63 protein-coding genes and 3 pseudogenes are annotated in these 49,970 nt (G+C 69.3%); 54 read left to right on the top strand and 12 right to left on the bottom strand.

The features are described 5' to 3' along the window. Window positions 1-791 (top strand): hypothetical protein (locus BZZ08_RS26435; protein WP_104634731.1); only part of this gene is annotated, 791 nt, incomplete at its 5' end. Between the two features lie 84 nt (window positions 792-875). Here the strand turns inward: BZZ08_RS26435 and BZZ08_RS26430 are convergent. The 3 genes from BZZ08_RS26430 to BZZ08_RS26420 form a co-directional block, all read right to left on the bottom strand. Beyond that, entirely contained in the window at window positions 876-2,246 is a 1,371-nt protein-coding gene (locus BZZ08_RS26430; protein WP_104634730.1) for an alpha-lytic protease prodomain-containing protein, read from the bottom strand. A gap of 122 nt (window positions 2,247-2,368) precedes the next feature. Next, window positions 2,369-3,316, bottom strand: a complete 948-nt coding sequence (locus BZZ08_RS26425; RefSeq protein ID WP_104634729.1) for a LysR substrate-binding domain-containing protein — start codon at window positions 3,314-3,316, stop codon at window positions 2,369-2,371. A 64-nt stretch (window positions 3,317-3,380) separates the two neighbouring features. After that, on the bottom strand, window positions 3,381-4,364 hold the full coding sequence (locus BZZ08_RS26420; RefSeq protein WP_104634728.1) for a helix-turn-helix transcriptional regulator: 984 nt from the start codon (window positions 4,362-4,364) through the stop codon (window positions 3,381-3,383). 56 nt (window positions 4,365-4,420) lie between these two features. Here BZZ08_RS26420 and BZZ08_RS26415 point away from each other — a divergent pair, with 56 nt between their 5' ends. After that, complete coding sequence (locus BZZ08_RS26415) at window positions 4,421-4,813, top strand: VOC family protein (protein WP_104634727.1); 393 nt, start codon at window positions 4,421-4,423, stop codon at window positions 4,811-4,813. A 93-nt stretch (window positions 4,814-4,906) separates the two neighbouring features. On the opposite strand, the gene BZZ08_RS26410 is transcribed toward BZZ08_RS26415, so the two are convergent. Next, on the bottom strand, window positions 4,907-5,338 hold the full coding sequence (locus BZZ08_RS26410) for an ATP-binding protein (RefSeq protein WP_104634726.1): 432 nt from the start codon (window positions 5,336-5,338) through the stop codon (window positions 4,907-4,909). Window positions 5,339-5,496: 158 nt separating this feature from the next. On the opposite strand from BZZ08_RS26410, the gene BZZ08_RS26405 reads away from it, so the two are divergent. Both BZZ08_RS26405 and BZZ08_RS26400 read left to right on the top strand, forming a co-directional pair. Continuing rightward, complete coding sequence (locus BZZ08_RS26405) at window positions 5,497-6,345, top strand: helix-turn-helix domain-containing protein (protein WP_104634725.1); 849 nt, start codon at window positions 5,497-5,499, stop codon at window positions 6,343-6,345. Continuing rightward, on the top strand, window positions 6,342-6,533 hold the full coding sequence (locus tag BZZ08_RS26400; RefSeq protein WP_104634724.1) for a DUF397 domain-containing protein: 192 nt from the start codon (window positions 6,342-6,344) through the stop codon (window positions 6,531-6,533). Before BZZ08_RS26405 ends, BZZ08_RS26400 begins: the two co-directional genes overlap by 4 nt. Here BZZ08_RS26400 and BZZ08_RS26395 read toward each other — a convergent pair. Next, window positions 6,484-7,383: a helix-turn-helix transcriptional regulator gene (locus BZZ08_RS26395; RefSeq protein WP_198601703.1), complete on the bottom strand. Its 900-nt coding sequence runs from the start codon at window positions 7,381-7,383 to the stop codon at window positions 6,484-6,486. The genes BZZ08_RS26400 and BZZ08_RS26395 overlap by 50 nt on opposite strands. Before the next feature lie 77 nt (window positions 7,384-7,460). On the opposite strand from BZZ08_RS26395, the gene BZZ08_RS26390 reads away from it, so the two are divergent. The 4 genes from BZZ08_RS26390 to BZZ08_RS26375 all read left to right on the top strand — a co-directional run bounded on the left by BZZ08_RS26390 (window position 7,461) and on the right by BZZ08_RS26375 (window position 10,435). Beyond that, window positions 7,461-8,222, top strand: a complete 762-nt coding sequence (locus BZZ08_RS26390; RefSeq protein ID WP_104634722.1) for an SDR family oxidoreductase — start codon at window positions 7,461-7,463, stop codon at window positions 8,220-8,222. Window position 8,223: 1 nt separating this feature from the next. Beyond that, the gene (locus BZZ08_RS26385; RefSeq protein ID WP_104634721.1) at window positions 8,224-8,433 is read left to right on the top strand and encodes a 4-oxalocrotonate tautomerase family protein; all 210 of its coding nucleotides are present in this window, start codon (window positions 8,224-8,226) and stop codon (window positions 8,431-8,433) included. A gap of 157 nt (window positions 8,434-8,590) precedes the next feature. Next, the gene (gdhA, locus tag BZZ08_RS26380; RefSeq protein ID WP_198601702.1) at window positions 8,591-9,949 is read left to right on the top strand and encodes an NADP-specific glutamate dehydrogenase; all 1,359 of its coding nucleotides are present in this window, start codon (window positions 8,591-8,593) and stop codon (window positions 9,947-9,949) included. A 282-nt stretch (window positions 9,950-10,231) separates the two neighbouring features. Beyond that, the gene (locus tag BZZ08_RS26375; protein WP_030039020.1) at window positions 10,232-10,435 is read left to right on the top strand and encodes a cold-shock protein; all 204 of its coding nucleotides are present in this window, start codon (window positions 10,232-10,234) and stop codon (window positions 10,433-10,435) included. Window positions 10,436-10,577: 142 nt separating this feature from the next. Here the strand turns inward: BZZ08_RS26375 and BZZ08_RS26370 are convergent, their stop codons facing one another. Then, window positions 10,578-10,937, bottom strand: a complete 360-nt coding sequence (locus tag BZZ08_RS26370) for a hypothetical protein (RefSeq protein ID WP_104634719.1) — start codon at window positions 10,935-10,937, stop codon at window positions 10,578-10,580. A gap of 49 nt (window positions 10,938-10,986) precedes the next feature. After that, window positions 10,987-11,343: a MerR family transcriptional regulator gene (locus tag BZZ08_RS26365; protein WP_104634718.1), complete on the bottom strand. Its 357-nt coding sequence runs from the start codon at window positions 11,341-11,343 to the stop codon at window positions 10,987-10,989. A 525-nt stretch (window positions 11,344-11,868) separates the two neighbouring features. Here BZZ08_RS26365 and BZZ08_RS26360 point away from each other — a divergent pair. The 40 genes and pseudogenes from BZZ08_RS26360 to truA all read left to right on the top strand — a co-directional run bounded on the left by BZZ08_RS26360 (window position 11,869) and on the right by truA (window position 38,114). Then, window positions 11,869-12,516 carry a hypothetical protein gene (locus BZZ08_RS26360; RefSeq protein ID WP_104634717.1) on the top strand — a complete coding sequence of 216 codons (648 nt, stop codon included), beginning with the start codon at window positions 11,869-11,871 and terminating at the stop codon, window positions 12,514-12,516. Window positions 12,517-12,533: 17 nt separating this feature from the next. Continuing rightward, the gene (locus BZZ08_RS26355) at window positions 12,534-12,866 is read left to right on the top strand and encodes a hypothetical protein (protein WP_104634716.1); all 333 of its coding nucleotides are present in this window, start codon (window positions 12,534-12,536) and stop codon (window positions 12,864-12,866) included. A 73-nt stretch (window positions 12,867-12,939) separates the two neighbouring features. Beyond that, window positions 12,940-13,407 (top strand): hypothetical protein, encoded by a 468-nt coding sequence (locus BZZ08_RS26350; RefSeq protein WP_104634732.1) that lies wholly within the window; start codon window positions 12,940-12,942, stop codon window positions 13,405-13,407. A gap of 351 nt (window positions 13,408-13,758) precedes the next feature. Next, window positions 13,759-18,288 carry a DUF6531 domain-containing protein gene (locus tag BZZ08_RS26345; RefSeq protein WP_104634715.1) on the top strand — a complete coding sequence of 1,510 codons (4,530 nt, stop codon included), beginning with the start codon at window positions 13,759-13,761 and terminating at the stop codon, window positions 18,286-18,288. Window positions 18,289-18,330: 42 nt separating this feature from the next. Further along, complete coding sequence (locus BZZ08_RS26340) at window positions 18,331-18,954, top strand: hypothetical protein (protein WP_104634714.1); 624 nt, start codon at window positions 18,331-18,333, stop codon at window positions 18,952-18,954. Window positions 18,955-19,161: 207 nt separating this feature from the next. Then, window positions 19,162-19,449: pseudogene (locus tag BZZ08_RS39655) on the top strand (Scr1 family TA system antitoxin-like transcriptional regulator); the annotation flags it as partial. After that, window positions 19,409-19,515 (top strand): annotated as a pseudogene (locus tag BZZ08_RS39650) (DUF397 domain-containing protein); the annotation flags it as partial. The pseudogenes BZZ08_RS39655 and BZZ08_RS39650, both read left to right, overlap by 41 nt. Then, window positions 19,509-19,765: pseudogene (locus tag BZZ08_RS40140) on the top strand (RHS repeat-associated core domain-containing protein); the annotation flags it as partial. The pseudogenes BZZ08_RS39650 and BZZ08_RS40140, both read left to right, overlap by 7 nt. Window positions 19,766-19,838: 73 nt before the next feature. Then, the gene (locus BZZ08_RS26330; RefSeq protein ID WP_133169224.1) at window positions 19,839-20,264 is read left to right on the top strand and encodes a hypothetical protein; all 426 of its coding nucleotides are present in this window, start codon (window positions 19,839-19,841) and stop codon (window positions 20,262-20,264) included. A 450-nt stretch (window positions 20,265-20,714) separates the two neighbouring features. Continuing rightward, window positions 20,715-21,023, top strand: a complete 309-nt coding sequence (gene rpsJ, locus BZZ08_RS26325; protein ID WP_003948644.1) for a 30S ribosomal protein S10 — start codon at window positions 20,715-20,717, stop codon at window positions 21,021-21,023. Between the two features lie 16 nt (window positions 21,024-21,039). Then, window positions 21,040-21,684 (top strand): 50S ribosomal protein L3, encoded by a 645-nt coding sequence (gene rplC / locus BZZ08_RS26320; protein ID WP_104634712.1) that lies wholly within the window; start codon window positions 21,040-21,042, stop codon window positions 21,682-21,684. Window positions 21,685-21,692: 8 nt separating this feature from the next. Beyond that, window positions 21,693-22,349 (top strand): 50S ribosomal protein L4, encoded by a 657-nt coding sequence (gene rplD, locus BZZ08_RS26315; RefSeq protein WP_104634711.1) that lies wholly within the window; start codon window positions 21,693-21,695, stop codon window positions 22,347-22,349. After that, a complete protein-coding gene (gene rplW, locus BZZ08_RS26310) occupies window positions 22,349-22,768 on the top strand; it encodes a 50S ribosomal protein L23 (RefSeq protein ID WP_007443985.1) in 420 nt (139 codons plus the stop codon). The genes rplD and rplW overlap by 1 nt, the downstream gene beginning before the upstream one ends. 40 nt (window positions 22,769-22,808) lie before the next feature. Next, window positions 22,809-23,645 carry a 50S ribosomal protein L2 gene (rplB, locus tag BZZ08_RS26305; RefSeq protein ID WP_003974264.1) on the top strand — a complete coding sequence of 279 codons (837 nt, stop codon included), beginning with the start codon at window positions 22,809-22,811 and terminating at the stop codon, window positions 23,643-23,645. A 12-nt stretch (window positions 23,646-23,657) separates the two neighbouring features. Next, window positions 23,658-23,939 (top strand): 30S ribosomal protein S19, encoded by a 282-nt coding sequence (gene rpsS, locus BZZ08_RS26300; protein WP_003974263.1) that lies wholly within the window; start codon window positions 23,658-23,660, stop codon window positions 23,937-23,939. A 42-nt stretch (window positions 23,940-23,981) separates the two neighbouring features. Continuing rightward, complete coding sequence (rplV, locus tag BZZ08_RS26295) at window positions 23,982-24,329, top strand: 50S ribosomal protein L22 (protein ID WP_003974262.1); 348 nt, start codon at window positions 23,982-23,984, stop codon at window positions 24,327-24,329. Further along, window positions 24,329-25,162: a 30S ribosomal protein S3 gene (gene rpsC, locus BZZ08_RS26290; RefSeq protein WP_003974261.1), complete on the top strand. Its 834-nt coding sequence runs from the start codon at window positions 24,329-24,331 to the stop codon at window positions 25,160-25,162. The genes rplV and rpsC overlap by 1 nt, the downstream gene beginning before the upstream one ends. Window positions 25,163-25,167: 5 nt before the next feature. Then, window positions 25,168-25,587: a 50S ribosomal protein L16 gene (gene rplP / locus BZZ08_RS26285; protein WP_004927269.1), complete on the top strand. Its 420-nt coding sequence runs from the start codon at window positions 25,168-25,170 to the stop codon at window positions 25,585-25,587. Next, complete coding sequence (gene rpmC / locus BZZ08_RS26280) at window positions 25,587-25,811, top strand: 50S ribosomal protein L29 (RefSeq protein ID WP_003974259.1); 225 nt, start codon at window positions 25,587-25,589, stop codon at window positions 25,809-25,811. The genes rplP and rpmC overlap by 1 nt, the downstream gene beginning before the upstream one ends. Continuing rightward, window positions 25,811-26,098 carry a 30S ribosomal protein S17 gene (rpsQ, locus tag BZZ08_RS26275; RefSeq protein ID WP_052839851.1) on the top strand — a complete coding sequence of 96 codons (288 nt, stop codon included), beginning with the start codon at window positions 25,811-25,813 and terminating at the stop codon, window positions 26,096-26,098. Before rpmC ends, rpsQ begins: the two co-directional genes overlap by 1 nt. 106 nt (window positions 26,099-26,204) lie before the next feature. Beyond that, window positions 26,205-26,573, top strand: coding sequence for a 50S ribosomal protein L14 (gene rplN, locus BZZ08_RS26270; RefSeq protein WP_003974257.1), 369 nt, complete (start codon window positions 26,205-26,207; stop codon window positions 26,571-26,573). Between the two features lie 2 nt (window positions 26,574-26,575). Next, the gene (gene rplX / locus BZZ08_RS26265) at window positions 26,576-26,899 is read left to right on the top strand and encodes a 50S ribosomal protein L24 (protein WP_104634710.1); all 324 of its coding nucleotides are present in this window, start codon (window positions 26,576-26,578) and stop codon (window positions 26,897-26,899) included. Beyond that, window positions 26,899-27,456 carry a 50S ribosomal protein L5 gene (gene rplE, locus BZZ08_RS26260; protein ID WP_003974255.1) on the top strand — a complete coding sequence of 186 codons (558 nt, stop codon included), beginning with the start codon at window positions 26,899-26,901 and terminating at the stop codon, window positions 27,454-27,456. Before rplX ends, rplE begins: the two co-directional genes overlap by 1 nt. Window positions 27,457-27,461: 5 nt before the next feature. Further along, the gene (locus BZZ08_RS26255; protein ID WP_003948630.1) at window positions 27,462-27,647 is read left to right on the top strand and encodes a type Z 30S ribosomal protein S14; all 186 of its coding nucleotides are present in this window, start codon (window positions 27,462-27,464) and stop codon (window positions 27,645-27,647) included. A 209-nt stretch (window positions 27,648-27,856) separates the two neighbouring features. Continuing rightward, entirely contained in the window at window positions 27,857-28,255 is a 399-nt protein-coding gene (gene rpsH / locus BZZ08_RS26245) for a 30S ribosomal protein S8 (protein WP_026248232.1), read from the top strand. Window positions 28,256-28,279: 24 nt separating this feature from the next. Further along, window positions 28,280-28,819: a 50S ribosomal protein L6 gene (gene rplF / locus BZZ08_RS26240; RefSeq protein ID WP_003974253.1), complete on the top strand. Its 540-nt coding sequence runs from the start codon at window positions 28,280-28,282 to the stop codon at window positions 28,817-28,819. Window positions 28,820-28,822: 3 nt separating this feature from the next. Beyond that, on the top strand, window positions 28,823-29,206 hold the full coding sequence (gene rplR, locus BZZ08_RS26235; protein WP_052839849.1) for a 50S ribosomal protein L18: 384 nt from the start codon (window positions 28,823-28,825) through the stop codon (window positions 29,204-29,206). Between the two features lie 43 nt (window positions 29,207-29,249). Next, window positions 29,250-29,855: a 30S ribosomal protein S5 gene (gene rpsE, locus BZZ08_RS26230; protein ID WP_003974251.1), complete on the top strand. Its 606-nt coding sequence runs from the start codon at window positions 29,250-29,252 to the stop codon at window positions 29,853-29,855. 2 nt (window positions 29,856-29,857) lie between these two features. Beyond that, the gene (rpmD, locus tag BZZ08_RS26225; protein ID WP_003974250.1) at window positions 29,858-30,040 is read left to right on the top strand and encodes a 50S ribosomal protein L30; all 183 of its coding nucleotides are present in this window, start codon (window positions 29,858-29,860) and stop codon (window positions 30,038-30,040) included. A 2-nt stretch (window positions 30,041-30,042) separates the two neighbouring features. Beyond that, the gene (gene rplO, locus BZZ08_RS26220) at window positions 30,043-30,498 is read left to right on the top strand and encodes a 50S ribosomal protein L15 (RefSeq protein WP_003974249.1); all 456 of its coding nucleotides are present in this window, start codon (window positions 30,043-30,045) and stop codon (window positions 30,496-30,498) included. A gap of 256 nt (window positions 30,499-30,754) precedes the next feature. Next, window positions 30,755-32,068 (top strand): preprotein translocase subunit SecY, encoded by a 1,314-nt coding sequence (secY, locus tag BZZ08_RS26215; RefSeq protein WP_003974248.1) that lies wholly within the window; start codon window positions 30,755-30,757, stop codon window positions 32,066-32,068. Then, window positions 32,068-32,721, top strand: coding sequence for an adenylate kinase (locus BZZ08_RS26210; RefSeq protein WP_104634709.1), 654 nt, complete (start codon window positions 32,068-32,070; stop codon window positions 32,719-32,721). Before secY ends, BZZ08_RS26210 begins: the two co-directional genes overlap by 1 nt. Before the next feature lie 154 nt (window positions 32,722-32,875). Then, the gene (gene map, locus BZZ08_RS26205; RefSeq protein ID WP_104634708.1) at window positions 32,876-33,712 is read left to right on the top strand and encodes a type I methionyl aminopeptidase; all 837 of its coding nucleotides are present in this window, start codon (window positions 32,876-32,878) and stop codon (window positions 33,710-33,712) included. 141 nt (window positions 33,713-33,853) lie between these two features. Then, on the top strand, window positions 33,854-34,075 hold the full coding sequence (infA, locus tag BZZ08_RS26200; protein WP_004927214.1) for a translation initiation factor IF-1: 222 nt from the start codon (window positions 33,854-33,856) through the stop codon (window positions 34,073-34,075). Window positions 34,076-34,143: 68 nt separating this feature from the next. Next, window positions 34,144-34,257, top strand: coding sequence for a 50S ribosomal protein L36 (gene rpmJ, locus BZZ08_RS26195; protein WP_003974245.1), 114 nt, complete (start codon window positions 34,144-34,146; stop codon window positions 34,255-34,257). Window positions 34,258-34,445: 188 nt separating this feature from the next. After that, window positions 34,446-34,826, top strand: a complete 381-nt coding sequence (gene rpsM, locus BZZ08_RS26190) for a 30S ribosomal protein S13 (protein ID WP_003974244.1) — start codon at window positions 34,446-34,448, stop codon at window positions 34,824-34,826. A gap of 64 nt (window positions 34,827-34,890) precedes the next feature. Further along, on the top strand, window positions 34,891-35,295 hold the full coding sequence (rpsK, locus tag BZZ08_RS26185; RefSeq protein WP_003948617.1) for a 30S ribosomal protein S11: 405 nt from the start codon (window positions 34,891-34,893) through the stop codon (window positions 35,293-35,295). Window positions 35,296-35,409: 114 nt separating this feature from the next. Then, window positions 35,410-36,432, top strand: a complete 1,023-nt coding sequence (locus BZZ08_RS26180; RefSeq protein WP_003966937.1) for a DNA-directed RNA polymerase subunit alpha — start codon at window positions 35,410-35,412, stop codon at window positions 36,430-36,432. Window positions 36,433-36,613: 181 nt separating this feature from the next. Next, window positions 36,614-37,120, top strand: a complete 507-nt coding sequence (gene rplQ / locus BZZ08_RS26175; RefSeq protein WP_104634707.1) for a 50S ribosomal protein L17 — start codon at window positions 36,614-36,616, stop codon at window positions 37,118-37,120. Window positions 37,121-37,259: 139 nt separating this feature from the next. After that, on the top strand, window positions 37,260-38,114 hold the full coding sequence (truA, locus tag BZZ08_RS26170; RefSeq protein WP_104634706.1) for a tRNA pseudouridine(38-40) synthase TruA: 855 nt from the start codon (window positions 37,260-37,262) through the stop codon (window positions 38,112-38,114). Between the two features lie 19 nt (window positions 38,115-38,133). Here truA and BZZ08_RS26165 read toward each other — a convergent pair whose 3' ends face one another. After that, window positions 38,134-39,054, bottom strand: coding sequence for a hypothetical protein (locus tag BZZ08_RS26165; RefSeq protein WP_104634705.1), 921 nt, complete (start codon window positions 39,052-39,054; stop codon window positions 38,134-38,136). 74 nt (window positions 39,055-39,128) lie between these two features. On the opposite strand from BZZ08_RS26165, the gene BZZ08_RS26160 reads away from it, so the two are divergent. The 4 genes from BZZ08_RS26160 to glmM all read left to right on the top strand — a co-directional run bounded on the left by BZZ08_RS26160 (window position 39,129) and on the right by glmM (window position 43,124). After that, complete coding sequence (locus BZZ08_RS26160) at window positions 39,129-40,334, top strand: glycosyltransferase 87 family protein (RefSeq protein WP_241965567.1); 1,206 nt, start codon at window positions 39,129-39,131, stop codon at window positions 40,332-40,334. 208 nt (window positions 40,335-40,542) lie between these two features. Beyond that, window positions 40,543-40,986 (top strand): 50S ribosomal protein L13, encoded by a 444-nt coding sequence (rplM, locus tag BZZ08_RS26155; protein WP_031041507.1) that lies wholly within the window; start codon window positions 40,543-40,545, stop codon window positions 40,984-40,986. 42 nt (window positions 40,987-41,028) lie between these two features. Further along, window positions 41,029-41,541, top strand: a complete 513-nt coding sequence (rpsI, locus tag BZZ08_RS26150; RefSeq protein WP_087807730.1) for a 30S ribosomal protein S9 — start codon at window positions 41,029-41,031, stop codon at window positions 41,539-41,541. Window positions 41,542-41,765: 224 nt separating this feature from the next. Next, window positions 41,766-43,124, top strand: a complete 1,359-nt coding sequence (gene glmM / locus BZZ08_RS26145; protein ID WP_104634703.1) for a phosphoglucosamine mutase — start codon at window positions 41,766-41,768, stop codon at window positions 43,122-43,124. A 99-nt stretch (window positions 43,125-43,223) separates the two neighbouring features. Here glmM and BZZ08_RS26140 read toward each other — a convergent pair whose 3' ends face one another. Both BZZ08_RS26140 and coaA read right to left on the bottom strand, forming a co-directional pair. After that, on the bottom strand, window positions 43,224-44,174 hold the full coding sequence (locus tag BZZ08_RS26140; RefSeq protein WP_104634702.1) for a DUF389 domain-containing protein: 951 nt from the start codon (window positions 44,172-44,174) through the stop codon (window positions 43,224-43,226). Window positions 44,175-44,290: 116 nt separating this feature from the next. Continuing rightward, a complete protein-coding gene (gene coaA, locus BZZ08_RS26135; RefSeq protein WP_104634701.1) occupies window positions 44,291-45,280 on the bottom strand; it encodes a type I pantothenate kinase in 990 nt (329 codons plus the stop codon). A gap of 237 nt (window positions 45,281-45,517) precedes the next feature. On the opposite strand from coaA, the gene BZZ08_RS26130 reads away from it, so the two are divergent. Together BZZ08_RS26130 and glmS are read left to right on the top strand one after the other, a co-directional pair. Then, complete coding sequence (locus BZZ08_RS26130; protein WP_104634700.1) at window positions 45,518-46,324, top strand: hypothetical protein; 807 nt, start codon at window positions 45,518-45,520, stop codon at window positions 46,322-46,324. Between the two features lie 110 nt (window positions 46,325-46,434). Continuing rightward, window positions 46,435-48,285 carry a glutamine--fructose-6-phosphate transaminase (isomerizing) gene (glmS, locus tag BZZ08_RS26125; RefSeq protein WP_104634699.1) on the top strand — a complete coding sequence of 617 codons (1,851 nt, stop codon included), beginning with the start codon at window positions 46,435-46,437 and terminating at the stop codon, window positions 48,283-48,285. A gap of 15 nt (window positions 48,286-48,300) precedes the next feature. Here the strand turns inward: glmS and BZZ08_RS26120 are convergent, their stop codons facing one another. Continuing rightward, a complete protein-coding gene (locus BZZ08_RS26120) occupies window positions 48,301-48,768 on the bottom strand; it encodes an ASCH domain-containing protein (RefSeq protein ID WP_104634698.1) in 468 nt (155 codons plus the stop codon). 41 nt (window positions 48,769-48,809) lie between these two features. Beyond that, on the bottom strand, window positions 48,810-49,970 hold a 1,161-nt coding region (locus BZZ08_RS26115), incomplete at its 5' end, for an NAD(P)H-hydrate dehydratase (RefSeq protein WP_104634697.1).

Here is a 49,970-nt window from a genome sequence, read left to right as displayed (position 1 = left end):
CCATGGCGGCCGAGACGGCGCGGCCGACCGGCGCTCCCGGCGAGCCCGCCGGGGCGGAACGGGCCACCCGCGAGCACCCGTTCCGCGGCTCGCCCGCCGAGCGGTGGGCCGAGGGCGCCGACGCCATCGCGGTGCCGCGGGCGAAGGCGCTGTCCGGCATGAGCGAGGACGACGTGGCGTTCGCGCTGCGCCGCACCAAGGAACTCCTGGTCGCCGCCAACCTGGACCCCGCCGTACTGCGCGGCGGACACCCGGACGAGGCGCTGGCCGTCCTCGACCCGAAGCAGCCGGAGCTGCTGCCGAAGCTGCGCCGCTCCCTGAGCAGCCCCGACGAGGACCACGACCCGCTCCGCCTCTTCACCCGCTTCGACCCCGCCGAGATCCGCCCGGCCGGTGACGTCGTCAAGGTCCGCGGCCGCATGACGCTCGCCGCCGGCGAACCGGGCGTGGTCAAGATCAACGCGGACTACACCTTCGTCTACCCGCTGGTGCGGGCCGACGACGCGGACGGACCGGTCGCCCGCACCATCATCCGCCGCGTGCTCACCCTGACCCTGAACGACCCGGCGAAGTGGAACGTGACCGAGGGCAAGCTCCTGATGGAGAAGTACTTCTCCGAGTACGGCAACACCGACTGCGACGTCTACGACGGCTTCCTGCACCCCGGCTTCCCCGACGACGACGGTCCGGGCGGCGCGCGGCCCACCGGCCCCCCGACCGACCCCTACGACCGCAGCCGTCCCCTCAGCGGCTCCGGGTCGGGAGGCTGCGGCCAGGTCACCCGCACCTGAGGCAGACGTGACCGGGCCCGGGCGCTCTCCCTCACGCACGCCCGGACCCGTCCCCCGTTGTCCCCTGTGGGGGTCAGTGGGGTGTCACACCCGCTGCCAGAGCGCGGGAACGTTCGGCGGCTCCCAGCCCGCGTAGGCCTGGTGGCCCTGGAGGCAGCGATAGGTGGCGCCGCCGTACGTCACGGTGTCGCCCGGCTGGTAGACGGTGCCGGCCGCCCAGGTGCCGCCGGGTTCGCCGGGCTCCTCGCCGCCGTCGTCGCCGCCGGTCGTCTTGAGCGTGAGCCCGAAGTTCTGGAGCAGCGCGTTGATCGGCTGGAAGAAGGTCTCGCCGCCGGACCGGCAGTCGCCGGAGCCGCCCGAGGTGACGCCCTGGGCCTGGCTGCCGGAGATGTAGGAGCCGCCGGAGTCACCGGGCTCGGCGCACACCGTGGTCCTGGTGACCGGGGAGATGGTGCCCTCCTGGTAGGTGACGCTGGTGTTCAGCTGCGTGATGGTGCCGCAGTGCCAGCCGGTCGTCGAGCCGGAACGGCACACGGAGGCGCCCACCGGAGCCGCCGTGGAGCCGGCGACCTGGACGTTCTGCCCACCGGCGCCGAGGACGTACGGGGTCGCCGTCCAGCTGGAGTTGGTGGCCACCCATGCCATGTCGCGGCCCGGGAAGATCGAACCCTGGAAGGTGCCCTGGGCCACCCGGTTGGCGCCCGTCGTGCTGGAGCCGGCCCGGCCGCAGTGCCCCGCGGTGGCGAAGCCCTGCTGGGTGCCCTTGGTGACGGGGAAGCCGATCGAGCAGCGGCTGCTGTTGTCGATGTAGTACGCCTCGCCGCCGCGCAGGTCGTAGAAGGTGCGGGGCCGCTCGGTGCGGGACTCGACCCGGGCGAGGGACCGGTCCACACCGGCCGCCGCCAGCAGCGAACGGGCCGCGGCCGGACGTATCGCCTCGACGACGACGGTGTTGGCGCGGGTGTCGACGTACCAGACGGGCGCGTCGGCGGTGTTCAGACCGGCCGCCGCCTCGTCGAGGCGGGCCTTGGCCGCGTCCAGGCCGGCGAGCGAGTGGCGTACGACCTTCGCCTGCGCGCCGCGCGCCTCGATCGCGGCGACGTCGCCCGCGTCGGTCGTCGCCACGGTCAGCGTGCCGGACTCGGCACCGTCCACCCACGCGCCCGCGAAGTCGCTGCCGAGCGCGGCCCGCAGCCGGCCCGCCGTGGCCCCGGCCTCGGCCTCGTTGACGAGGCGGCGCTCCGCCTGCCGGCGGTCGAGGCCGAGGTCCCGCTGCATGGCCTTGAGGAGAGCCGGGGGCGCGGCGTCGGTGCGCAGGGTCTCGGCCGCGGTGGGGGCGGAGTCGGCGGGTGCCGCCCCGGCGCTCGCGGAGCCGCTGAGCCCGGCCACGAGCAGGGCCGCGGTCGCGGTGACGGCGGCACCCACGGCTCTGTGGTGTCGGTGTCGGTGGGGCATGGGGGATCTCCTCGGTCTCGGTGGGGAGGTGCCGAAACCGTAGGGAGGGCCGACCGGCCGGCATAAGAGGTCAGCCGCCCCTCTGCCCGGTGTTATGGAACGCGGTGTTACGGGACCCGGTGTTACGGAACCCGGTGGGCCGACATCCACTCCGTGTAGCTGTCGCTGTTGGCCGCCACGCCCGCGTGCGCCATGCGCGCCTGCGAGAGCACGGCGGCGGCGGTGTCCTGCCGCTGCGTCGCCGCGTGCCAGCCGAGCAGATGCCGCCAGGTCAGCGGGGTGCCGGTCAGGGGCCGGGTCACGATCTGGGGCGTGGTCGGGAAGGTCGCCCGGCACAGCCCGACCGCCCGCCCCACCTGCACCAGGTGCACGAGCGAGGCGGTGTCCGTCTCGTACATGCGGCGCGGGGTGAAGCCCGCGCGGGCGCACGAGGCGGTGAAGCAGTCGCCGAAGCAGCCGTCGCCGGGTACGCAGGACCACTCCTCGTCGGCCAGCTCGGTCAGGTCCACCTCCGCGCGGCGGGCCAGCGGGTGGTTCTCGGACACCATGACGAACACCGGGTCGACGGCGACCTCCCGCCACACCAGACCCTCACCGGGAGGTGGTGACGCGGTGCCGCAGGTACCGGCCAGCGCGAAGTCCAGCCGCCCCTCGGCGAGCTGCCCGGCCAGCTCCCGCTCGGACCAGGAGGTGCAGGTCGTCATCCGGGCGTCGGGTGCCACACCGGCCAGCCGGTCGAGGAGGGCGCCCAGCAAGGGCCCGTGGGTGCCGCCGATCCGCAGCCGCTCTGCCGTCCGCGGCGCGCGGGCGAACCGGGCCGCCTCCTGCTGCAACTCGGTCACCGCGGGCAGCACGATCCGGCTCCGCTCCAGCACCAGTTCGCCCAGCGCGGTGGCCCGCACCCCGTGCCGGCCGCGTACGAACAGCGCGCCGCCCAGGGCCCGTTCGATCCGCTTGAGCTGTGCGCTCAACGCGGGCTGCGCGAGACCGAGAGCCGTCGCCGCCCTGGTGAGGCTGCCGGCGTCGGCGATGGCCCGGACCGTCTTGAGATGCCGCAACTCCAGCTCCATGAGGGGAGCTTGCGACGAGGGGAGGACGGGGGCAAGGGGTTGGTACGGACCTGTGGAGGAAACTTCAAGTACCCGCGTCGCCGTTCGCGGCGAGCAGTTCCCGGGTCCGGCGCAGCAGCGCCTCCCGCACGGAGTCCGGCGCCAGGACGCGCAACGGCGTGGCGAGGCTGAACAGATACCTGGCCAGTCCCTCCGCGCTCGACCCGCCGACCTCGACGACCGTGGCGTCCGGCCCGTCGGCCCGGTGCAGCCCGACCGTGGCGGGAATGGACCGCAGCGCCTGTTCCATGGGCACCGGCAGGCGGACGGTGGCCAGCACCGCGTACGGCCCGGTCGCGCTCGCGCGGGACACGAGCAGCGCCGGATCGGGCAGCGGTTCGCTGAACTCGACGGGCCGCCCGGTCGGCTGCACCCGCTCGACCCGGTCCGCCCGGAACGTCCGCCACTCTCCCCGCGCGACATCCCGTGCCACGAAGTACCAACGCCGCCCGGTGTGCACGAGCCGGTACGGATCGACGTCCCGCACACTGGCCCGCCCTCCCCAGTCCCGGTACGCCATCCGGGCCCGCTCGCCCCGCCGGCACGCGGCCGCCAGCTCCAGCAGCGTCCCCGCCGCGACCTGCGGTTCCCCGGCCCTCGGTGTCTGCACGAACGCGGCGTCCATGTCCCCGAGCCGGTCGCCCAGCCGCTTGGGCAGTACCTGCCGCAGCTTCAGCAGTGCCGACAACGCCGCCTGGTCCCCGCCGAGCGCCCCGCTCAGCGCGGCCTCCCGCAGCCCGACGGCCACGGCGAGGGCCTCCTCGTCATCCAGGATCAGCGGCGGCGTACGCGTCCCCGGCCGCAGCCGGTACCCGCCCCACGGCCCCGGATCGGAGTCGACGGCGTACCCCAGCTCCCGCAGCCGGGCCACGTCCCGCCGCACCGTCCGCTCGGTGACCTCCATCCGTTCGGCCAGCTCGCCGCAGGTCCACGCGGGACGGACGGCGAGCAGGGAGACCAGTCGCAGCAGCCGGGCGGAAGTACTGAGCACGGTCCCGAAGTCTTCCACGCCTCCGGCGCCGACCAGGACCGAACCTGTCCTGGTCACGTCCTACGGTCTCTGCCATGACGACAACGCAGAACACCCCGGCACCGGCCTTCCGCTACTCGGCCGTCACCTTCGACTGCTCCGACCCCGCCCAGCTGGCCCGCTTCTGGGGCGAGGCCCTCGGCCTCCCCGTCGCCTTCCACACCGACGACTTCTACCTCCTCGGCGGCAAGGAGGGCGCACCCGGCCTCGGCTTCTGCCGCCTGACCGACTACCGCCCGCCCTCCTGGCCGGGCACCGACCAGGAGAAGCAGGCCCACCTAGACGTCGGCGTCGACGACCTGGACGCGGGGGAGGCCCGCATGCTCGCCCTGGGCGCGACGAAGCCAGAGTTCCAGCCGTCCCCGGACCGCTGGCGGGTGCTGCTGGACCCGGCGGGGCATCCGTTCTGCGTGTCGGCGGTGGCGTGACGGCTGCTCGTCGAAAGCGCGCCGTGGGCGGGAGGGGTGGGGCTTGGTGGGGTCATTTCCCCCCGGGTTCCTGCTCTTGGTAGGGCACCGACCTCAGAACGCGGGTCGCGGTGGCATGCAGCGCAGCTCCGCCCAGACCGTCTTGCGCGGGAAGCGGCCCTCCGTCACTCCCCAGCGGCTCGCCAACGCCTCCACCAGCAGCAGGCCCCGGCCGGATTCGGCCTCGGGCGAAGGCTGTCGGGGGTCGGGGAGTGCCTCGCCCCGGGTGTCGGTCACCTCGATGCGGAGGGTGTCGCCGACGACGTAGAGGGTGAGCCGGAAATCGCGGCCCGGGACGCGTCCGTGGGCGCTCGCGTTGTTGGCCAGCTCGGCGACGAGCAGGCGTGCCGGGTCCAGGGGCAGACCCCAGGAGCGGAGTTGCTCGGTCGCCAGCAGACGGGCGAGGCGGGCACCGCGTGGCGTGGGGGACAGCTGCACGCTGAAGTTGCGGACGGACGTCGGGAGTTCGGCGGATTTCTGGTTCACGTCACTCAGCGTGGCGGCGTGTGCGTACCGTGAAAAGTGACTCAGCGGGTACGTGCCGTGACTGTCCGGTGGTTGTCCATCGCTGTCGGGGCTGTCGGTACGTGCCGTACGGGTAGGGCGCTGGGGGCAACACGGCGAGCACGACGAAGGGGAGCGGGATGACGGTCGAGACGGACGAGTCGGGGTGGGAGGTCGACCCCGACGACGAGTGGGGCGTCGCGGTCATCACCACGGTGGGACGGCAGTTGAAGCTTCGCCGCGAGGCCGCGGGGATGCGCGCCGGCGAGTTCGGAGTGGCGGTCGGGTACGGGGAGGACCTGGTCTACAAGGTCGAGGGCGGCAGACGGATTCCCCGGCAGGAGTATCTGGACAGGGCCGACGAGGTGCTGGGGGCCGGTGGGCTCATCTCGGCGAGCTGGGAGGACGTCAAGAAGGTCCGTTACCCGAAGAAGGTGCGGGAGCTGGGGAAACTGGAGGCGAGTGCGGTCGAGATCGGCATCTACGAGTGCAACAGCGTCCATGGGCTCTTGCAGACACCGGAGCATGCCCGCGCGCTGATGGAAGCCGCTCAGCCGCCGTACTCCGCGGACGACGTACAGCGCATGGTGGCCGCCCGCATGGCTCGGCAGTCGGTCTTCGAACGCGATCCGGCGCCGTCGATCCACTTCGTCCTGGAAGAGGCGCCGTTGCGACGGCCGGTTGGCGGCACAATGGTGAGGCAGCAGCAGCTCGAACGCCTGTTGGAGATGGGATCGTTGAACCACGTCTCACTTCAGGTGATGCCGACGGACACTGAGGCCCACCCGGGTGTGGACGGCAAGATCGAGCTGCTGAAGTTCCCGGATGGCACGGCAGTGGGACGTAGCGATGGTGCGTTCAACGGTCGGCCGACCGCTGAGCCCAGGGAGCTGCGCATCCTTGAGCTGCGGTATGGCACCATCCGGGCGCAGGCTCTCCCACCGAGAGAGTCACGTGCCTTCATCGAAAAACTGCTGGGAGAAACATGATCCGCGAGACCGAACTGGTCTGGTTCAAGAGCAGCTACAGCAGCGGTACGGACGGCAACTCCTGCGTCGAGCTGGCCGTCACCCCCGGCACCGTCCACGTCCGCGACTCCAAGAGCACCGACGGCCCCCTCCTGACGCTCACCCCTGCTGCCTGGGCGCGCTTCCTGCCGTACGCGTCGCAGCGCTGACCTCCTGCGTTCCGACGACCGACAACAACTCCAGCAACCCCGCGCTGTCGGTCCCGACGGCCGGGGTGAACCACAGAAGCCGCTGGCGGCCGTCCTCACTGAACAGGTTGAGGCAGTTGACCTCGATCAGGCCGATCACCGGGTGGACGAGCCGCTTCCGGTCGTCGCGCCGGAACGCCACCTCGTGGTCGGCCCACAGCGCGGCGAACTCGGGGGACACACCGAGCAGCGTACGGATCATCGAGCCGGCCTCCGCGTCCTTCGCGTCCCGCCGGGCGGCGGCGGCCCGCAGGTCGGCGACGAAGGCGCGGGACTGGGTCTCGTGGTCGGCCTCGGGGTACAGCAGCCGGGCCTCCGGCTCGGTGAACCACCGGTGCACGAAGCTGGCCCGCGGCCCCCGGTAACCGGACTGGTCCCCGAGCAGCGCCACGGCCAGCGGATTCTGTACGAGGGTGACGTGCAGGTCGGTGATCACCTGCGCCGGTGTGGACGTCATGCGCTCCAGCAGGTCCAGCATGCCGGGGTGCACGTGCGAGGCGGGCCCGCCCTGCACGGGCACCGGCCGGTCGGCGAGCCGGTACAGATAGTCCCGCTCGTCGGCGGACAGCCGCAGCGCACGCGCCAGCGCGGCGATCATCTGCTCGGACGGCTGGGACCCGGCGCCGCGCTCCAGCTCGTTGTAGTAGTCCACGGAGGCCCCGGCGAGCTGGGCGACCTCCTCGCGGCGCAGCCCCGGCACCCGGCGGCGCGGCCCGGCCGGGAGTCCGACGTCGGCGGGGCGGATGCGCTCGCGCCGCGACCGCAGGAACGCGCCCAGCTCGGCGTACTTCACAGCGCTCATGCGGTCCATTCTGCGCCGGGCCGGGCCGCCGACCCAGGGGATGGCATCCCCTGGCTGCGGCGGCCGACCGGGCGCATCGTGGACGCATGACCACGAACACGAACCAGCACACAGGGGCGGACGCCCGCGTGGCGATCGTCACCGGGGGATCGCGCGGCATCGGCCGGGCGGTCGCGCGGAAGCTCGCCGAGGACGGCCTGGCCGTCGTCGTGAACTACGCCCACGGCGCCGCGGCCGCCGACGAGACGGTGGCGGCGATCACCGGGTCCGGCGGACGGGCCCTCGCCGTACAGGCCGACGTGGCGGAGGAGAAGGAGGTCGCCGCCCTGTTCGACCGGGCGGAGGAGGAGTTCGGCGGCGTCGACGTGGTCGTCAACGCGGCCGGGCGGATGACCCTGTCGCCGATCGCCGACCTGGACCTGGCGGCGCTCGACGCCATGCACCGCACCAACATCCGCGGCACCTTCGTCGTCGCCCAGCAGGCGGCGCGGCGGCTGCGCGCGGGGGGCTCGTTCGTCGGGTTCTCGACCTCCGTGGTGGGCGCGCAGTTCCCCACGTACGGCGGCTACGCGGCGAGCAAGGGCGCCGTGGAGGCCATGACGATGATCCTGGCGCGGGAGCTGCGCGGCCGGGACATCACCGTGAACACGGTCGCCCCCGGCCCGACGGCCACGGACCTCTTCCTCGACGGCAAGACGCCCGAGCAGATCGACCGGCTCGCGAAGACGCCGCCCCTGGAGCGGCTGGGCACCCCGGAGGACATCGCCGCCGTGGTCGCCTTCCTGGGCAGCCCCGCCGGGCACTGGGTGAACGGCCAGATCCTGCGCGCCAACGGAGGGCTGGTCTGACATGCCCTTCGCCCACTTCAAGGTCCCCGCGGGCACCCTCACGCCGGAGGACAAGAAGAAGATCGTCGAACGCACCACCGACCTCTACGCCGAGATCTACGGGGAGCGCGCCCGGCCGACTACCGTCGTCCTCGTCGACGAGGTCCCGGACGGCGGCTGGGGCGTCGCGGGCAACGTCCTGACCGCCGCGATGCTGAACGGGGAGGCGTAGCGGCACCGGGAGTCCTTCGTCTCACCCAGTGATCGGGTGCTGGCCACGGGGTTTACATGCGCGTAACACTTAAGCGTCCCGCGCGCGGCAACGGCGCCGAGCGCCTCCCACCGGTCGCTGCACGCGACCGGTGCCCGCCGTGCCAGAAAGGGCCCCTGTGACGACGCGAAGCGAGACGCAGACCACCCTCGACCACCTCCTCACCGAGATCGAGCACCGCAATCCGGCCCAGCCGGAGTTCCACCAGGCCGTGCACGAGGTCCTGGAAACGCTCGCCCCGGTCGTCGCGGCCCGCCCCGAGTACGCCGAGCCGGGCCTCATCGAGCGGCTGGTCGAGCCGGAGCGCCAGGTGATGTTCCGGGTGCCGTGGCAGGACGACCAGGGCCGGGTCCGCGTCAACCGGGGCTTCCGCGTCGAGTTCAACAGCGCGCTGGGCCCGTACAAGGGCGGCCTCCGGTTCCACCCGTCGGTCAACCTGGGCGTCATCAAGTTCCTGGGCTTCGAGCAGATCTTCAAGAACGCCCTGACCGGCCTCGGCATCGGCGGCGGCAAGGGCGGCAGCGACTTCGACCCGCACGGCCGCAGCGACGCGGAGGTCATGCGGTTCTGCCAGTCCTTCATGACGGAGCTGTACCGGCACATCGGCGAGCACACGGACGTCCCCGCCGGTGACATCGGCGTCGGCGGCCGGGAGATCGGCTACCTCTTCGGCCAGTACCGCCGGATCACCAACCGCTGGGAGTCCGGCGTCCTCACCGGCAAGGGCCAGGGCTGGGGCGGCTCGCTGATCCGCCCGGAGGCGACGGGCTACGGCAACGTGCTCTTCGCGGCGGCGATGCTGCGCGAGCGCGGCGAGGACCTGGAGGGCCAGACCGCGGTCGTCTCGGGCTCCGGGAACGTGGCGATCTACACCATCGAGAAGCTGACCGCCCTCGGCGCCAACGCCGTCACCTGCTCGGACTCCTCCGGCTACGTCGTCGACGAGAAGGGCATCGACCTCGGCCTGCTGAAGCAGATCAAGGAGGTCGAGCGAGGCCGCGTCGACGCGTACGCCGAACGCCGGGGCGCCTCGGCCCGCTTCGTCCCCGGCGGTCGCGTCTGGGAGGTCCCGGCGGACCTCGCCCTCCCGTCGGCCACCCAGAACGAACTGGACGAGAAGGACGCCGCCACCCTGATCCGCAACGGCGTCAAGGCGGTCTCCGAGGGCGCGAACATGCCGACGACCCCCGAGGCCGTCCACCTGCTCCAGCAGGCCGGCGTCGCCTTCGGCCCCGGCAAGGCGGCCAACGCGGGCGGCGTCGCGGTCAGCGCCCTGGAGATGGCGCAGAACCACGCCCGTACGTCGTGGACCGCGGCGCGGGTCGAGGACGAGCTGGCGGACATCATGACCAGCATCCACACCACCTGCCACGAAACCGCCGAGCGCTACGGCGCCCCCGGCGACTACGTCACCGGCGCGAACATCGCCGGCTTCGAGCGGGTGGCCGACGCGATGCTGGCGCAGGGCGTCATCTGACGGAACTCGCCCCGCCAGGTAATTCCTGTGAAATGGGCACCCTGAAATCTGTATCCGCCGTACCAGGGTTTGACGGAACGTGCGGACAGTTTCCTTGCGGCGGCGAACAGGGCGTAATTTCTGGACGTACGCGGGGTCCCGTTGCGTGCTACTGTCGTTATCAGTTGCAGGTGTGGTTCCCGAATGTGATACCGGTCTTTTTTCCGGTCGGGGTGATCATCGCGGCGACACGGCGTCCGTACAGTGCGGGCGCCGGTGCACTGCCCCGAAGGAGAAAAAGACATGGCTACTGGCACCGTGAAGTGGTTCAACGCGGAAAAGGGCTTCGGCTTCATCGAGCAGGACGGTGGCGGCGCTGACGTGTTCGCCCACTACTCGAACATCGCCGCCCAGGGCTTCCGTGAGCTGCTCGAAGGCCAGAAGGTGAGCTTCGACATCGCGCAGGGCCAGAAGGGCCCGACGGCCGAGAACATCGTCCTCGCCTGACGTCGGCGCGCCCGCGGGCGCGCAGCGCAGCTGGGGCCCGCATCCTTCGGGGTGCGGGCCCCAGCTGCTTTTCCGTAACCATGGAATTCACGTACGCGGATTACTGCGCACTGTTCGGTCTGTTCTCGGATTCCCGCGGGTTTCAGTGGTCGGAGTAGCTGAAGTCCCCCACGGTCCAGGCGCTGACGTCATCGATCGCCACGCGGTACATCCCGCCCGTTTCGGGGATCCCCATCGTGCCCTGGAGGATCCGGGCGACATGGAAGTGCAGGTGCGTGGGTGCCTCCTTCTTTTCCGCCGGAGCGTCGAAGGCGGCGGAGAAGACGCCCAGGTCCGCGGAGTCGGTCAGCACTTCCGACACCCGCTGCCGCCACACGGACTCGGGGGCCAGGCGGCCGGTGATAACAGCGCCGTGGGTGACCACGGTCAGGGACATTCGACTGCTCTGCGCGGACTCCACACGGGCGGCAATGTCAACGAGCAGCTCGTCAGGCTTCGACATGAGAACAGATTTTATCCGCAGGCCCGCGCGGGCGGGCGGGTCGGTGGCACTACCGGGCAGTACTGGCACTCCCCGGCTTGTCTCCGGACACCCCGGCGCCACCGCTTCGCAGCTCCGCGTTGATGCGCTGAGCCTCTTCGAGCTGGTCCTCCAGGATGATGATGCGGCAGGCCGCCTCGATCGACGTTCCCTGGTCGACCATCTCGCGGGCGCGAGCGGCGATGCGCAGCTGGTAGCGGGAGTAGCGGCGATGGCCCCCCTCCGAGCGCAGCGGCGTGATCAGCCGGGCGTCGCCGAGGGCTCGTAGGAAGGCGGGCGTGGTGCCCAGCATCTCGGCCGCCCGCCCCATGGTGTACGCGGGGTAGTCGTCGTCGTCGATGCGGTTGAGCGGTGTGTCAGCGGTCATCTGCACCTCTGTTTGCGGAACGCGTCGAGGGGCCTTGGTGCCGTACGGCACCAAGGCCCCGAGGGATTTGTAACACCATCTGCCGGCCTACTGCACTGCCGGCCTTCTGTTGAGGGATCGCGGATGCGTGACCGTGGGACCACCTTCCGTTCCGGGGCCTGCGGTACCCGGTGAGAACGTTCTCGCCCGGGCGATCCTGATGGCGTCCTCCTCCTTCTCTCCTCGTGCCGTACCTCTTGGTGTTGCGGGTCCTGCTGGTCCTGCTGTTACTCATGCGGGCAGTTCGTCTCTGCCGCGCCTCACTGACTTCCTGGCTACGACAGAAGACTAACCACAGCAGCGGCGGAATGTCTACAGCGGTCACGACAGGTTTTCATCCAAACAGGTGAACGGCTTTCTGTACCGAGGGTGCGCGGGCCACGCCGTCGGGCCCTCGTGCCGGACATCACCGGCGCCGGGCCGCCGATCAGTGGGACGATGACGGGAACAGCCGATCGAGCGACACACGGGGAGGCCGGGCACACCATGGCCCGTTACACGGAGGCACTGACCGTCGAACGGGGCGGTTTCCGCATCAAGGTGCCGGAGTCCTGGTGGGAGTTCGACGTACGCCCGGAGTCCCGGGACGACTCGATCCGCCGCATGGTCGAGGACCGCATCCGCCGGTACCCGGAACTGAAGCCCTCCCGGTCCGCGTACGTCACCTTCCTCCAGAAGGCGGCGTCCGACGCGTGGAAGTCGGGCGCGCTGTACTGCGGTTGCATGGCGGAGAGCTTCGGCGGCGACACCCCGATCACGGGCTCGGTCACGGTCTCCCTGATAGGCGGCCGCACGTCCTCCGGCGACCCCCTGCCCACCGACCCGGCTGCCATAGCCGCCCAACTCGCCGTCAAGGAGGCGCGGAAGCCCGGCGACTCCTGGCGCGAGGTCACCACGGTCGACATCCCCGGCGTGGGCCCCGCGGCCCGTACCCGGGGCGTGGAGGACATCCCGGTCCCCGGCGACGCCCTGAACCGCACGGTCCGCGCGGTGCTCATGCAGACGTACATCCCGGTCCCCGGCCAGGAGGGCAAGGTGGCCCTGGTCGCGGGCAGCAGCCAGGTCCTCGACCTCGCGGACTCCTTCTTCGACATCTTCGACGCGATCACGTCGACGTTCCGGTTCGCGGACTGAGGAGTGCGGGGGCCCCGGTGACCGAGGAATTCGTCCTCGACCTGGACGAGGGAATGCTGGAGTACTTCCGCGACATGGTGGCGGTACTCGTGGACCGCTGCGGCATCTCCCGCCCGGAGGCGGTGGCGAGGATCAACAGCCAGTACGCGGACCTGGAGGTCGACCCTTACCCCGACCTCCTGTGCCACGAGGCCCCGGAGTTCTGGGCCCTGCCCGCCTACTACGGCCGCGGCGACCACCTGCTCCCTCCCACCGGCGACCCGGACGCCGACGCCCACATCGACTTCTCCCGCCTCCCCCTCCACCCGCCCCCACCCCGGGACTCCCGCTTCTGGACCCTCCCGCGATGACACGGGCCTGGCGTGAGCTGATCGAGGCGTTCGGGACCACGAGACGGACGAGCGGACCCCGGTGTCACTGATCATGTCGACGCACCGGAACTGGCAGACCGGCGAACGACTGCTGGCCCTGAACGACCCGAAGGAATGGGACGCCGCGTTCGAGCGCGGGGAGAGAAGCCTCGGCACGGCGGCCATCGGACTGGCCTTCAACTGCTCCCTGGAGGAGGCGTCACCCCGGATCGTCCGGGCGATGCAACTCCCGGACGTCGCTCAGCGAGGGTTCGCCTGCACCGCGGCAGGAACGGCGGCTCGCCTCAACGGCGCGTTGACGCCCGAGCTGTACGCCGCACTGCGGGCGGAAGGCCCGGGCCGCAGGAGCATCGCGGTGAACGCGATCAACGACACCCTGACCTTCGTGCCGTTCCGACGACTGCCGACGTGGCTGAAGTGCTGGCGCGTCGTCTCCACGGTGCGGAACAAGCTGGACGCGTGGCGGCTGAGCTGCACTTACGCGGCGACCGACGCCTGGGGGGCGGTGCGCAGACGATGAACCCGCGTCGTCCGCACCCGCGCCTCACGATGCCGCGCTCCGCACCCTTCGTAGTCTTCGGCCCACGAGCCGCTCCGGCATTCCGGACGGGCACCGCCCGCTTGGAAGCGGCGGGAGGGCAGATCCATCACTCCTTCGCGGAAGAGCATCGCGCTCCGCGTCCGCCAGCCCGACCTGACCGTCACCACGGCAGCCGATCACGTCACGGCGGCCCTGAACCCCGAGGTATGGCACTGACCTTCTGGCCGCGCCCGTCCGAACCATCTTTCTTCGAACTGCTGCTCCTTGTAAGTTCACGTGTGCGTACGGGTGGTTGCTGGTGCGGCGCGTGAGTTGACGGGGGTTGCGGGGATGGTGGGCCACAGGCCGAGTGACTGGCATGTCCTGGACCTGGACAAGGACCCGACTCCGGGGGATCCGCAGCGGGTGCGCACGCTCGCGAAGACGCTGCACGACTTCGCCGACGACGTCTCGGAGGCGTTGCGTCTGGTGAAGGGCATGGCCGGCGAGTCCACCCTGGCCGAGTGGGCGGGGAAGTCGGCGACGGTCTTCAAGGAGGAGTTCTCCGGCGTTCCCAAGAACCTGAAGAAGCTGGAGAAGTCGTACGGGATGTGCGGCGACGCGCTCGCGGACTTCTGGCCGAAGCTGGAGCGGGCGCAGGCCCTGGCGGACAAGGCGCTCATCAAGGCGCGGGAGGCCCGACAGGACCTCACGTCGGCGCAGTCGAAGCTGTCCTCGGCGGACTCGTGGGTGACGCGGGCGTCGAAGGAGGCGGACAAGTACAAGGACGACCCGACCGGCAGCAAGTCGGACGCGGACAAGCCGGACGAGGCCAAGGTCCGCGCCGCCACTCGGGACGTCCAGCACGCCAAGACCGCGCACACCAACGCGCAGTCGGCCGTCGACTCGGCGCAGGGTGCGCTGGACGCGGCGAAGAAGATGGCCGAGGACGCGCGCAAGATGCGTGACGACGCGGCCCGGGAGGCCAAGAACAAGATCGACGAGGCGTCCGACGCCGGCATCCAGAACCGCTCCTGGTGGGAGGACGTCGGCGACTGGTTCTCCGACAACTGGGACACCATCGTCGCGGTCTGCAAGGTCGTCGTCGCCGTCGTCGGCATCATCGCGATGATCATCGGCGGCCCCATCCTCGGCGCGATCGTCCTGGTCGCCGCCCTCGTCGTCCTCGCGGACACGCTCTACAAATACAGCAAGGGACAGGCGTCCCTGTGGGATGTGGGGTTCGCCGCACTCGACTGCATACCCGGCATGAAGGGCTTGACCACTCTCGGCGGACTCGCCAAGGGTGCGAAGGCACTGGGCAAGATGGGGCTGAAGGGCATGGCCCTCAGCGCGCGAGGCGTCGCGAAGAACGCCAAGACAGCGGTGGCCGACGGCGCCAGGGGGGCCTACAACCGGCTGAAGAGCAAGATCAAAGGCTGCGGTGACCCGGTCGACGTCGCTACCGGAGAGACGTTCCTGGTCGAGACGGACGTGTCCCTTCCCGGAACCCTGCCCCTGACGTTCATGCGCCGCGCCGCCTCCGACTACGGATGCGGATGGTGGTTCGGTCCTGGTTGGTCCTCGACTCTGGATCAGCGCCTGGAGATGGACGCGGACGGCGTCTACTTCGTCACGGAGGACGGGATGATCCTCGTCTACCGCGTCGAAAGCGAGGCAGGGCATCTCTGGTTGCCCGAGTCGGGTCCCCGTATGCCCCTCAGCCGGGAGGCCGACGGGACGTATCGAGTGGACGATCCCTGGACCGGTCTCAGCCGCCGCTTCGCCCCGCAGCCCGACGGCACTGCCCGTATCACCGACATCACCGACCGCAACGCCAACAGTCTCACCTTCGATTACGACGAGTCCGGCGTTCCGCTCGGGATCCGGCACTCAGGCGGTTACCACGTCACGTTCACTACCTCCGACGGCCGTGTCACCGCCCTGCGTCTGACCGATGCCGAGGACGGTTCGGACACGGTTGTCAGGCGATACGGCTACGACGACGGCAACCTCACCGAGGTCGTCAACTCATCCGGCCTGGCCCTCGCGTTCACCTATGACGAGTACCTGCGCATGACGTCATGGACCGACCGCAACGGCCACCGGTACACCTACGCCTACGACGATCATGGGCGATGCGTCTCACAGGCCGGACAAGCCGGACATGTCGCCGGCACATTCACGTACGACGAGGAACTCTCTGCCTGGCCGGGGCACCGCATCACCAGTCACACGACGACCGACGGCGCGACCACGCGTTTCGTTGTCAACGACAACAGTCAGGTCATTGCCGAGATCGACCCCCTTGGCCACTGCACTCGAACCGAGTACGACGACCACCACCACCTGCTCTCCCGTACCGATCCCCTTGGGCACAGCACGCGTTATGAGGTGGACGCAGTCGGTCGGCCGACGCATGTCTCGCTGCCAGACGGCGGCGTCGTCACGGTGGCGTACAACGCACTGCACCTGCCGACCCGCGTGACACTGCCGGACGGGACGAACTGGCAGCACACCTACGACGCACGAGGCAACCGGCTTGAGACCATCGCACCGGACGGTGCGCGCACGCGTTTCGCCTACGACGCCCATGGGTCGATCGCATCGGTGACCGACCCACTCGGCGCCACGACGACCGTGCGTTGCAATGCCGCCGGCCTACGATGCGAGACCACTAGTGCTCTGGGGGAGCGCACCACACGCACGTACGACTCCTTCGGTCGGCTCAGCGTCATCACGGGTCCCCTGGGAGAAACGACCAGGCTGTGGTGGACCGTCGAAGGGCGTCCGACCCGTGTCCTCGGCCCCGACGGCACCCAGGAGACGTGGACGTATGACGGTGAGGGCAACTGCACGTCCCACGTGAAGCCGGACGGCGCCCTGACGACCTTCCAATACGGTCCTTTCGACCTGCTCACCGCGCAGACGGAACCCGACGGGGGACGGTACGAATTCGAGTACGACGCGTCACTTCGGCTTACGCATGCGATCAATCCCCTTGGCCTGCGTTGGGCATATGCCTACGACGCGGCAGGCCGGCTCGTTGCCGAAACGGACTTCGACGAACAGCGGACAACCTATGAGCGGGACGCAGCCGGCCGGTTGTCGCGGCGACTGAACCCGACGAGCCAGGAGGTCGCGTTCACGTACGACCCGATGGGGCGGCTTCGTTCCAAGGTGGTCGGCGCCGAGTCCACCGAGTACGTCCACGACGCCATGGGACGGTTGGTCCGTGCCGTGGGGCCGGGCTGCGACCTGAGGATGGAGCGGGATCTCGCCGGACGGGTCGTCGCCGAGTGGGTGAACGGCCGGTCGACGGTGTCGACGTACGACTCCGCCGGCCGCCGTGTTGAGCGCGTCACGCCCTCCGGTGCGCGTGCCGTGTACGGGTATGACGCTGTCGGACGAATGATCCGTCTGAATACTTCCGGCCACGCCATTGAATTCGGTCGCGATGCCGCCGGACAGGAAATCAGCCGTCGCATCGGTGCTTCGCTGCGTCTCGACCAGACGTGGGACGCGAGCGGTCAGCCTGTGGAAGAACGGTGGACGACCGCGGACCGGCTGGTCCAGGGCCGCGAATACAGCTACGGAGCGCAGCACGATCCCAGCCGGGTGTCCGATGCCATCGACGGTCCTGTTGTTCTGACCACCGACTCGATGAGGCGCGTCAGGAGCCTGGAGGGGGAGGGCCGTTCGGAAAGCTATGACTATGACGTCGCAGGACGCGTCACTTCTGCTTCATGGTCCGGCTATCCGGGACTGGAAGCGGCGCAAGGCGGCCGTTCCTACGCCGGAAGCCGCCTGGAGCGTGCGGGAGGAGTGCGCTATGTCCACGATGCTGCCGGACGGGTCGTGGAGCGCTGCAAAAAGCGTCTGTCCCGGAAGCCCGCAGTCTGGCGGTACGTCTGGGACGCCGAGGACCGACTCACCTCAGTCAGGACCCCGGACGGCACGGCCTGGCGCTACTCCTACGACCCTCTCGGCCGCCGTATCGCCAAGGAGCGACTTGGCGACGACGGCCACTCAGTCGTGGAGCGGACGGATTTCACGTGGGACGGCCCGGTTCTCGTGGAGGAGACCACCAGCGATCCGGCTCTGCCGAATGCGGTCACCCTCACCTGGGACCACTCCGGCCTGCGACCGATCGCCCAGACCGAACGACTGACCGACTCGGCCACGCAGGAAGAAGTAGACGCTCGCTTCTTTGCGATCGTCACCGACCTGGTCGGAACTCCGACCCAACTCGTCGATCCGCACGGCGAGGTGAGCTGGAGAGCCCACCGGACGCTATGGGGCACTACGGCCTGGCCCCGGCGGAGCCGGGCGTACACCCCGCTCCGCTTTCCCGGGCAGTACCAGGACCAAGAAACAGGGCTGCACTACAACTACCACCGCCACTACGACCCGGAGAGCGGTCGTTACACCTCGCTGGACCCACTCGGACTGGCGCCCGCTCCGGACCCCTACAGCTACGTGACCCATCCGTGGCGGCAGACCGACCCCTTCGGTCTGATGTCCTGCGACGAGGAAAGCGTGGTTCTCTATCATGGCTCACGGGACTGGAGCGGCGGGGAATTCTCATTGGGCCGCTCTCACGACATGCAGCGCGAATACACACCGGACGCCGGCGTATACCTGACCGATGACTTCAACAGGGCGGCCACACAGTACGCCGGTCCCGAAGGAGTCGTGGTGCGGACCGAAGTGCCGAGATCGTTCGCTGATTCGGTGCTCCGCGAGCACAGCGGGCCCGCCGGGCGCCAGCCGGAGTACTTCGTGGACACTCAGGAGGGGGTCGACATCCTGAATGCAGGTTCTCCGCGCGTACTTCCACAGCGAGACGCGGTGATTCAGCACATGATGGGCCAATTTTAGAGTCTTGTGAGGAGCGCGGCAGTGGCAGGTTCGATCGTTCCCATGTCGGAGAGCATGCTGGCACGTGGTGTCTTCGGCCCGCTCGGCGGTGTCGTGGAGGTCGGGGCCGTGAACGCCACGGGTACCTGGTCCGTCTCAGACGTCTCGGTCGGCCGTTTCCTGGACGACCGGTCCGAGGACGTGGGGCGCCTGCTCGGCGGTATCCGGTCGGTCTGCCGGTTCAGCGACTCGGGTATGGCCGTTGTCGACGAGCTGGGACGGCTGCGCGATCATGAAGTGCCCGCGGCCTTTCTGCTCCTGTGGTCCGCGGGTGTCACGGGGGTCCCCGAGCCCCTGGCGAAGCTGGAGGAGCCGGCGCTGGTTCGCCGCATGTGCCGTATGGCAGCGGACCTGCAGCTCACGCTTCTGCTCCAGGCACTCGTCACCGCGGCCGTCGCGGCCGGCACCGAGGCCGTCCGGGGCGGGGAGCAGATCGTCGAGGTGTTGACGATCGCCTGTGCCCTGGCGGACCCGAGCGGCGGGAGCACTCCCAGCCTGGTCTTCCGCATGTGGCGTGTCGCGCACCTGCCGGACATCCTCCGACCCGAGTCCGACGCGCCGGACGAAGGGAAGGCCGGATTCCGGGCATACGACGAGATTCTGGATCAGTTGCTCGCTGTGTCCTGACGGGGTGACCGTGCGCCTTCGCGCAGTCGCCCTTCCGGACCCGGGGCGTGCGTGCCGCCCCTGGATACGTCCGACAACAAGTGCGACACGGCCTCGCGCGGGCAGGGAAGCACGAGTGAATGGCGGACGTAAGCGCGGAAGTGGGTCAGCCGGCCGAGTTCGAGGAACTCACGAAGCCATCAGTGGCGGCAGTTCTCGTCGCCGCGGGCTGGGCGGGCGAGCGCAGGAGTCCGGCGAAGGAGTGGGCGACGACGTGGCAGCGAGCCGATACCCATGCGTGGACTCAGGGCGAGGGGGACGTTGTGCCGCCCGGTCGGGGACACAACGGTGCTGCGCCGACAGCTCGAACACATATGGGGCATAGCGGAGTTGCCGTACCTGGAGCTTCAGGTAATGCCGACCGCACTTCGGAGGCCGCCCCGTCTCCCACCCCAGGCAGCTACGCGTCCTCGATCTCGAAGTCGCCCCCACCCCCACCACCATCCATATCCGTGACTCCAAGGACACCGCTGGCCCCGACTCGCACTCACGCCGGAGGCATGGGCGAGCTTCGTGACCTAATCGGCACCCCCACCGATCTCGTGGACGAATCGGGCACGGTGGCATGGCGTGCCCGATGCACTCTTTGGGGCGCTACTGCCTGGCCGAAGGAGACCCCGAGTCTGGACTCCACTACGACTACTTCCGGCACTTCGGCCCGGAAACCGGTAGATGCGTCACTTCGGACCCACTGGGTCTTTCTCCGGCTCCGAACCCATCCGCCTATGTCCGTAACCCGTTGAAAGACACGGACGTTCCCGGTCTCGCTCCGGAGCGTTATCGGGCGCTGGACAAACCCGGCGGAGACCATCATTTCTTTTCAGAACTGATTGAGGTGTTATGTAATGGACGCGAAAGCACAATCCCGCCTCGAAAGTGCCGGCCTTGAAGTGCTGGGAGCGTACGAGGGGCAGGGTGGGCCGACCGTCACGGAAGCGTTCCGCCGCGTGGTGCACCTGGATGCGGAACCAGTCGAGCGCATCCCGCGGAGCGGGGGCGACGCGAGGCAGGTCGTGGACGAGCGTTGGAGGGCGCGCGCCCGCGCCGGAGGGCTGGTGGCCGATGACGGTTCGTTCCTGGCCGCCGCCGGTATGGAGCTGGGGTGGGTCCGGGTGAGGCTGACCGAGCGGACATCGATCTCGTCCACAGCGGATCAACCGGGCGAGCTCCTCTTCATCGCCAGGTCGCTGAGCGGTCACCTCGCCCTTGCCGCCAGCACCGAGGGCGGCGAGTACTGGCTCCTGGAAGAGAAGTTCCCGATGGCGCTCTGAACCTGTCCCCCGGACAGCGGGATGGCGGTCACACCACCCGCCCGGGTTTGATCTCCGTCACCCCCGGGGTATTCTCTCCGGCCCGATTGGCCAGCCCCGCGCCCCGTATGGCAGACTAGCGGGGTTGCTCGGTCGAGTGCCGATGCTGCGCGCCTCCCGCCGGGGGGACCGGAAGCGAGTCCCACAGTACTCGTCGCTCCTGATCAGGGGCGGACGTACGGGAATCTTCCGGGAAGTGTCAGCGGGGTGCAGGCCAGGCACCCGGTGGGCCTCTCGCCCCCGGCCTGCGGTTCCGGAAGGGCCCGCGACTCCCACTGCAGGGAAGTCCCGAAGAGGGACATCCATGTCAGCGAGAGCGCGACACGCCCGACCGCGTGGGTCGGAGGGGGAGCGGAAGAAAAGGGACCACCGGGTCCAGAGCGTTTCGAGAGACAGGACTACTGAGTAGCCATGGCGGGACAGAAGATCCGCATCCGGCTCAAGGCCTACGACCACGAGGTCATCGACTCTTCGGCGAAGAAGATCGTCGAGACGGTGACGCGCACTGGTGCGTCGGTCGCGGGCCCGGTGCCGCTGCCCACTGAGAAGAACGTGTACTGCGTCATCAAGTCGCCGCACAAGTACAAGGACTCGCGCGAGCACTTCGAGATGCGCACGCACAAGCGCCTGATCGACATCCTCGACCCGACCCCCAAGACCGTTGACTCTCTGATGCGACTCGACCTCCCGGCCGGTGTCGACATCGAGATCAAGCTCTGAGGGCGGTGATCTGAAGATGACCAAGCAGATCAAGGGCATCCTGGGCGAGAAGCTCGGCATGACGCAGGTGTGGGACGAGAACAACCGTGTTGTTCCGGTCACCGTCGTCAAGGCCGGCCCCAACGTCGTCACCCAGGTCCGCACGAACGACGTCGACGGCTACGAGTCGGTCCAGATCGCCTTCGGCGAGATCGACCCGCGCAAGGTGAACAAGCCCCTCAAGGGCCACTTCGCCAAGGCCGACGTCACCCCCCGTCGTCACCTCGTCGAGATCCGTACCGCTGGTGCCAGCGAGTACACCCTCGGCCAGGAGATCACCGCTGAGGCCTTCGAGTCCGGCGTGAAGGTCGACGTCACCGCGAAGAGCAAGGGCAAGGGCTTCGCCGGCGTCATGAAGCGCCACAACTTCAAGGGTGGCAAGGCGTCGCACGGTGCCCACCGTGTGCACCGCATGCCCGGATCCATCGGTGGCTGTGCCACCCCCGGCCGTGTCTTCAAGGGCATGCGCATGGCGGGTCGCATGGGCAACGAGCGGGTCACCACCCAGAACCTGACCGTTCACGCCGTTGACGCGGAGAAGGGCCTGCTCCTCATCAAGGGCGCGGTTCCTGGTCCGAACGGCGGCCTCGTCCTGGTCCGCACTGCGGCCAAGGGGGCCTGAGGTAACCGATGAGCACTGTTGACATCCTTTCGCCTGCCGGCGAGAAGACCGGAAGCGTCGAGCTCCCCGCGGAGATCTTCGGCGTGGAGAAGATCAGCATCCCGCTGATCCACCAGGTCGTCGTCGCGCAGAACGCCGCTGCCCGCCAGGGCACGCACAAGACCAAGCGTCGCGGCGAGGTCCGTGGTGGCGGCAAGAAGCCGTACCGCCAGAAGGGCACCGGCCGCGCCCGCCAGGGTTCGACCCGTGCGCCGCAGTTCGCCGGCGGTGGCGTCGTCCACGGCCCGCAGCCGCGTGACTACTCGCAGCGGACCCCGAAGAAGATGAAGGCCGCGGCCCTGCGCCACGCCCTCACCGACCGGGCCCGCCACAACCGCATCCACGTCGTCACCGGCGTCATCGAGGGCGAGAACCCGTCCACGAAGGCCGCCCGGACGCTGTTCGGCAAGATCTCGGAGCGCAAGAACCTGCTCCTGGTCGTCGACCGCGCCGACGAGGCCGCGTGGCTGTCCGCCCGCAACCTGCCCCAGATCCACATCCTGGAGCCGGGCCAGCTGAACACGTACGACGTTCTCGTCTCGGACGACGTGGTCTTCACCCAGGCCGCTTTCGAGTCCTTCGTGTCTGGCCCCAAGGCCGCTGACACCGAAGGGAGCGAAGCCTGATGGCTACGCGTCACCCGAGCATCGCCTCCAAGGCGGCCAAGGCCGCCAAGGCCGCGCGCGTCGCCAAGGCGCGCCGCCACGAGGCCGAGGGCAAGAACACCGTCGTCACCCCGGCCAGCAAGGCGTTCACGGACCCCCGTGACGTGCTGCTGAAGCCGGTCGTGTCCGAGAAGAGCTACGCGCTCCTCGACGAGAACAAGTACACGTTCATCGTCGCGCCGGGCTCCAACAAGACCCAGATCAAGGAGGCCGTCCAGGCGGTCTTCTCGGTCAAGGTCACCGGGGTCAACACGATCAACCGCCAGGGCAAGCGGAAGCGGACCCGCACGGGCTTCGGCAAGCGTGCCGACAGCAAGCGCGCGATCGTGACCCTCGCCGAGGGCGACCGTATCGACATCTTCGGCGGTCCGACCTCCTGACGGAGGTCCGGATCGTCCGGAATCGGACGAGGACTGAGAAATGGGAATCCGCAAGTACAAGCCGACTACGCCGGGCCGTCGTGGCTCCAGCGTCGCCGACTTCGTCGAGGTCACGCGGTCCACGCCGGAGAAGTCGCTGGTCCGCCCGCTGCACAGCAAGGGCGGCCGTAACAACGCCGGTCGTGTGACCGTTCGCCACCAGGGTGGCGGACACAAGCGCGCCTACCGTGTCATCGACTTCCGTCGGCACGACAAGGACGGCGTGCCGGCGAAGGTCGCGCACATCGAGTACGACCCCAACCGCACCGCGCGCATCGCGCTGCTGCACTACGCCGACGGCGAGAAGCGCTACATCCTCGCCCCGCGCAACCTGCAGCAGGGTGACCGCGTCGAGAACGGTCCCGGGGCCGACATCAAGCCGGGCAACAACCTGGCGCTCCGCAACATCCCGGTCGGTACCACGATCCACGCGATCGAGCTCCGTCCCGGTGGCGGCGCCAAGTTCGCCCGCTCCGCCGGTGCCTCCGTGCAGCTGCTCGCGAAGGAGGGCACGATGGCCCACCTGCGCATGCCGTCCGGAGAGATCCGCCTGGTCGACCAGCGCTGCCGCGCCACGGTCGGCGAGGTCGGCAACGCCGAGCAGAGCAACATCAACTGGGGCAAGGCGGGCCGTAAGCGCTGGCTGGGCGTTCGCCCGACCGTGCGTGGTGTGGTCATGAACCCGGTGGACCACCCGCACGGTGGTGGCGAAGGCCGTACCTCGGGTGGTCGCCACCCGGTGTCCCCCTGGGGCAAGAAGGAAGGCCGTACTCGTTCGCCCAAGAAGGCGTCGAACAAGTACATCGTCCGCCGCCGCAAGACGAACAAGAAGCGCTAAGGACGGGTTGAGATGCCTCGTAGCTTGAAGAAGGGACCCTTCGTCGACGACCACCTGATCAAGAAGGTGGACACGCAGAACGAAGCCGGTACCAAGAACGTCATCAAGACCTGGTCCCGTCGCTCGATGATCGTCCCGGCGATGCTCGGCCACACGATCGCGGTGCACAACGGCAAGACCCACATCCCGGTGTTTGTCACCGAGTCCATGGTCGGCCACAAGCTCGGCGAGTTCTCGCCGACGCGCACCTTCCGGGGTCACGTCAAGGACGACCGGAAGTCGAAGCGCCGCTAACAGCGGGGTGGAATGACCATGACAAACACTGAAGGGACAACCATGGAAGCCAGGGCCCAGGCGCGGTACATCCGCGTCACGCCCATGAAGGCCCGCCGCGTGGTGGACCTCATCCGTGGCATGGATGCCACGGAGGCTCAGGCGGTCCTGCGTTTCGCCCCGCAGGCCGCGAGCGTGCCGGTCGGCAAGGTGCTGGACAGCGCCATCGCCAACGCCGCGCACAACTACGACCACACCGACGCCGACAGCCTCTTCATTTCCGAGGCGTACGTCGACGAGGGTCCGACCCTGAAGCGGTTCCGGCCGCGCGCGCAGGGCCGTGCCTACCGGATCCGCAAGCGGACCAGCCACATCACCGTGGTCGTCAGCAGCAAGGAAGGAACCCGGTAATGGGCCAGAAGGTAAACCCGCACGGGTTCCGGCTCGGCATCACCACCGACTTCAAGTCGCGTTGGTACGCCGACAAGCTGTACAAGGACTACGTCAAGGAAGACGTCGCCATCCGTCGGATGCTGACGTCCGGCATGGAGCGCGCCGGCATCTCCAAGGTCGAGATCGAGCGCACCCGTGACCGCGTCCGCGTGGACATCCACACGGCTCGTCCGGGCATCGTCATCGGCCGCCGCGGTGCGGAGGCCGACAAGATCCGCGGTCAGCTCGAGAAGCTCACGGGCAAGCAGGTCCAGCTGAACATCCTCGAGGTCAAGAGCCCCGAGACCGATGCCCAGCTGGTCGCCCAGGCCGTCGCCGAGCAGCTGTCCTCCCGCGTCTCCTTCCGTCGCGCCATGCGCAAGAGCATGCAGGGCACGATGAAGGCCGGCGCCAAGGGCATCAAGATCCAGTGCGGTGGCCGTCTCGGCGGCGCCGAGATGTCCCGCTCGGAGTTCTACCGCGAGGGCCGTGTGCCCCTGCACACGCTCCGCGCGAACGTGGACTACGGCTTCTTCGAGGCCAAGACGACCTTCGGCCGCATCGGTGTGAAGGTCTGGATCTACAAGGGCGACGTCAAGAACATCGCCGAGGTCCGCGCCGAGAACGCCGCCGCGCGTGCGGGCAACCGCCCGGCCCGCGGTGGCGGCAACGACCGCCCGGCCCGTGGTGGCCGCGGTGGCGAGCGTCGCGGGCGCAAGCCGCAGCAGCAGTCGGCTCCGGCCGCCGAGGCCCCCAAGGCCGAGGCGCCCGCCGCTGCCGCTCCGGCTGAGAGCACCGGAACGGAGGCCTGACCGTCATGCTGATCCCCCGTAGGGTCAAGCACCGCAAGCAGCACCACCCGAAGCGCCGTGGTCAGGCCAAGGGCGGTACGACGGTCGCGTTCGGCGAGTACGGCATCCAGGCCCTCACGCCGGCGTACGTGACCAACCGCCAGATCGAGGCGGCCCGTATCGCGATGACCCGCCACATCAAGCGTGGCGGCAAGGTCTGGATCAACATCTACCCGGACCGCCCGCTCACGAAGAAGCCGGCCGAGACCCGCATGGGTTCCGGTAAGGGTTCTCCGGAGTGGTGGATCGCGAACGTGCACCCGGGCCGGGTCATGTTCGAGCTGTCCTACCCCAACGAGAAGATCGCCCGTGAGGCGCTGACTCGTGCGGCCCACAAGCTGCCGATGAAGTGCCGGATCGTCAAGCGCGAGGCAGGTGAAGCGTGATGTCGGCCGGTACCAAGGCGTCCGAGCTGCGCGAGCTGGGCAACGAGGAGCTTCTTGCGAAGCTCCGCGAGGCCAAGGAAGAGCTGTTCAACCTCCGCTTCCAGGCGGCGACGGGTCAGCTCGAGAACCACGGTCGGCTCAAGGCCGTCCGTAAGGACATCGCCCGGATCTACACCCTGATGCGTGAGCGCGAGCTGGGCATCGAGACGGTGGAGAGCGCCTGATGAGCGAGAGCAACGTGACTGAAGAGACGAAGGCCGCGCGCGGCTTCCGCAAGACCCGTCAGGGTCTGGTCGTCAGCGACAAGATGGACAAGACCGTCGTCGTCGCCGTCGAGGACCGCGTGACCCACGCGCTGTACGGCAAGGTCATCCGCCGTACCGAGAAGCTCAAGGCTCACGACGAGCAGAACTCCGCGGGCGTCGGCGACCGTGTCCTCCTCATGGAGACCCGGCCGCTGTCCGCGACGAAGCGCTGGCGCGTCGTCGAGGTCCTCGAGAAGGCCAAGTAAGAAATCTCCTGCGGGGCATTCCTCGCAGGACAGTTCCGCCAGGCTCCGGGAGCCGTTCACCCAGTGATCGGCTCCCGGGGAACCGGCAGACATTCAGGAGATAGACGTGATCCAGCAGGAGTCGCGGCTGCGTGTCGCCGACAACACGGGTGCGAAGGAAATCCTGACCATCCGTGTGCTCGGTGGCTCCGGCCGCCGCTACGCGGGTATCGGTGACGTCATCGTCGCCACCGTCAAGGACGCGATCCCCGGTGGCAACGTGAAGAAGGGTGACGTCGTCAAGGCGGTCATCGTTCGCACCGTCAAGGAGCGCCGCCGTCCGGACGGCTCGTACATCCGCTTCGACGAGAACGCCGCCGTCATTCTGAAGAACGACGGCGACCCTCGCGGCACCCGTATCTTCGGCCCGGTCGGCCGTGAGCTGCGCGAGAAGAAGTTCATGAAGATCATCTCCCTCGCGCCGGAGGTGCTGTGAGCATGAAGATCAAGAAGGGCGACCTGGTCCAGGTCATCACCGGTAAGGACAAGGGCAAGCAGGGCAAGGTCATCGCGGCCTTCCCCCGTGAGGACCGCGTCCTGGTCGAGGGTGTCAACCGGGTCAAGAAGCACACCAAGGCCGGTCCGACCGCTCGCGGTTCGCAGGCCGGCGGCATCGTGACCACCGAGGCGCCGATCCACGTCTCCAACGTCCAGCTGGTCGTGGAGAAGGACGGCGACAAGGTCGTCACGCGCGTCGGTTACCGCTTCGACGACGAGGGCAACAAGATCCGCGTTGCCAAGCGGACGGGTGAGGACATCTGATGGCTACCACCACCACTCCGCGTCTCAAGACGAAGTACCGCGAGGAGATCGCGGGCAAGCTGCGTGAGGAGTTCTCCTACGAGAACGTCATGCAGATCCCCGGCCTCGTGAAGATCGTGGTCAACATGGGTGTCGGCGACGCCGCCCGTGACTCGAAGCTGATCGAGGGCGCGATCCGCGATCTGACCACCATCACCGGTCAGAAGCCGGCCGTCACCAAGGCCCGCAAGTCCATCGCGCAGTTCAAGCTGCGTGAGGGCCAGCCGATCGGTGCCCACGTCACGCTCCGTGGCGACCGCATGTGGGAGTTCCTGGACCGCACCCTGTCGCTGGCGCTGCCGCGCATCCGCGACTTCCGTGGTCTGTCCCCCAAGCAGTTCGACGGCCGTGGCAACTACACCTTCGGTCTCACCGAGCAGGTCATGTTCCACGAGATCGACCAGGACAAGATCGACCGCACCCGGGGTATGGACATCACCGTGGTGACCACGGCGACCAACGACGCTGAGGGCCGCGCGCTCCTCCGTCACCTCGGCTTCCCCTTCAAGGAGGCGTGAGCGAGATGGCGAAGAAGGCTCTGATTGCCAAGGCTGCTCGCAAGCCCAAGTTCGGTGTCCGCGGCTACACGCGCTGCCAGCGCTGCGGCCGTCCGCACTCCGTCTACCGCAAGTTCGGCCTGTGCCGCGTGTGCCTTCGTGAGATGGCTCACCGTGGCGAGCTGCCGGGCGTGACCAAGAGCTCCTGGTAATCCGGTAATTCCGGGTTACCAAGGCTCTCGGTAAGCATCTGGGTCGGCAGAAGCCCGCCCTCGCATGCCGTAGGCTTGCGGGGTTGGGCGTCTGCCGCCCGTACGACTTACTACGCCGTAGGTCCACCGCGCCGCACCCGTCCCGTCTCGGATCGGGGAGAGGGATGGCGCACCAGGAAACCCCGGCGAGAGAGGCCGAAGGCCAATTCATGACCATGACTGATCCGATCGCAGACATGCTTACGCGTCTGCGGAACGCGAACTCGGCGTACCACGACTCTGTGACGATGCCGGCGTCCAAGATCAAGTCTCACATCGCGGAGATCCTCCAGCAGGAGGGCTTCATCACGGGCTGGAAGACCGAGGACGCCGAGGTCGGCAAGAACCTCGTCCTCGAGCTGAAGTTCGGCCCGAACCGTGAGCGCTCCATCGCGGGCATCAAGCGGATCTCCAAGCCCGGTCTCCGGGTGTACGCGAAGTCCACCAACCTGCCCAAGGTGCTGGGTGGCCTCGGCGTGGCGATCATCTCCACGTCCCACGGGCTCCTCACCGACAAGCAGGCCGGCAAGAAGGGCGTAGGCGGAGAAGTCCTCGCCTACGTCTGGTAACGGAAGGGAACGGAGGAAACAGCTATGTCGCGCATCGGCAAGCTCCCCATCGCGGTTCCCGCCGGCGTGGACGTCACCATCGACGGCCGTACGGTTTCGGTCAAGGGCCCCAAGGGCTCGCTGACCCACACCGTCGTGGCGCCGATCGACATCGCCAAGGGTGAGGACGGCGTGCTGAACGTCACCCGCCCCAACGACGAGCGTCAGAGCAAGGCCCTGCACGGCCTGTCCCGCACGCTGGTGGCGAACATGATCACCGGCGTGACCCAGGGTTACGTGAAGAAGCTCGAGATCAGCGGTGTCGGTTACCGCGTGCTCGCCAAGGGTTCGAACCTGGAGTTCTCCCTCGGCTACAGCCACCCGATCCTCGTCGAGGCCCCCGAGGGAATCACCTTCAAGGTGGAGAACCCGACCCACTTCTCGGTCGAGGGCATCGACAAGCAGAAGGTCGGCGAGGTTGCGGCCAACATCCGCAAGCTGCGCAAGCCCGACCCGTACAAGGCCAAGGGCGTCAAGTACGAGGGCGAAGTCATCCGCCGCAAGGTCGGAAAGGCGGGTAAGTAAGCCATGGCATACGGACAGAAGATCCTGAAGGGCGACGCCTACAAGCGCGCCGCGATCAAGCGCCGCCACATCCGGATTCGCAAGAATCTCTCGGGTACGGCGGAGCGTCCCCGTCTGGTCGTTACCCGCTCGAACCGCCACATCGTGGCCCAGGTGATCGACGACATCAAGGGTCACACCCTTGCGTCGGCGTCCACCCTGGACACCTCGATCCGTGGCGGCGAGGCCGACAAGTCCGCGCAGGCCAAGCAGGTCGGCGCCCTGGTCGCCGAGCGCGCCAAGGCCGCCGGTATCGAGGCCGTCGTGTTCGACCGTGGTGGCAACCAGTACGCCGGGCGCATCGCAGCCCTGGCGGACGCCGCCCGCGAAGCCGGACTGAAGTTCTGAGCCGGTTCCGTATCGCTAGCGGAAACAGAGAGAGGTAATTCCAATGGCTGGACCCCAGCGCCGCGGTAGCGGTGCCGGTGGCGGCGAGCGGCGGGACCGGAAGGGCCGTGACGGTGGCGCAGGCGCCGCCGAGAAGACCGCTTACGTTGAGCGCGTCGTCGCGATCAACCGCGTCGCCAAGGTTGTGAAGGGTGGTCGTCGCTTCAGCTTCACCGCGCTGGTCGTGGTGGGCGACGGTGACGGCACCGTGGGTGTCGGATACGGCAAGGCCAAGGAGGTGCCGGCCGCCATCGCCAAGGGCGTTGAGGAGGCCAAGAAGCACTTCTTCAAGGTCCCCCGCATCCAGGGCACCATCCCGCACCCCATCCAGGGTGAGAAGGCTGCCGGCGTCGTGCTGCTCAAGCCCGCGTCCCCCGGTACCGGCGTTATCGCCGGTGGTCCGGTGCGCGCCGTGCTCGAGTGCGCCGGTATCCACGACGTGCTGTCGAAGTCGCTCGGCTCCGACAACCAGATCAACATCGTGCACGCGACTGTGGAGGCCCTCAAGGGCCTGCAGCGTCCCGAGGAGATCGCGGCCCGCCGTGGTCTGCCGCTCGAGGACGTCGCCCCCGCGGCCCTTCTCCGTGCGCGTGCCGGGGCGGGTGCGTAATCATGGCGCAGCTCAAGATTACGCAGGTCAAGTCCTACATCGGCAGCAAGCAGAACCACCGTGACACCCTGCGTTCCCTTGGTCTCAAGGGGATCAACACGCAGGTCGTCAAGGAGGACCGCCCCGAGTTCCGCGGCATGGTGCACACCGTCCGCCACCTCGTGACGGTCGAGGAGGTCGACTGATCATGGCGGAGAACAACCCGCTCAAGATCCACAACCTCCGTCCCGCCCCGGGCGCCAAGACCGCCAAGACCCGTGTGGGTCGTGGTGAGGCGTCGAAGGGTAAGACGGCCGGTCGTGGTACGAAGGGTACGAAGGCCCGTTACCAGGTTCCGGAGCGCTTCGAGGGTGGCCAGATGCCCCTCCACATGCGTCTTCCGAAGCTGAAGGGCTTCAAGAACCCGTTCAAGACCGAGTTCCAGGTCGTGAACCTCGACAAGCTGGCCGCGCTGTACCCCGAGGGTGGCGAAGTCACCGTCGAGGGCCTCGTGGCCAAGGGTGCCGTTCGCAAGAACAGCCTCGTCAAGGTCCTCGGCCAGGGCGAGATCTCCGTGGCGCTGCAGGTGACGGTCGACGCCGTCTCCGGCTCCGCCAAGGAGAAGATCACCGCCGCCGGCGGTACCGTCACCGAGCTCGTCTGAACTACTCGGACGTGTCGATGACATGAGCGATCCCGACCGGGGATGCCCCACAAAAGGGGTATCCCCGGTTGGTCGTTCCAAGGGGAGTGCTCCCGCCGGTAAGGTGGCCTGCGCTGCCCTCTTTCACGGGTGCGTCACATGAGGCACTCTTGGCGGCGGTTCAGCGTTACTCCCTTAGCCGTCCACTTATCAGTCGTCAGTCGAACCTCAAGACCGTCACCCTTGACGCAGTAGCGCGGGGGTCGCAGGAGGCACCGTGCTCACCGCGTTCGCCCGGGCGTTCAAGACGCCCGACCTGCGCAAGAAGCTGCTCTTCACGCTCGGCATCATCGTGGTGTACCGACTTGGTACCCACATCCCCATTCCAGGCGTCGACTACAAGAACGTCCAGGAGTGCGTGGACCAGGCGTCCGGCAACCAGGGCCTCTTCGGCCTGGTCAACATGTTCAGCGGTGGCGCCCTGCTGCAGATCACGGTCTTCGCGCTCGGCATCATGCCGTACATCACGGCGAGCATCATTCTGCAGCTGCTGACCGTCGTGATCCCGCGCCTGGAAGCCCTCAAGAAGGAGGGCCAGGCGGGTACGGCGAAGATCACGCAGTACACCCGCTACCTGACCGTCGCGCTCGCCATCCTCCAGGGCACCGGCCTGGTGGCCACCGCCCGCAGCGGCGCCCTCTTCTCCGGCTGCACCGTCGCCGGGCAGATCGTCCCCGACCAGGCGATCTTCACCACCGTCGTCATGGTGATCTGCATGACCGCCGGTACCTGCGTCGTCATGTGGCTCGGCGAGCTGATCACCGACCGCGGCATCGGCAACGGCATGTCGATCCTGATGTTCATCTCGATCGCCGCCACCTTCCCGTCCGCCCTGTGGGCCATCAAGAAGCAGGGCGAGCTGGCCGACGGCTGGATCGAGTTCGGCACGGTCATCCTCGTCGGCCTGGTGATGGTCGGCCTCGTGGTCTTCGTGGAGCAGGCCCAGCGCCGCATCCCGGTGCAGTACGCGAAGCGCATGATCGGCCGCCGCTCCTACGGCGGCACCTCGACGTACATCCCGCTCAAGGTGAACCAGGCGGGCGTCATCCCCGTCATCTTCGCCTCGTCGCTGCTCTACATCCCGGCACTGATCGTCCAGTTCTCGAACTCGACGGCGGGCTGGGCCACCTGGATCACGAAGAACCTCGCGGACACGGCGGCGACGCCGCACATCATCCTGTACTTCTTCCTGATCGTCTTCTTCGCCTTCTTCTACGTGGCCATCTCGTTCAACCCCGAGGAAGTCGCGGACAACATGAAGAAGTATGGTGGCTTCATCCCGGGCATCCGGGCTGGCCGACCGACCGCTGAGTATCTGAGCTACGTACTCAACCGGATCACCTGGCCGGGTTCGCTGTACTTGGGTCTGATCGCTCTCGTCCCGACAATGGCGTTGGCTGGTTTCGGGGCAAACCAGAACTTCCCGTTCGGCGGCACCAGCATCCTGATCATCGTGGGTGTCGGTCTCGAGACGGTGAAGCAGATCGAGAGCCAGCTCCAGCAGCGCAATTACGAAGGGTTCCTCCGCTGATGCGAATCGTCCTCGTCGGGCCTCCGGGTGCCGGAAAGGGAACGCAGGCCACCCGCCTTGCCGAGACGCTGCACATTCCGCACATCTCCACGGGCGACCTGTTCCGCGCGAACATCAGCCAGCAGACCGAACTGGGCAAGCTCGCGAAGTCCTACATGGACGCCGGCAATCTCGTGCCGGACGAGGTCACCATCGCCATGGCGAAGGACCGCATGGAGCAGCCCGACGCCGAGGGCGGCTTCCTGCTGGACGGTTTCCCGCGCAACGTCTCCCAGGCCGAGGCGCTGGACGAGCTGCTCGAGACCGAGGACATGAAGCTCGACGCGGTGCTGGACCTGGAGGCCCCGGAGGACGAGGTCGTCAAGCGGATCGCCGGCCGGCGCGTCTGCCGCAACGAGTCCGCGCACGTCTTCCACGTGACGTACTCCCCGCCGAAGAAGGAAGGCGTCTGCGACGTCTGCGGCGGCGAGCTGTACCAGCGGGACGACGACTCCGAGGAGACGGTCCGCAAGCGGCTGGAGGTCTACCACACGCAGACCGAGCCGATCATCGACTACTACAAGTCGCAGGGCCTGGTCGCCACCATCGCCGCGACGGGCCCCGTGGAAGAGGTCACCCGCCGTGCGCTGGAGGCGCTCAAGCGCGACAAGTAGTACTCCGCCCGGCTGCAGCCGCGGTCCCTCGCTCAGGGGGCCGCGGCTGTGCTGTGGGGTGGGGCGGCTCCGCCCCGTATCGTGGGATTGCGTTCCCGTCCCGTCCCTTCCCGTCCTCTCTTCTCCGGTCCAGTCCAGAAAGGCCGCAGCCCCCATGGTGCAGATCAAGAACCCCGAGCAGATCGCCAAGATGCGCGAAGCGGGGCTGGTCGTCGCCGCCATCCACGCGGCCACGCGCGAGGCCGCCGTGCCCGGCGCGACGACCAGGGACCTGGACCAGGTCGCCCGCAAGGTCCTCGCGGAACACGACGCCAAGCCGAACTTTCTCGGGTACGGCGGCTTCCCCGCCACCATCTGCACCTCGGTGAACGAGGTCGTCGTCCACGGCATCCCGTCCGACGACGTGGTCCTCAAGGACGGCGACGTCATCTCCATCGACTGCGGCGCGATCATCGACGGCTGGCACGGCGACGCCGCCTACACCGCCTTCGTCGGCTCCGGCCACTCCCCGGAGCTGGTCGAGCTGTCCCGGGTGACCGAGGAGTCGATGTGGGCGGGCATCGCCGCCATGAAGCAGGGCAACCGCCTGGTGGACGTCTCCCGCGCCATCGAGTCCTACATCCGCCGTCAGCCCAAGCCCGGCGGCGGCAAGTACGGGATCATCGAGGACTACGGCGGCCACGGCATCGGCACCGAGATGCACATGGACCCGCACCTGCTGAACTACGTCGACCGCCGCCGCGGCAAGGGCCCGAAGCTCGTCCCCGGCTTCTGCCTCGCCATCGAGCCGATGGTCTCCCTGGGCACCCCGCGCACGGAGGTCCTGTCGGACGAATGGACGGTGATCACGACCGACGGCACGTGGTCCTCGCACTGGGAGCACTCGGTGGCCCTGACCGAACAGGGTCCGCTGGTTCTGACGGCCCTCGACGGGGGCAGGGCCAAGCTGGCGGAGCTGGGGATCACGGCGGCGCCGGACCCGCTGGCATAACGATCTCGTATCCGGGGCAGACTTCCTCGTTTCGCCTTTCCGGGGTTGCTGACGTAGACTGACTCGTCGGCTCACGTGTGCCCGCATGTCTTGCGGTGTGCACGACGAGCCGATCAAGGTAGTCGATTCGAAGGGCGAAGCGTGGCCAAGAAGCAAGGTGCCATCGAGATCGAGGGCACTGTCGTCGAGTCTCTTCCCAACGCCATGTTCAGGGTCGAGCTCCAGAACGGCCACCAGGTCCTGGCACACATCAGCGGCAAGATGCGTATGCACTACATCCGCATCCTCCCTGACGACCGGGTCGTGGTGGAGCTGTCTCCGTACGACCTGACGCGTGGCCGGATCGTCTACCGGTACAAGTAGATCTTGCCCACGTCCCGTGCGCTCCGCGCGCGGGCCCGCCGGCAACTGACCCGGAGAACCTCACACCCATGAAGGTCAAGCCGAGCGTCAAGAAGATCTGCGACAAGTGCAGGGTGATCCGCCGTCACGGTCGGGTCATGGTCATCTGCGACAACCCGCGCCACAAGCAGCGCCAGGGCTGACGCACGACCGTTCCCTCCGCGATTCGCAGGACTTCGCGCGACGCGAGCTGAACATGTTCATACGCAGGACCCGGGCGAGCGTTCGCCCGACACCCCCGGTTCGGAGGCCGGGGACCCGATCCGTACCTCATACGGCGGCCGGGGACCGGTCCTGTGGAAGACCTCCGACAACCAACTGGAGCCATTGAATGGCACGCGTTTCCGGTGTTGACATCCCGCGCGAAAAGCGCGTGGAGATCGCCCTCACCTACGTGTTCGGCATCGGCCGGACCCTCTCGCAGCAGACGCTCGCCGCCACCGGCGTGGACCCGAACACCCGTGTTCGGGACCTCTCCGAGGAGCAGCTCGTCGCGATCCGCGAGTACGTCGACAACAACATCAAGACCGAGGGTGACCTCCGTCGCGAGGTCCAGGCCGACATCCGCCGCAAGGTCGAGATCGGTACCTACCAGGGCCTCCGTCACCGTCGCGGTCTGCCCGTCCGCGGTCAGCGCACCAGCACCAACGCTCGCACCCGCAAGGGCCCGCGTCGCGCCATCGCCGGTAAGAAGAAGCCGGGCAAGAAGTAGTCCTCAGCGGACGCTGTTCAGCGGTCTTCGCTGTAGGACCGACCACCTCCCGTAGGAGAACGACATGCCCCCCAAGGGACGTCAGGGCGCTGCCAAGAAGGTGCGCCGCAAGGAAAAGAAGAACGTCGCTCACGGCCACGCGCACATCAAGAGCACGTTCAACAACACGATCGTGTCCATCACGGACCCGACCGGCAACGTGATCTCCTGGGCCTCCGCCGGCCACGTCGGCTTCAAGGGCTCCCGGAAGTCCACGCCGTTCGCCGCGCAGATGGCCGCCGAGTCGGCTGCCCGCCGCGCGCAGGAGCACGGCATGCGCAAGGTCGACGTGTTCGTCAAGGGCCCGGGTTCCGGTCGTGAGACCGCCATCCGCTCCCTGCAGGCGACCGGCCTCGAGGTCGGCTCCATCCAGGACGTCACGCCCACCCCGCACAACGGCTGCCGTCCGCCGAAGCGTCGTCGCGTCTGATCTCGCTTCACCAGGGTTTCCGGGCGGTACGGCTCTTTCGGGTCGTATCGCCCGTACCCTTGCAGTACTAGTCGGGCGTCAAATAGCGGGCGCCCCTGACTGAAGGATCACCACATGCTGATCGCTCAGCGTCCCTCGTTGACCGAAGAGGTCGTCGACGAGTTCCGCTCCCGGTTCGTCATCGAGCCGCTGGAGCCGGGCTTCGGCTACACCCTCGGCAACTCCCTCCGCCGCACCCTCCTCTCGTCGATCCCCGGCGCTGCTGTCACCAGCATCCGCATCGACGGTGTCCTGCACGAGTTCACCACCGTGCCGGGCGTCAAGGAGGACGTGACCGACCTGATCCTCAACATCAAGCAGCTGGTCGTCTCCTCGGAGCACGACGAGCCGGTCGTGATGTACCTGCGCAAGCAGGGCCCGGGTCTGGTCACCGCCGCCGACATCGCGCCCCCGGCCGGTGTCGAGGTGCACAACCCCGACCTCGTCCTCGCCACGCTCAACGGCAAGGGCAAGCTGGAGATGGAGCTGACCGTCGAGCGCGGTCGCGGTTACGTCTCCGCCGTGCAGAACAAGCAGGTCGGTCAGGAGATCGGGCGCATCCCGGTCGACTCGATCTACTCGCCGGTTCTCAAGGTCACGTACAAGGTCGAGGCCACGCGTGTCGAGCAGCGCACCGACTTCGACAAGCTGATCGTCGACGTCGAGACCAAGCAGGCGATGCGTCCGCGTGACGCCATGGCCTCCGCCGGTAAGACCCTGGTCGAGCTGTTCGGTCTCGCCCGCGAGCTGAACATCGACGCCGAGGGCATCGACATGGGTCCGTCCCCGACGGACGCCGCGCTCGCCGCCGATCTGGCGCTGCCGATCGAGGAGCTGGAGCTCACCGTTCGGTCGTACAACTGCCTCAAGCGTGAGGGCATCCACTCCGTGGGTGAGCTGGTCGCCCGCTCCGAGGCGGACCTGCTCGACATCCGCAACTTCGGTGCGAAGTCGATCGACGAGGTCAAGGCCAAGCTCGCGGGTATGGGGCTTGCGCTGAAGGACTCGCCTCCCGGGTTCGACCCGACCGCCGCGGCGGACGCGTTCGGCGCGGACGACGACGCGGATGCCGGGTTCGTGGAGACCGAGCAGTACTAAGAGTTCGGGCCTTGCGGTCCGTACTCGGGTGCGGGTGCGCTGTGCTTGATCGCGCGGTTCCCCGCGCCCCTTCCGGCCGGGCCCCTTCGGGGCCCTGTCCGGATCTCCGACAGGCGACCGCCTGCTCGGATACTGACCTCGGTACCTGATACGGCCGGGGCAGACACCTAGGAGAAACATCATGCCGAAGCCCACCAAGGGTGCCCGTCTGGGCGGCAGCGCCGCGCACGAGAAGCTGCTCCTCGCGAACCTCGCGAAGTCGCTCTTCGAGCACGGCAAGATCACGACCACCGAGGCGAAGGCGCGCAAGCTGCGTCCGTACGCCGAGCGTCTGGTCACCAAGGCGAAGAAGGGCGACCTTCACAACCGCCGTCAGGTGCTCCAGGTGATCACGGACAAGAGCGTCGTCCACACGCTCTTCACCGAGATCGGCCCGCGCTACGAGAACCGCCCCGGTGGCTACACCCGGATCACCAAGATCGGTAACCGTCGTGGCGACAACGCGCCCATGGCCGTCATCGAGCTGGTCGAGGCGCTGACCGTGGCGCAGCAGGCCACGGGTGAGGCCGAGGCCGCGACGAAGCGTGCGGCGAAGGACGCCGAGGGCTCCGCCGAGGTTTCCGACGCCAAGGTCGACACGACCAAGGCCGACGACGAGGCTGCGGCCGAGGAGTCCAAGGACGCGTAAGCGTCTGCCGGGGGCTGTGTGATCGCGGCTGCGGCTTCGTCGTGGTTGCTCGCGCAGTTCCCCGCGCCCCTTGAGGGCGTTTGCGGGTCCGTCCTTTCCAGGGCGGGCCCGCTTTCCTTTTGGCTGAGAGGATCTCCGGGTGAGTGATGAAGTAGAGGCCGGGTTCGTGCGGGTGCGGCTGGATCTCTCCTACGACGGGAGCGAGTTCTCCGGATGGGCCAAGCAGGCCGGGGGGCGGCGGACCGTACAGGGGGAGATCGAGGACGCGTTGCGGACCGTGACGCGGTCGCGGGAGACGTACGAGCTGACCGTGGCGGGGCGGACCGATGCCGGGGTGCATGCCCGGGGGCAGGTCGCCCATGTCGACCTGCCGCGCGAGGTGTGGGCCGAGCACCACGTGAAGCTGCTCAAGCGGCTCGCGGGGCGGCTGCCCAGGGACGTGCGGGTGTGGGCGCTCAGGGAGGCGCCGAGCGGCTTCAACGCGCGGTTCTCGGCGGTTTGGCGGCGCTACGCCTACCGGGTCACCGACAACCCCGGCGGCGTCGACCCGCTGCTGCGCGGGCACGTCCTGTGGCACGACTGGCCGCTCGACGTGGACGCCATGAACGAGGCCGCCCCGGGGCTGCTGGGCGAGCACGACTTCGCCGCCTACTGCAAGAAGCGGGAGGGGGCGACCACCATCCGGACGCTGCAGGAGCTGAGTCTCGTGCGGGGCGAGGACGGGATCATCACCGCCACCGTGCGCGCCGACGCGTTCTGCCACAACATGGTGCGCTCGCTGATCGGGGCGCTGCTGTTCGTCGGCGACGGGCACCGCGGGCCCGACTGGCCGGCGAAGGTGCTGGCCGCGGGCGTACGGGACTCGGCCGTGCACGTCGTACGGCCGCACGGGCTGACGCTGGAGGAGGTCGGCTACCCGGCCGACGAGCTGCTGGCCGCCCGGAACAAGGAGGCGCGCAACAAGCGGTCGCTGCCGGGAGCCGGCTGCTGCTGAACGGGGGAGCGGTGAGCCGTCAGCCCTCCGCCGCCGCGGACGCCTGGGCCTCGCCGCGCCGGCGGATCTGCCGGAAGGCGAACTCGGCCAGGTCGTCACCCGCGCGGAACACGCCGGTGGACTTCTCCGTGACGTCCTTGCCGTTCGTGAACCCGGCGACGGTGAAGTAGGCGTAGCGGCCGTAGGAGTTGGTGGTGGAGCGGCAGACGGCGCCGGTGCAGAAGGACTTGACGCCGCCGCCGGACAGGGAGCGCACGATGCTCTTCTTGTCGGCGTCCTTCTTCGCCTTCGTGGCCTGCGCCTCGGTGTCGAAGACGGCCACCCCGACGGTCACGGCCGTGTCGCCCTTGGTGTAGGTGACGCGGATCAGGCGGGTGCACTTGTTGGTGTCGAGGACCCTCGGCAGGGTGCCCTGGACGGCGGAGCCGCAGGTGCGGGTGTCGGCCGTCGGGCCCTTCTTGTACACCGTCTCGCCCATGGTCAGCTGGGTCCCGGGGAAGAGCAGGTCGGGGCTGAGCGGGGCCTTGTCCTTCTTGACGCTGGAGACGAAGTCCTTCGGGTTCAGCGGCGGCGGGGCGCTGGTCGGGGCGAAGGACGGCTCGGTGGCCGTCGCGCTGGGTATGTCCGCCGTCGACGGGAGCTGCGCGGAGGGACCGTCGGACGCCTGGTCCGAGCCGTTCGCCGAGACCACGGCCACCGCGACGGCACCGGCTATCGCCACGGTGGCCAGCGCGCCGCCACCGATGAGGAACAGCCGGCGCCGCTTGGCACGGGCCTCGGAGGCCTCGGCGAGAGCGGCCCAGTCCGGCGAGTTGTCACCGCTCCCGCTGTTCCAGGGCTGCTGGGACTGCGGCTGCTGTGACTGCTGGGACTGCGGCTGCTGCGATTGCGGTGTCCAGGGATCCCACTGCGACTGAGGTCCCCCCTGCCCAAAGCTCATGGGGCGCATCTTAGACGGGCCGAAGGGCGTGCTGGTGCGGGGACTTGGGGGCCGCAGGGCCTAGCGTTCCGTTCATGCGGACGGGCAAAAGCGACATCTCCGGGTGGTTGGTGCGGCCGGCGGGAGGGCATCCGTGGGCGGTGCTCGTGACGGTGCTGGCGGCATCCGCCGCGCACGCGGCGCGGACGACCCCGGACGGCGGGATGGACAACGCGATCGTCGTGCGGGCCGCCCGCACCTGGCTGGCCGGCGGCTCCCCCTACGACGACCCGCACTTCCTCTACCTGCCGAGCGCCGTCCTGGCCGCCGTCCCGCAGGCGCTGCTGCCCGGGGCCGTACTGCGGGTGCTGGTGCCGTGCGCGGTGACGGCCCTGCTGACCCTGGCCTGGGCCTGCGCGCTGCGGCTGCACCGGGTGCCGCTGGGCAGCCGCCTCGCGGTCCTCGGGCTGACCGGGCTCGCGCTGGGCTTCGCGCCGTTCGGGCACCTGGTGCGGCTCGGCAACTGGACGGTGACGGCGACGGTGGCGCTGCCGCTGGCCCTGCTGCTGGCGAGCCGGGGGCGCTGGACGGGGGCGGGGGTCGTCATCGGGGCGGCGGTGGCGCTCAAGCCGCTGCTCGCGCCGGTCCTCCTGCTCTTCCTCTTCGCCGGACGGTGGCGGGCGCTGGCCGCGGCCGTCCTGGTGCCCGCGCTGGCCTCCGCCGCGGCGGCCCTGGCGATGCCCGACCCGGCGGGCTTCTTCACTCGCACCCTGCCCTTCCTGCTGCACGGCGACGACGGCTTCGTACGGCTCTACGAGGCCTCCCCGGCGGCCGTACTGCCCCGGCTCGGGGTGCCACCGGCGCTCGCGCTGGGGCTCGCGGTGGCGGCCGCCTGCGCCGGAGTGCTCTGCGCGTACCGGCGCTGGCGCCGCGCCGATCCCGGTCCGCTGCGGCTCGCGGAGACCGGCGCGGGGCTGATGCTCTCGGCGTTCCTCGTCTCCCGGCCGTCCTACGACCACTACCTCCTGGTCGCCCTGCCGCTGCTGCTCGCCGGGCTGCCGTACGGTGGTTCGGTGGCCCGCGGGGTGTGGTTCTGGATCGCCCTGGTGCCCCAGGTACCCGGCCTGACCTGGCCCTGGCTGGAGGGGGAGCGGCGGCGGGCCTTCCGGGACGCGTTCACGCTGTGCGTGCTGGCGGTGGCGGTCGCCCGGCAGGCCCGGACCGGTCCGGCGGGCGCGGACGACCGGGTCCCGCAGGGCCGGGCGCCGCAGCCGGAGCGTGCCCCCGCGGCCCCGTTTTGACCCGGCCGCCGGGGCCCGGGTATTCTGCACAGTCGTATGTGTATTGGCTTGCTCATTCTCACGTGAGGGGCCCTTACACCGGTCCACCGGGACCGATGACCAGCGATCTGCACGCGGTATGCGTCACCGCGGTGCGGTCAGGGCTGTCGTGATCGTCTTCGGTGACCAATGTCAGGACCACTCACTGAAGAAGCGAAGGCTACGAACCGTGCGTACGTACAGCCCCAAGCCCGGCGATGTGACGCGCCAGTGGCACGTCATCGACGCTCAGGACGTCGTCCTGGGGCGTCTGGCCTCCACCACGGCCTCCATCCTGCGCGGCAAGCACAAGCCGATCTACGCGCCCCACGTCGACACCGGTGACTTCGTCATCATCATCAACGCCGACAAGGTGCACCTCTCCGGCAACAAGCGGACCCAGAAGATGGCGTACCGCCACTCCGGCTACCCGGGCGGCCTGCGCTCCGTGCGCTACGACGAGCTGCTCGACAAGAACCCGGAGAAGGCCATCGAGAAGGCCGTCAAGGGCATGCTCCCGAAGAACTCCCTGGGCCGTCAGATGCTCTCGAAGCTGAAGGTCTACAAGGGTGACCAGCACCCGCACGGCGCGCAGCAGCCGCAGCCGTTCGAGATCACCCAGGTCGCGCAGTAAGTCCGGCCACCCCCTAAGACTGAAGAGAATCTGAGGAGCATCGTGGCCGAGACCACTGCCGAGCAGCCGCTCGAAGAGATCGACATCGACAGCTACACCACCGAGTCCGAGGTCCCCGTCGAGGGCGAGTACACCTCGGAGTCCATGGCCTCCGCGTTCGGCGAGCCCCAGCCGGCCGCCGGCCTGGGCCGTCGCAAGAACGCCATCGCCCGTGTCCGGATCGTCCCGGGCACCGGCAAGTGGAAGATCAACGGTCGCACCCTTGAGGACTACTTCCCGAACAAGGTGCACCAGCAGGAAGTCAACGAGCCCTTCAAGGTGCTCGAGCTCGACGGTCGTTACGACGTCATCGCCCGCATCGCGGGTGGCGGCGTCTCCGGCCAGGCCGGCGCGCTCCGTCTCGGTGTCGCCCGCGCCCTGAACGAGGCCGACGTGGACAACAACCGCGGCGCCCTCAAGAAGGCCGGCTTCCTGCGCCGCGACGACCGCGCGGTCGAGCGGAAGAAGGCCGGTCTGAAGAAGGCCCGCAAGGCTCCGCAGTACAGCAAGCGCTAAGTCGTACCGGCTGGTACCGGCTGTACTCCGAACGCCCCGGCGGCACGCCACTGTGCTGCCGGGGCGTTCGTTTATCCCCGCCGTTGGGCGTATAACGGCACAAGACGTTCTAAGGCTTATGTGATCGTTGGTCGGGCGCTGTTCGCCCGGGCGTTCGGGAGCCGACTGCGTGGGCCGCACTCATCGGCAGCCGCTCCGGAACTGACGTTTCCTCAGGAGGACAAGTGGGACGACTCTTCGGCACGGACGGCGTGCGCGGTGTCGCCAACGCGGATCTGACGGCCGAGCTGGCGCTGGGCCTCTCCGTCGCCGCGGCGCACGTACTGGCCGAGGCGGGCACCTTCGCCGGGCACCGGGCGACCGCGGTGGTCGGCCGGGACCCACGTGCCTCCGGGGAGTTCCTGGAGGCCGCGGTGGTCGCGGGCCTGGCCAGCGCCGGCGTGGACGTGCTGCGGGTCGGCGTGCTGCCGACGCCCGCGGTGGCCCACCTCACCGGCGCGCTCGGCGCCGACCTCGGCGTGATGCTGTCCGCCAGCCACAACGCCATGCCCGACAACGGCATCAAGTTCTTCGCCCGCGGCGGCCACAAGCTCGCCGACGAGCTGGAGGACCGCATCGAGTCCGTCTACGCCGAGCACCGCACCGGCGCCCCCTGGGACCGCCCGACCGGCGCCGGGGTCGGCCGCGTCCGGGACTACGACGAGGGGCTCGACCAGTACGTCGCCCACCTCGTCGGCGTGCTCCCCAACCGCCTCGACGGACTGAAGATCGTCCTCGACGAGGCGCACGGCGCCGCCTCCCGGGTCTCCCCGGAGGCCTTCGCGCGGGCCGGGGCCGAACTGGTCACCATCGGCGCGGTGCCCGACGGCCTCAACATCAACGACGGCTGCGGCTCCACCCACCTCGACCTGCTCAAGGCCGCCGTCGTCGAGCACGGCGCCGACCTCGGCATCGCCCACGACGGCGACGCCGACCGCTGCCTGGCCGTGGACCACACCGGTGCGGAGATCGACGGCGACCAGATCCTCGCCGTGCTCGCGCTCGCGATGCGGGAGCGGGAGGCGCTGCGCTCGGACACCGTCGTCGCCACCGTCATGTCCAACCTGGGCTTCAAGCTGGCCATGGAGCGCGAGGGCATCCGGTTCGTGCAGACCGGCGTCGGCGACCGGTATGTGCTGGAGGAGATGAAGGAGCACGGCTACGCCCTCGGCGGCGAGCAGTCCGGGCACGTCATCATCCTCGACCACGCCACGACGGGTGACGGCACGCTGACCGGCCTGATGCTGGCGGCGCGGGTCGCGCAGACCGGGCGTACGCTGCGGGACCTCGCGTCCGTGATGGAGCGGCTGCCGCAGGTGCTGGTGAATGTGCCGGACGTGGACAAGTCGCGGGTGAGCACCTCTGCCGAGCTGGCCGCGGCGGTGTCCGAGGCGGAGCGGGAGCTGGGGAGCACGGGGCGGGTGCTGCTGCGTTCCTCCGGGACCGAGCCGTTGGTGCGGGTGATGGTGGAGGCTGCCGATATCGAGCAGGCTCGGTCTGTGGCGGGGCGGTTGGCCGATGTGGTGAAGTCCGCGCTGGGGTAGTTTTCGGGGCCGGGTTGGGGGTGAGGGGTTCTGTGCGTTGCGGGGTGCCGCGCCGTCGTGGCTTGTCGCGCAGTTCCCCGCGCCCCTGGGTGGGTGACCTCAACCGGCCTTGTCAGGTTTGGTGAGTCGGCTTCGCTGGGTCGACCACAGTGCCTTCTGGGCCAGCAGGGTCAGGGTTCCGGCTACCACGATGCCTGCCAGGTTGAGCAGGAGTTGTTCGGTGGAGCCCACCGTCTGGTTGGTGTCGCCGAAGCTCAGGGCGACGGCGGCGTTCGCGGCCGCCGGGACCGTGGTGACCGAGATGGCGACGCCCACCAGGGCGCCGGACTTGGCCGAGGTGAGGGACAGCGTGCCCGCGATGCCGGCCAGGACCGCCACCACGAACGAGAAGGCGTCGGGGGCGTAGACGAAGCCGGTGTTGGGGCGGTCGCCCTCCAGCTTGCCCTCGCTGAACAGGTCGAGGGCGGCCATGATCCAGCTGAAGCCCACGGTCACCGCCATCGCCACGGCGAAGCCCACCAGCAGGGCGATCGCCGACCGCAGGGCGAGCCGCGGGGCCCGCTGGACGATCGCCGTGCAGATGCCGGCCAGCGGGCCGAACTCCGGGCCGACCGCCATCGCGCCCACGATCAGGATGGCGTTGTCGAGGACGACACCGCAGGCCGCGATCATCGTGGCGAGCGTGATGAAGGCGACGTAGGTGATGGAGAGCGTCGACTCCTCGTGCGTCGCCTCCTCCAACTGCTCCCACAGCACCGCGTCGGCTGCCTCGCCGGGCGCGTCCCGCTCCGCCTGGTCGGCGCGCTCGGACAGCGACAGGTCGATGTTCTCGGCGGTGATGGCGCCGCTGTTGTCGATGCCCAACCCGCGCAGGCCGTTGATGAGTTCGTCACCGGCCTCGCGGGCCACGTCGCACATGACGACGTCGCCCTCCGGTTCGCGGGCGGCGCCCGGCAGGACGACGAGGTGGGTGGTGCCGACCGTACGGTCGATCAGGCGGACCACCTCGTCGGTGCGGTCGGCCGGGGTGATCAGGCGCAGATGCAGCATCCGGTAGTTCTATCGCGCCGCCCGTCCCGCATGCACCGGCCGTCTCGCATGCACCGCCGGTCCCCCACGCACCGCCGGTCCCACCCGCACCGCCTGCCCCGCAAGCACCGCCCGCCTCACAGCTTGCGCAGGCTCAGGCGCTGCACCTTGTGGTCGGGGCCCTTGCGCAGCACCAGGGTGGCCCGGCCCCGGGTGGGGGCCACGTTCTCCACCAGGTTCGGCTTGTTGATGGTGCGCCAGGTGGTGCGGGCGTAGTCGAGGGCCTCCGCCTCCGACACCTGCGTGTACTTGCGGAAGTACGAGGACGGGTTCTGGAAGGCGGTCGCGCGCAGCTTGCGGAAGCGGGCGAGGTACCAGCGCTCGATGTCCTCGGTGCGCGCGTCGACGTACACGCTGAAGTCGAAGTAGTCGGCGAGTCCGACCCTGGTGCGGCCGTCCTTGCCGGGCAGCGCGGGCTGGAGCACGTTCAGGCCCTCGACGATCAGGATGTCGGGGCGGCGGACCACGAGCCGCTGGTCCGGGACGATGTCGTAGATCAGGTGGGAGTAGACCGGGGCGGTCACCTCCGCCTTGCCCGCCTTGATGTCGGCGACGAACCGGGTCAGCGCCCGGCGGTCGTACGACTCGGGGAAACCTTTCCGCGACATCAGGCCCCGTGCCTCCAGCTCCCGCGTCGGCAGCAGGAAGCCGTCGGTGGTGACCAGCTCCACGCGCGGGTGCTCGGGCCAGCGGGACAGCAGCGCCTGGAGGAGACGGGCGACGGTGGACTTGCCGACCGCGACCGAACCGGCGACCCCTATGACGAAGGGGGTGCCGGACTGGGAGCCCTGTTCGCCGAGGAAGGTGTTGAGCGCGCCGCGCAGACCGTCGGTGGCGCCGACGTAGAGGTTGAGGAGCCGGGACAGCGGGAGGTAGATGTCCCGCACCTCGTCGAGGTCGATGACGTCGCCGAGGCCGCGCAGCTTCTCGACCTCCTCGGCGGTCAGTGGCTGCGGCGTCTTGTCGCGCAGCGCGCTCCACTCGGGGCGGGTGAGGTCGACGTAGGGAGTCGCCTCCGGCCGATGCCGGTGGGCGCTCCGGGGAATCGAGGGGACCGGAGAGATCACAGTCCATTGTTAACGGAGTACGAACGGGGCGGCAGGTGGGGTGTGTCACGCCCCGGTGAGATCACAGTCGGGTCTCGGCTGGCCGGATTCGATCGTACGTGCGATTGCCGTAGGTAAGGTGCGGGCAAAGTCGACCGGATTCAAACCTCTGTCTCGATGCAACTCGACAGAATCCGGCGCAATCTGACATCACCCCACCCTTTGGGTCCACCCGCATCCCGACGAAAGAGTGCCCAAGTGAGTTCCATCGCTGTCCGCCGTACCGCCCTCGCGGCCTCCGCCGCCGCCCTCGCCCTGCTCGTCACCGCCTGCGGCGGGTCGTCCGACGACGACGGCGCGGCCGGTGACGACAAGGCCAAGGCGGAGCAGTCCGCCCCGGCGGGCGACTCCGGCGGGTCCGCCCCGGCGGGCAAGGCGCTGACCGCCGCTGAACTGGAGAAGGTCGCCCTGGCCCAGGCCGACGTCAAGAACGGCGAGGTCGCCACCGAACTGTCGGCGGACGACCAGGTGGCCAAGGACAAGATCTCGACGGACGACAAGGCCTGCCTGCCGCTCGTCTACGTCCAGGGCGCGGTGGCCCAGGGCGAGCCGGCGGCGGACGTGCAGCGCTCCTGGCAGGGCCAGTCGGAGTCGCCCTCCGAGAGCAAGGGCCCGGACGGCCAGGACATGACCGATGTCGACGTGAACAAGATCCTGCTGAACGTCGCCTCCTACGCGGACGGCGGCGCCGAGCAGGCGGTGGCGGGTCTGAAGGCGGCCGTCGAGAAGTGCGCGGGCGGCTTCGTCGCCACCGTGGGCAGCGACAAGATGCAGATCACCGAGGTGAGCGGGGCGGACGCCCCCAAGGGTGGGGACGAGGGGCTCACCGTCAACATCGGTGTGGCCACCGGCGGGGACGGCAGCGGGCTCATGAAGCTCGTCGTGGTCCGCAAGGGCGCCACCCTCGCCACCTTCAGCGCCGTCAACCTCTCCTCGATGATGACCGGCGCGGAATTCAAGGTCCCCGCCGAGGTCGTCGACGCGCAGGTCGCCAAGCTCGGCTGACGCCCGGGGCGCGGACGGCGTTCGTACCCCGGTGGGAATTTCCGATTTCGGGCAGAGAACGGCCGCTTCGGGATCGCTTCATCACCGATCTTGCTCGTAGGCTGCCGCGTATGTGCGGAATCGTGGGATACGTAGGGCCTCAGTCGGCACTCGACGTCGTGATGGCCGGACTGAAGCGGCTCGAATACCGGGGGTACGACTCGGCGGGCGTCGCCGTGCTCGCCGACGGCGGCCTCGCCACCGCCAAGCGGGCCGGCAAGCTCGTCAACCTCGACAAGGAACTGTCCGAACATCCGCTGCCGTCCGCCGCCACCGGTATCGGCCACACCCGCTGGGCCACCCACGGCGGACCCACCGACGCCAACGCCCACCCGCACCTCGACAACGCGGGCCGGGTGGCCGTGGTCCACAACGGCATCATCGAGAACTTCGCGCCGCTGCGGGCCGAGTTGGCGGAGCGCGGCCACGCGTTGGGGTCGGAGACCGACACCGAGGTCGTCGCCCACCTGCTCGCCGAGGAGTACTCGTCCTGCACCGACCTCGCCGAGGCGATGCGGCTGGTGTGCCGGCGGCTGGAGGGCGCGTTCACGCTGGTCGCGGTGCACGCCGACGCGCCGGACGTGGTGGTGGGCGCGCGCCGCAACTCCCCGCTCGTGGTGGGCGTGGGGGAGGGCGAGTACTTCCTCGCCTCGGACGTCGCGGCCTTCATCGCCCACACCCGGGACGCCGTCGAGCTGGGCCAGGACCAGGTCGTCGAGCTGCGCCGGGACGAGGGCGTCAGCGTCACCGCCTTCGACGGCACCCCGGCCGACGTCCGCTCCTACCACGTCGACTGGGACGCCTCGGCCGCCGAGAAGGCCGGCTACGCCTCCTTCATGCTCAAGGAGATCGCCGAGCAGCCGAAGGCCGTCGCCGACACCCTCATCGGCCGCATCGACGGCTCCGGCACGCTGAGCCTGGACGAGGTGCGCATCCCCGCCGGGGTGCTCCGGGAGGTCGACAAGGTCGTCGTCGTCGCCTGCGGTACGGCCTTCCACGCCGGACTGATCGCCAAGTACGCCATCGAGCACTGGACCCGGATCCCCTGCGAGGTCGAGCTGGCCAGCGAGTTCCGCTACCGCGACCCCATCCTCGACCAGCGGACCCTGGTCGTCGCGATCTCCCAGTCCGGCGAGACCATGGACACCCTCATGGCGCTGCGCCACGCCCGCGAACAGGGCGCCCGGGTCCTCGCCATCTGCAACACCAACGGCTCGACGATCCCCCGCGAGTCCGACGCCGTGCTCTACACCCACGCGGGCCCCGAGGTCGCCGTCGCCTCCACCAAGGCGTTCCTCACCCAGCTTGTGGCCTGCTACCTGGTCGCCCTGTACCTGGGGCAGGTGCGCGGCACGAAGTACGGCGACGAGATCGGCGACGTCGTCCGCGACCTGTCCGGCATCTCCGACGCGGTCGAACGGGTCCTGGGCACCATGGACCCCGTGCGGGAACTGGCGCGCTCGCTCGCCCACAAGAAGACGGTGCTCTTCCTGGGCCGGCACGTCGGTCACCCCGTCGCCCTCGAAGGCGCCCTCAAGCTCAAGGAGTTGGCGTACATGCACGCCGAGGGCTTCGCGGCGGGCGAGCTGAAGCACGGGCCGATCGCGCTGATCGAGGAGGACCTGCCGGTCGTGGTCGTGGTGCCGTCCCCGCGCGGCCGGTCGATCCTGCACGACAAGATCGTGTCCAACATCCAGGAGATCCGCGCCCGCGGCGCCCGCACCATCGTCATCGCCGAGGAGGGCGACGAGGCGGTCGTCCCCTACGCCGACCACCTCGTCCGGGTGCCGGCCACCCCGACCCTGCTGCAACCCCTGGTGACCACGGTGCCGTTGCAGGTCTTCGCCTGCGAACTGGCGACGGCCCGCGGCAACGAGGTGGACCAGCCGCGGAACCTGGCGAAGTCGGTGACGGTGGAGTAGGCCCGCGACGGTGCCTCAGCAGCCGGTGGCGGGCAGCACGGTGACGACGCGGAAGCGTTCCAGGACGGCCGGTGTCGTGTCGTCCACCGTGAACTCCGGGTCGTCCAGCGCCGCGCGCATCTCCTCGCCGTGCCAGAACCGCTCGTGGCCCGTACGCCACTCGGCCACGCCGGTGTACCCCTCGCCCTCGTCGACCGCGTGGGCGAGGTCCACGTCGGCGAGCGGGACGACACGCACCTCCGTCACCTCGATGACGGCGACGGGGAGTCCGCGCGAGTCGACGACCACCTCGCGGCGCCCGGCCCGCGGCAGCGGCTCGCCCTCGTGCGCGTAGTCGGCGACCAGACCGGTCGTGGAGGTCTTCGAACCGTCGAGGACGGCCGCGACGAGCTGGTCGCGCAGGGGCCCGGGGAAGCCGAACTCGGCCTTGGGGAGCGAGTCGAGGTCCGAGAGGGGCGGGGCCGGGTCCGGTGCGGGGGTCATGCGATCACCGTACTGGGGAGGCCCCCGCCCGGGCCCCCGGCTCAGTCCCCCCGCACCCCTCGCACATCCCGCCAGGCCCGCGGGACCGCCTCGGCCACGTCGTGCGCTCCCGCCGGTGCCCCCTCCGTCGCGAAGCGGCCCGCCAGGCCGTGCAGGTACGCGCCCACGCTCCCCGCGTCCAGCGCCGACAGACCCGCCGCGAGCAGCGACCCCGCCAGGCCGGACAGCACGTCCCCGCTGCCGGCCGTGGCGAGCCACGAGGTCCCCGTCGCGTTGACCCGGACGGGGCCGCCCTTCGCACGGGCCACCAGGGTCGTCGAGCCCTTCAGCAGCACGGTCGCCCCGTACCGCGCCGCCAGTTCGCGCACCGAGGCCAGCCGCGACTCCTCGACCTCCTCCCGGCCCACCCCGAGCAGCGCCGCCGCCTCCCCGGCGTGCGGGGTCATCAGCGTCGGTGCGCTGCGCGCCCGGACCGCGTCCGCGTCGGCCAGCCGCAGGCCGTCCGCGTCGATCAGCACCGGCACCTCCGCCGCCAGCACCTCCGCCACCGTCGCCGCGTCGTCACCGGCGCCCGGTCCGACCACCCACGCCTGCACCCGCCCCGCCCGCCTCGGCCCCTGGTCGGACACGAGCGTCTCCGGGAAACGGGCGATCACCGCGTCCCCGGCCGGGCCGACGTACCGCACCGCCCCGGCCCCGCCCCGCAGCGCGCCCGCGACGGCGAGCACGGCCGCACCGGGGTAGCGGGCCGAGCCGGCGGCGATGCCCACGACCCCGCGCCGGTACTTGTCGCTCTCGGCCGCCGGAACCGGCAGCAGGCGTGCCACGTCCGCGTGCTGCAACGCCTCCAGCTCGGCCGCCTCGGCGGGCAGCGGCAGGCCGATGTCCACCAGCCGCACCGCACCCGCGTACTCCCGCGCCGGATCGATCAGCAGCCCCGGCTTGTGCGTCCCGAACGTCACCGTCAGGTCCGCGCGGACCGCCTCCCCCCGCACCCGACCCGTGTCCGCGTCGACCCCGCTCGGCAGGTCGACGGCGACGACGGCGGCCCGGGACCGCGCGGCCGCGTCCGCCAGCGGCACCGCCGCCTCCCGCAGCCCGCCCTTGCCGCCGATCCCGACGATGCCGTCCAGGACCAGGTCGGCCCGCGCGATCGACTCCCCGGCGGCACCGGAGGCCCCGCCCTCCGCGACCCGCCCGCC

Source organism: Streptomyces sp. MH60 (assembly GCF_002939385.1).
Lineage (GTDB): Bacteria > Actinomycetota > Actinomycetes > Streptomycetales > Streptomycetaceae > Streptomyces.
Note: the sequence above shows the minus strand (reverse complement) of the source record. Positions and strands in the feature narration are given on the sequence as shown.

Bases quoted from the DNA above. Each gene is read 5' to 3' on its own strand.
- BZZ08_RS26430 (WP_104634730.1), bottom strand. From the start codon at position 2,246: ATGCCCCACCGACACCGACACCACAGAGCCGTGGGTGCCGCCGTCACC.
- BZZ08_RS26425 (WP_104634729.1), bottom strand. From the start codon at position 3,316: ATGGAGCTGGAGTTGCGGCATCTCAAGACGGTCCGGGCCATCGCCGAC.
- BZZ08_RS26415 (WP_104634727.1), top strand. From the start codon at position 4,421: ATGACGACAACGCAGAACACCCCGGCACCGGCCTTCCGCTACTCGGCC.
- BZZ08_RS26405 (WP_104634725.1), top strand. From the start codon at position 5,497: ATGACGGTCGAGACGGACGAGTCGGGGTGGGAGGTCGACCCCGACGAC.
- BZZ08_RS26400 (WP_104634724.1), top strand. From the start codon at position 6,342: ATGATCCGCGAGACCGAACTGGTCTGGTTCAAGAGCAGCTACAGCAGC.
- BZZ08_RS26395 (WP_198601703.1), bottom strand. From the start codon at position 7,383: ATGGACCGCATGAGCGCTGTGAAGTACGCCGAGCTGGGCGCGTTCCTG.
- BZZ08_RS26390 (WP_104634722.1), top strand. From the start codon at position 7,461: ATGACCACGAACACGAACCAGCACACAGGGGCGGACGCCCGCGTGGCG.
- BZZ08_RS26385 (WP_104634721.1), top strand. From the start codon at position 8,224: ATGCCCTTCGCCCACTTCAAGGTCCCCGCGGGCACCCTCACGCCGGAG.
- BZZ08_RS26375 (WP_030039020.1), top strand. From the start codon at position 10,232: ATGGCTACTGGCACCGTGAAGTGGTTCAACGCGGAAAAGGGCTTCGGC.
- BZZ08_RS26370 (WP_104634719.1), bottom strand. From the start codon at position 10,937: ATGTCGAAGCCTGACGAGCTGCTCGTTGACATTGCCGCCCGTGTGGAG.
- BZZ08_RS26365 (WP_104634718.1), bottom strand. From the start codon at position 11,343: ATGACCGCTGACACACCGCTCAACCGCATCGACGACGACGACTACCCC.
- BZZ08_RS26360 (WP_104634717.1), top strand. From the start codon at position 11,869: ATGGCCCGTTACACGGAGGCACTGACCGTCGAACGGGGCGGTTTCCGC.
- BZZ08_RS26350 (WP_104634732.1), top strand. From the start codon at position 12,940: ATGTCGACGCACCGGAACTGGCAGACCGGCGAACGACTGCTGGCCCTG.
- BZZ08_RS26345 (WP_104634715.1), top strand. From the start codon at position 13,759: ATGGTGGGCCACAGGCCGAGTGACTGGCATGTCCTGGACCTGGACAAG.
- BZZ08_RS26340 (WP_104634714.1), top strand. From the start codon at position 18,331: ATGTCGGAGAGCATGCTGGCACGTGGTGTCTTCGGCCCGCTCGGCGGT.
- BZZ08_RS26330 (WP_133169224.1), top strand. From the start codon at position 19,839: ATGGACGCGAAAGCACAATCCCGCCTCGAAAGTGCCGGCCTTGAAGTG.
- rpsJ (WP_003948644.1), top strand. From the start codon at position 20,715: ATGGCGGGACAGAAGATCCGCATCCGGCTCAAGGCCTACGACCACGAG.
- rplC (WP_104634712.1), top strand. From the start codon at position 21,040: ATGACCAAGCAGATCAAGGGCATCCTGGGCGAGAAGCTCGGCATGACG.
- rplD (WP_104634711.1), top strand. From the start codon at position 21,693: ATGAGCACTGTTGACATCCTTTCGCCTGCCGGCGAGAAGACCGGAAGC.
- rplW (WP_007443985.1), top strand. From the start codon at position 22,349: ATGGCTACGCGTCACCCGAGCATCGCCTCCAAGGCGGCCAAGGCCGCC.
- rplB (WP_003974264.1), top strand. From the start codon at position 22,809: ATGGGAATCCGCAAGTACAAGCCGACTACGCCGGGCCGTCGTGGCTCC.
- rpsS (WP_003974263.1), top strand. From the start codon at position 23,658: ATGCCTCGTAGCTTGAAGAAGGGACCCTTCGTCGACGACCACCTGATC.
- rplV (WP_003974262.1), top strand. From the start codon at position 23,982: ATGGAAGCCAGGGCCCAGGCGCGGTACATCCGCGTCACGCCCATGAAG.
- rpsC (WP_003974261.1), top strand. From the start codon at position 24,329: ATGGGCCAGAAGGTAAACCCGCACGGGTTCCGGCTCGGCATCACCACC.
- rplP (WP_004927269.1), top strand. From the start codon at position 25,168: ATGCTGATCCCCCGTAGGGTCAAGCACCGCAAGCAGCACCACCCGAAG.
- rpmC (WP_003974259.1), top strand. From the start codon at position 25,587: ATGTCGGCCGGTACCAAGGCGTCCGAGCTGCGCGAGCTGGGCAACGAG.
- rpsQ (WP_052839851.1), top strand. From the start codon at position 25,811: ATGAGCGAGAGCAACGTGACTGAAGAGACGAAGGCCGCGCGCGGCTTC.
- rplX (WP_104634710.1), top strand. From the start codon at position 26,576: ATGAAGATCAAGAAGGGCGACCTGGTCCAGGTCATCACCGGTAAGGAC.
- rplE (WP_003974255.1), top strand. From the start codon at position 26,899: ATGGCTACCACCACCACTCCGCGTCTCAAGACGAAGTACCGCGAGGAG.
- BZZ08_RS26255 (WP_003948630.1), top strand. From the start codon at position 27,462: ATGGCGAAGAAGGCTCTGATTGCCAAGGCTGCTCGCAAGCCCAAGTTC.
- rpsH (WP_026248232.1), top strand. From the start codon at position 27,857: ATGACCATGACTGATCCGATCGCAGACATGCTTACGCGTCTGCGGAAC.
- rplF (WP_003974253.1), top strand. From the start codon at position 28,280: ATGTCGCGCATCGGCAAGCTCCCCATCGCGGTTCCCGCCGGCGTGGAC.
- rplR (WP_052839849.1), top strand. From the start codon at position 28,823: ATGGCATACGGACAGAAGATCCTGAAGGGCGACGCCTACAAGCGCGCC.
- rpsE (WP_003974251.1), top strand. From the start codon at position 29,250: ATGGCTGGACCCCAGCGCCGCGGTAGCGGTGCCGGTGGCGGCGAGCGG.
- rpmD (WP_003974250.1), top strand. From the start codon at position 29,858: ATGGCGCAGCTCAAGATTACGCAGGTCAAGTCCTACATCGGCAGCAAG.
- rplO (WP_003974249.1), top strand. From the start codon at position 30,043: ATGGCGGAGAACAACCCGCTCAAGATCCACAACCTCCGTCCCGCCCCG.
- BZZ08_RS26210 (WP_104634709.1), top strand. From the start codon at position 32,068: ATGCGAATCGTCCTCGTCGGGCCTCCGGGTGCCGGAAAGGGAACGCAG.
- map (WP_104634708.1), top strand. From the start codon at position 32,876: ATGGTGCAGATCAAGAACCCCGAGCAGATCGCCAAGATGCGCGAAGCG.
- rpmJ (WP_003974245.1), top strand. From the start codon at position 34,144: ATGAAGGTCAAGCCGAGCGTCAAGAAGATCTGCGACAAGTGCAGGGTG.
- rpsM (WP_003974244.1), top strand. From the start codon at position 34,446: ATGGCACGCGTTTCCGGTGTTGACATCCCGCGCGAAAAGCGCGTGGAG.
- rpsK (WP_003948617.1), top strand. From the start codon at position 34,891: ATGCCCCCCAAGGGACGTCAGGGCGCTGCCAAGAAGGTGCGCCGCAAG.
- BZZ08_RS26180 (WP_003966937.1), top strand. From the start codon at position 35,410: ATGCTGATCGCTCAGCGTCCCTCGTTGACCGAAGAGGTCGTCGACGAG.
- rplQ (WP_104634707.1), top strand. From the start codon at position 36,614: ATGCCGAAGCCCACCAAGGGTGCCCGTCTGGGCGGCAGCGCCGCGCAC.
- BZZ08_RS26165 (WP_104634705.1), bottom strand. From the start codon at position 39,054: ATGAGCTTTGGGCAGGGGGGACCTCAGTCGCAGTGGGATCCCTGGACA.
- BZZ08_RS26160 (WP_241965567.1), top strand. From the start codon at position 39,129: ATGCGGACGGGCAAAAGCGACATCTCCGGGTGGTTGGTGCGGCCGGCG.
- BZZ08_RS26140 (WP_104634702.1), bottom strand. From the start codon at position 44,174: ATGCTGCATCTGCGCCTGATCACCCCGGCCGACCGCACCGACGAGGTG.
- glmS (WP_104634699.1), top strand. From the start codon at position 46,435: ATGTGCGGAATCGTGGGATACGTAGGGCCTCAGTCGGCACTCGACGTC.
- BZZ08_RS26120 (WP_104634698.1), bottom strand. From the start codon at position 48,768: ATGACCCCCGCACCGGACCCGGCCCCGCCCCTCTCGGACCTCGACTCG.